Annotated in this window: 40 protein-coding genes and 3 pseudogenes (1 of these 43 running past the window's edge); 18 read left to right on the top strand and 25 right to left on the bottom strand. The window is 68.0% G+C overall.

Features of this window, described 5'->3' with window-relative positions; translation table 11 throughout:
- The first annotated feature begins 1,102 nt into the window (after nucleotides 1-1,102).
- The 3 genes from CW359_RS32070 to CW359_RS46040 all read left to right on the top strand — a co-directional run bounded on the left by CW359_RS32070 (nucleotide 1,103) and on the right by CW359_RS46040 (nucleotide 3,284).
- Nucleotides 1,103-1,861, top strand: a complete 759-nt coding sequence (locus tag CW359_RS32070) for a hypothetical protein (RefSeq protein ID WP_232838706.1) — start codon at nucleotides 1,103-1,105, stop codon at nucleotides 1,859-1,861.
- Complete coding sequence (locus CW359_RS32065; protein WP_105973696.1) at nucleotides 1,858-2,331, top strand: MarR family transcriptional regulator; 474 nt, start codon at nucleotides 1,858-1,860, stop codon at nucleotides 2,329-2,331. Before CW359_RS32070 ends, CW359_RS32065 begins: the two co-directional genes overlap by 4 nt.
- A 416-nt stretch (nucleotides 2,332-2,747) precedes the next feature.
- Nucleotides 2,748-3,284 carry a hypothetical protein gene (locus CW359_RS46040; RefSeq protein WP_232838705.1) on the top strand — a complete coding sequence of 179 codons (537 nt, stop codon included), beginning with the start codon at nucleotides 2,748-2,750 and terminating at the stop codon, nucleotides 3,282-3,284.
- On the opposite strand, the gene CW359_RS32055 is transcribed toward CW359_RS46040, so the two are convergent.
- Nucleotides 3,199-3,792, bottom strand: a complete 594-nt coding sequence (locus CW359_RS32055) for a hypothetical protein (protein WP_157968686.1) — start codon at nucleotides 3,790-3,792, stop codon at nucleotides 3,199-3,201. The genes CW359_RS46040 and CW359_RS32055 overlap by 86 nt on opposite strands.
- Before the next feature lie 355 nt (nucleotides 3,793-4,147).
- Between CW359_RS32055 and CW359_RS32050 the strand changes: the two genes are divergently transcribed.
- On the top strand, nucleotides 4,148-6,184 hold the full coding sequence (locus CW359_RS32050; protein ID WP_105973694.1) for an NACHT domain-containing protein: 2,037 nt from the start codon (nucleotides 4,148-4,150) through the stop codon (nucleotides 6,182-6,184).
- A 121-nt stretch (nucleotides 6,185-6,305) separates the two neighbouring features.
- Here the strand turns inward: CW359_RS32050 and CW359_RS32045 are convergent, their stop codons facing one another.
- From CW359_RS32045 to tpg (CW359_RS32015), 7 genes are all read right to left on the bottom strand, one after another.
- Nucleotides 6,306-6,578, bottom strand: a complete 273-nt coding sequence (locus CW359_RS32045; protein WP_105973693.1) for a hypothetical protein — start codon at nucleotides 6,576-6,578, stop codon at nucleotides 6,306-6,308.
- Entirely contained in the window at nucleotides 6,578-6,811 is a 234-nt protein-coding gene (locus tag CW359_RS32040; protein ID WP_105973692.1) for a hypothetical protein, read from the bottom strand. The genes CW359_RS32045 and CW359_RS32040 overlap by 1 nt, the downstream gene beginning before the upstream one ends.
- Before the next feature lie 243 nt (nucleotides 6,812-7,054).
- Nucleotides 7,055-7,375, bottom strand: coding sequence for a hypothetical protein (locus CW359_RS32035; RefSeq protein ID WP_105973691.1), 321 nt, complete (start codon nucleotides 7,373-7,375; stop codon nucleotides 7,055-7,057).
- Between the two features lie 74 nt (nucleotides 7,376-7,449).
- Nucleotides 7,450-8,991 carry a nuclease-related domain-containing protein gene (locus CW359_RS32030; protein ID WP_105973690.1) on the bottom strand — a complete coding sequence of 514 codons (1,542 nt, stop codon included), beginning with the start codon at nucleotides 8,989-8,991 and terminating at the stop codon, nucleotides 7,450-7,452.
- Between the two features lie 433 nt (nucleotides 8,992-9,424).
- The gene (locus tag CW359_RS32025; protein WP_105973689.1) at nucleotides 9,425-9,748 is read right to left on the bottom strand and encodes a hypothetical protein; all 324 of its coding nucleotides are present in this window, start codon (nucleotides 9,746-9,748) and stop codon (nucleotides 9,425-9,427) included.
- Nucleotides 9,745-10,530, bottom strand: coding sequence for a hypothetical protein (locus CW359_RS32020; protein WP_198655470.1), 786 nt, complete (start codon nucleotides 10,528-10,530; stop codon nucleotides 9,745-9,747). Before CW359_RS32020 ends, CW359_RS32025 begins: the two co-directional genes overlap by 4 nt.
- A gap of 103 nt (nucleotides 10,531-10,633) precedes the next feature.
- The gene (gene tpg, locus CW359_RS32015) at nucleotides 10,634-11,227 is read right to left on the bottom strand and encodes a telomere-protecting terminal protein Tpg (protein WP_105973688.1); all 594 of its coding nucleotides are present in this window, start codon (nucleotides 11,225-11,227) and stop codon (nucleotides 10,634-10,636) included.
- Nucleotides 11,228-11,357: 130 nt separating this feature from the next.
- Between tpg (CW359_RS32015) and CW359_RS32010 the strand changes: the two genes are divergently transcribed.
- Nucleotides 11,358-11,666 (top strand): DUF6300 family protein, encoded by a 309-nt coding sequence (locus CW359_RS32010; protein ID WP_105973687.1) that lies wholly within the window; start codon nucleotides 11,358-11,360, stop codon nucleotides 11,664-11,666.
- Nucleotides 11,667-11,753: 87 nt separating this feature from the next.
- Nucleotides 11,754-12,116 (top strand): nucleic acid-binding protein, encoded by a 363-nt coding sequence (locus tag CW359_RS32005; RefSeq protein WP_105973686.1) that lies wholly within the window; start codon nucleotides 11,754-11,756, stop codon nucleotides 12,114-12,116.
- A 318-nt stretch (nucleotides 12,117-12,434) separates the two neighbouring features.
- On the opposite strand, the gene CW359_RS32000 is transcribed toward CW359_RS32005, so the two are convergent.
- Nucleotides 12,435-13,394 (bottom strand): hypothetical protein, encoded by a 960-nt coding sequence (locus CW359_RS32000; protein WP_105973685.1) that lies wholly within the window; start codon nucleotides 13,392-13,394, stop codon nucleotides 12,435-12,437.
- 874 nt (nucleotides 13,395-14,268) lie between these two features.
- Between CW359_RS32000 and CW359_RS31995 the strand changes: the two genes are divergently transcribed.
- Nucleotides 14,269-16,131 (top strand): NACHT domain-containing protein, encoded by a 1,863-nt coding sequence (locus CW359_RS31995; RefSeq protein ID WP_157968685.1) that lies wholly within the window; start codon nucleotides 14,269-14,271, stop codon nucleotides 16,129-16,131.
- Nucleotides 16,132-16,227: 96 nt separating this feature from the next.
- Here the strand turns inward: CW359_RS31995 and tpg (CW359_RS31990) are convergent, their stop codons facing one another.
- The 5 genes and pseudogenes from tpg (CW359_RS31990) to CW359_RS47670 all read right to left on the bottom strand — a co-directional run.
- A complete protein-coding gene (gene tpg, locus CW359_RS31990) occupies nucleotides 16,228-16,785 on the bottom strand; it encodes a telomere-protecting terminal protein Tpg (protein WP_105973683.1) in 558 nt (185 codons plus the stop codon).
- Nucleotides 16,786-16,797: 12 nt separating this feature from the next.
- Complete coding sequence (gene tap, locus CW359_RS31985; RefSeq protein WP_105973682.1) at nucleotides 16,798-19,065, bottom strand: telomere-associated protein Tap; 2,268 nt, start codon at nucleotides 19,063-19,065, stop codon at nucleotides 16,798-16,800.
- Nucleotides 19,066-19,175: 110 nt separating this feature from the next.
- Entirely contained in the window at nucleotides 19,176-19,370 is a 195-nt protein-coding gene (locus CW359_RS31980) for a hypothetical protein (RefSeq protein ID WP_105973681.1), read from the bottom strand.
- 119 nt (nucleotides 19,371-19,489) lie between these two features.
- A pseudogene (locus tag CW359_RS47675) lies at nucleotides 19,490-21,187 on the bottom strand (ATP-binding protein); the annotation flags it as partial.
- A 1,269-nt stretch (nucleotides 21,188-22,456) separates the two neighbouring features.
- Nucleotides 22,457-22,597 (bottom strand): annotated as a pseudogene (locus CW359_RS47670) (PAS domain-containing protein); the annotation flags it as partial.
- A 1,330-nt stretch (nucleotides 22,598-23,927) separates the two neighbouring features.
- On the opposite strand from CW359_RS47670, the gene CW359_RS31970 reads away from it, so the two are divergent.
- Entirely contained in the window at nucleotides 23,928-24,161 is a 234-nt protein-coding gene (locus CW359_RS31970; protein ID WP_105973679.1) for a hypothetical protein, read from the top strand.
- Nucleotides 24,158-24,460, top strand: coding sequence for a hypothetical protein (locus CW359_RS31965; RefSeq protein ID WP_105973678.1), 303 nt, complete (start codon nucleotides 24,158-24,160; stop codon nucleotides 24,458-24,460). The genes CW359_RS31970 and CW359_RS31965 overlap by 4 nt, the downstream gene beginning before the upstream one ends.
- A gap of 162 nt (nucleotides 24,461-24,622) precedes the next feature.
- Here CW359_RS31965 and CW359_RS31960 read toward each other — a convergent pair whose 3' ends face one another.
- The 3 genes from CW359_RS31960 to CW359_RS31950 form a co-directional block, all read right to left on the bottom strand.
- Complete coding sequence (locus CW359_RS31960) at nucleotides 24,623-25,096, bottom strand: hypothetical protein (RefSeq protein ID WP_105973677.1); 474 nt, start codon at nucleotides 25,094-25,096, stop codon at nucleotides 24,623-24,625.
- 225 nt (nucleotides 25,097-25,321) lie between these two features.
- Complete coding sequence (locus CW359_RS31955) at nucleotides 25,322-25,936, bottom strand: hypothetical protein (RefSeq protein WP_105973676.1); 615 nt, start codon at nucleotides 25,934-25,936, stop codon at nucleotides 25,322-25,324.
- 87 nt (nucleotides 25,937-26,023) lie between these two features.
- Nucleotides 26,024-26,593: a hypothetical protein gene (locus CW359_RS31950; RefSeq protein WP_105973675.1), complete on the bottom strand. Its 570-nt coding sequence runs from the start codon at nucleotides 26,591-26,593 to the stop codon at nucleotides 26,024-26,026.
- Between the two features lie 144 nt (nucleotides 26,594-26,737).
- Between CW359_RS31950 and CW359_RS31945 the strand changes: the two genes are divergently transcribed.
- A complete protein-coding gene (locus CW359_RS31945; protein WP_105973674.1) occupies nucleotides 26,738-26,935 on the top strand; it encodes a ribbon-helix-helix domain-containing protein in 198 nt (65 codons plus the stop codon).
- Between the two features lie 204 nt (nucleotides 26,936-27,139).
- The gene (locus CW359_RS31940; RefSeq protein ID WP_232838704.1) at nucleotides 27,140-28,183 is read left to right on the top strand and encodes a GNAT family N-acetyltransferase; all 1,044 of its coding nucleotides are present in this window, start codon (nucleotides 27,140-27,142) and stop codon (nucleotides 28,181-28,183) included.
- Nucleotides 28,184-28,597: 414 nt separating this feature from the next.
- Here the strand turns inward: CW359_RS31940 and CW359_RS47665 are convergent.
- Nucleotides 28,598-29,398 (bottom strand): annotated as a pseudogene (locus CW359_RS47665) (phosphotransferase family protein); the annotation flags it as partial.
- Nucleotides 29,399-29,572: 174 nt separating this feature from the next.
- On the bottom strand, nucleotides 29,573-30,442 hold the full coding sequence (locus tag CW359_RS31930; RefSeq protein ID WP_105973673.1) for a winged helix-turn-helix domain-containing protein: 870 nt from the start codon (nucleotides 30,440-30,442) through the stop codon (nucleotides 29,573-29,575).
- A 174-nt stretch (nucleotides 30,443-30,616) separates the two neighbouring features.
- On the opposite strand from CW359_RS31930, the gene CW359_RS31925 reads away from it, so the two are divergent.
- Nucleotides 30,617-30,871 carry a hypothetical protein gene (locus CW359_RS31925; protein WP_157968684.1) on the top strand — a complete coding sequence of 85 codons (255 nt, stop codon included), beginning with the start codon at nucleotides 30,617-30,619 and terminating at the stop codon, nucleotides 30,869-30,871.
- On the opposite strand, the gene CW359_RS31920 is transcribed toward CW359_RS31925, so the two are convergent.
- Nucleotides 30,862-31,611, bottom strand: a complete 750-nt coding sequence (locus CW359_RS31920; RefSeq protein WP_105973671.1) for an HAD family hydrolase — start codon at nucleotides 31,609-31,611, stop codon at nucleotides 30,862-30,864. The two genes, CW359_RS31925 and CW359_RS31920, sit on opposite strands and share 10 nt — an antisense overlap.
- 903 nt (nucleotides 31,612-32,514) lie before the next feature.
- On the opposite strand from CW359_RS31920, the gene CW359_RS31915 reads away from it, so the two are divergent.
- Both CW359_RS31915 and CW359_RS31910 read left to right on the top strand, forming a co-directional pair.
- Nucleotides 32,515-32,811, top strand: coding sequence for a hypothetical protein (locus tag CW359_RS31915; protein ID WP_157968683.1), 297 nt, complete (start codon nucleotides 32,515-32,517; stop codon nucleotides 32,809-32,811).
- Nucleotides 32,812-32,977: 166 nt separating this feature from the next.
- Nucleotides 32,978-33,652 (top strand): HNH endonuclease family protein, encoded by a 675-nt coding sequence (locus tag CW359_RS31910; protein ID WP_232838703.1) that lies wholly within the window; start codon nucleotides 32,978-32,980, stop codon nucleotides 33,650-33,652.
- A gap of 553 nt (nucleotides 33,653-34,205) precedes the next feature.
- Here CW359_RS31910 and CW359_RS31905 read toward each other — a convergent pair.
- Together CW359_RS31905 and CW359_RS31900 are read right to left on the bottom strand one after the other, a co-directional pair.
- Nucleotides 34,206-34,673, bottom strand: a complete 468-nt coding sequence (locus CW359_RS31905) for a hypothetical protein (RefSeq protein ID WP_157968682.1) — start codon at nucleotides 34,671-34,673, stop codon at nucleotides 34,206-34,208.
- The gene (locus CW359_RS31900; protein WP_157968681.1) at nucleotides 34,670-35,362 is read right to left on the bottom strand and encodes a hypothetical protein; all 693 of its coding nucleotides are present in this window, start codon (nucleotides 35,360-35,362) and stop codon (nucleotides 34,670-34,672) included. The genes CW359_RS31905 and CW359_RS31900 overlap by 4 nt, the downstream gene beginning before the upstream one ends.
- Before the next feature lie 524 nt (nucleotides 35,363-35,886).
- Here CW359_RS31900 and CW359_RS31895 point away from each other — a divergent pair.
- From CW359_RS31895 to CW359_RS46035, 3 genes are all read left to right on the top strand, one after another.
- Nucleotides 35,887-36,684, top strand: a complete 798-nt coding sequence (locus CW359_RS31895) for a hypothetical protein (RefSeq protein WP_105973667.1) — start codon at nucleotides 35,887-35,889, stop codon at nucleotides 36,682-36,684.
- A 292-nt stretch (nucleotides 36,685-36,976) separates the two neighbouring features.
- Complete coding sequence (locus tag CW359_RS31890; protein WP_105973666.1) at nucleotides 36,977-37,594, top strand: hypothetical protein; 618 nt, start codon at nucleotides 36,977-36,979, stop codon at nucleotides 37,592-37,594.
- Between the two features lie 270 nt (nucleotides 37,595-37,864).
- Nucleotides 37,865-38,038, top strand: a complete 174-nt coding sequence (locus CW359_RS46035) for a hypothetical protein (protein ID WP_198655468.1) — start codon at nucleotides 37,865-37,867, stop codon at nucleotides 38,036-38,038.
- Nucleotides 38,039-38,226: 188 nt separating this feature from the next.
- Here CW359_RS46035 and CW359_RS31880 read toward each other — a convergent pair whose 3' ends face one another.
- From CW359_RS31880 to CW359_RS31865, 3 genes are all read right to left on the bottom strand, one after another.
- Nucleotides 38,227-39,225 (bottom strand): hypothetical protein, encoded by a 999-nt coding sequence (locus CW359_RS31880; protein ID WP_105973665.1) that lies wholly within the window; start codon nucleotides 39,223-39,225, stop codon nucleotides 38,227-38,229.
- 908 nt (nucleotides 39,226-40,133) lie between these two features.
- Entirely contained in the window at nucleotides 40,134-41,633 is a 1,500-nt protein-coding gene (locus CW359_RS31870) for a pentapeptide repeat-containing protein (protein WP_232838702.1), read from the bottom strand.
- A gap of 121 nt (nucleotides 41,634-41,754) precedes the next feature.
- Nucleotides 41,755-41,979 (bottom strand): dTMP kinase, encoded by a 225-nt coding sequence (locus CW359_RS31865; protein WP_232838701.1) that lies wholly within the window; start codon nucleotides 41,977-41,979, stop codon nucleotides 41,755-41,757.
- 178 nt (nucleotides 41,980-42,157) lie between these two features.
- On the opposite strand from CW359_RS31865, the gene CW359_RS31860 reads away from it, so the two are divergent.
- A protein-coding gene (locus tag CW359_RS31860) for a helix-turn-helix domain-containing protein (RefSeq protein ID WP_105973663.1) crosses the window boundary here: on the top strand, nucleotides 42,158-42,889 show its 5' portion. Its footprint extends 954 nt past the window's final position; the window shows 732 of its 1,686 coding nt (coding positions 1-732); the start codon lies at nucleotides 42,158-42,160; its stop codon lies off the right edge, out of view.

Raw genomic sequence — 42,889 nt, 5'->3', positions numbered from 1 at the left:
CCCGCGGAGCGGGTACCACATTGCTGCGCAATGTGCAAGCGGGGCGGTCGCTGCGCTCCCGCTGCCCACGCATCGCGTGGGCGGTTCCCTTCGCTGCGCTCCAGAAACCGGTGGGGCCGGCCGCGATGCGGCGCGGCGGGCGCGCGGTGCGCGCCGGGCGGTTGAGGGGGTGTCAGGTGCGGCTAGTCGGGCCTTTGGTTGGGGAGTTGGGGAGTCCTGCGGACTCTGGGCGGGTCCGCTGCGCTCCCCCGCCTGAGGGTTCTTCGGGCTGCGCCTCCAGAACCTTGGGGCCCGCTGACGCTGGCGGGGATGGCTACGGGGGTGGGGGTCGCTCGTTCGTGTCAGGTTCTAGTGTAGCGCGTGCATCAGGTTGATGCAGCATGTATCGTTGGCGGAAACACGGGACACCCCCCAACCATCCAAACAGGGCACGCCTTTTGATAAATCGTCAGCCCTGGTATCCGATTTATCAACTCGCCCGAGGAATCACGAATTGGGAAGCTGCGCACCTAAGCCTGAGAACAGCACCCCGAATACGGGAAAGGCTGAATTCCGACCTACGGAGGTACCTGAGCCGAACGACCCCCGGACCGGGCGGCGGAACCTGCCATGAACATCAGCCCCGCTTGCTGGTGCTTGTTGTTCGTCAAGGTAGGCACCGCCCGAGACTCAGAGCCGCTGGTGCCGCCTACGGTCTGCAGTTGGACGATGGACCTGCACGCGAAGCCGCCCGAGCCCCCGAGTTACGGACGCGGGCGCCGGCCGCTGACGGCGACGCACGGGGTGCTCGCCGCCGGCGTTGGGGCCGACCTCGGTCACCTAATACTTACCGGAATCAAGAACCTGCAGGTCAGAGTCGCGCACTTTCGGCGATCTGTCCCCTCAGCCGGTACACATCGCCTTCGGTATGTACCTCCTGAGGAGTCACATCGACGGCCGAACGTCAGCCAGGCCGACAGTTTGAGGCGCAAAACGTCGGCACGGCTGACATTCCCGAGAGCGTCCCGTCGGGCGGTCCACCGGAGCGAGCAGGGGGGAGATCTGTCCCCCCTGGGGGGACACAACACGCCGGAACGTCAGCGAGACCGACATAAATGTCGGCGTGGCTGACATACTTCTGCCGTCCAAGATCAGCGAAGTGGAGAGCAGCCTCGTGTCACCCGAGCCACAGCGCCGCCGCCCCGTACCGAAGCGCGCGCGACCGCGCCCGGAGCTGCCCCTTGATGACGAGATCCAGGCGTGGTCCAAGCCGGTTGAGCCGGTTGAGGATCTCGACTCGTTGGCTCGCCGCTACCCGCGGCGCAAGGTCTCGCTCAGCAGCGAGCGCAAACCCATGGAGTTCTACGACACCCCAGAGCGCCCCAAAGCGTTCTCCATGGACTCGCTGGAGTTCTTCTTCCTGATCGCGCAGTACTTCCGCGAGGCCCTGCCGCTGCGGGTGATCCTGCTGATGATCGCCTGCCAGAAGGCCGGTGGGCAGATCCGCCTGACCCAGGAGGAGATGTCGACGGTCCTGGACGTGCACCGGGGGAAGATCAACGAGGCCCTCGGGGAAGTCATGTCGCACGGCATCGTCTTCAAGGTGCGCCGGGGCGTCTACCAGTTCAACCCGCCCTACTCGTACCGTGTAGCTGAGTTCATCCCAGGCACCGAACTGGTCGAAGCCGAGTACGTCCAGGTCGACCAGGACAAGACGATCGCGAAGATCCGCAAAGATGAAAGCCTGCCGCAGTTGGTGCGGTTCCCGTCGCTAGAGCACATGCGTGAGGCGATCGAGGAACTGCGCAAGAAGCGGGCCGAAGAACGCGCTGCACGCCGGTGGGCCCGCGCCCAGCGCCAGGAGGAGGGAACAGCCGAGTGAGCACCTTGAAGTGGGCGGCGACCAACGCCGACAGCCTTCTCGCCGACCTGGACCTGCCGCCCGCCGCCTACCGCGCGCTGCTCAAGCTCCGGGGACGCAGCGAGGCCGGCGGCCTCATCAGCATCGACCAGGCCGCCCTCGGTGAACTGCTCAGGCTCAGCCGTCCCAGCGTGAACGCCGCACTGCGGGAACTGGAGCTGGCCAAGCTCGTCAAGAAGGTCCGCAACGGCGTCTACCAGATCAACCCGATGCTGGCCGGCTACGCCTGTCCCGAGGACGCCGAAGTCGCCGTGAAGGCGATGTCCAAGGCGGACCGCCTTGACAGCAAGAACTACGTGGCGAGCTACCACAAGGCCGTCGCCGCCTACCAGGACCAGCTCGCCGAACAGCGCAAGAAGCGTGCCGCCCTCGCCGCCGCCAAGAAGACCGCCGCGGGCAGGCGCCGCGGCTCGCTGCACGCCGTCGGCTGACCAGGCCGCCCGCCTCGTACGGACATCGGCGCTGCACCCGGAGGTGCAGCGCCGGTCGCGTGCTCGGTGTCGATGCCGACACCAGAGATCCCCGCCCGGGTGGACAAAGGTCCATCGGCGCAGGGCCAAACAGCCCGTCACCGCCCCCCGTCCGACGGCGCCGCTTCTCAGCCCGAGGGCGCGGCGCCGTTTGCGTGTCAACGGGCGTACACCGTTCCCACCAAGGGGAAACCGCAGGTCGGGAAGGGTGCAAACACGACGCGAGCACTCTGGAGTACGCGAAGTGCCCCGGAGCACGCGTACACGGTTCCCCCAGAGGGGAAACGCGCAGGTTGGACAGCCCGCACGAGCGTTCCCGGACGGTGGTGCCGCGCGCCGCCCGCCCGAGCGCCGGCCGACGCGGTACGAGTGGAGGCGTGACCCACAACTTCGGCCTCCACTTCACCCAGGAGCTGGGCAACCACTTCGGCTCGCCCACCGACAGCTGGCCCGCGAGCGCAGAGCAGGTGACCCCGTTCTTCGCGATCGTCGTCAACGCCCTGGGCACGGACGACGCGCCGCGGTGGTTCGAGGCGGCGCGCAAGGCGCACCAGCGTGTGGAGACCGCGGAGCGGGACCGGGCCCATCACTTCGGCTTCGCCCACCACCTGGACGTGGAGACCGAGGCGTACGAGGAGATCACCCTCCCCGTCGTGGCGGCCTTCGAGGCGACGAAGGGGCTGTACGAGATCACCCGCCGGGACCCCAGCGTCGACGTCGACGTGTTCTTCGACTGCGCGCTTCGGGCGTGCTCGCGCGGCAGTGGCTGGACCGACAGCACACGCGGGACCTGCTCGGGGATCTTGGACCGTTCGCCTGGCACCCGCTTCAACGCCGCCCCTGGCGGCGGAACGCGCCGAACCCTCCGTGAGTCGGACCAGGAGGCTCCCACAGCACGCCCTGCGCCGTGTTGAAGAGTGACTCCCGCGCTTCCAGGACCCCCATCCACACCGGCTCCCAATCCGCCCAGTCATGATCCCTTGCTGGTTCCTCAGCCTGCCCCAGCAGGTACCTGTTCACCTCCATGTACGCGGTCTCCAGACGCTGCAACGCGTCATCCACCGAGCGGGGCCCTAGCAGGACAGCCCGTTCTAGCGGGTGAGATGCACTTTTGCGCGCATCAAGGAGCAGTTCCCCCACGTACAGGACGAACGATCCGACGCCGCCGTTCACGAGTGACCGCCGCTCGTCCCATTCCGTACGCAGACACTCAGTCTCGGTAAGCAACGCGTCTATGGCGTCAATGGCCTCGAGGCAAGCAGTCTGGCGTTGGCCGCGTAGCCATTGGCCGTGCTCGACGGCTGCGTGGTCGATGGTTTGGCGCCTGCCGACGATGAGGCCGGCGAATGCGCCGGTGATGCCGAAGACGCCTGCGGCCGTTGCGGCGATGATGGCTGCCCGCCCCTGGTCCATGCTGGTCATCTTGCCGGGCGGGGCGGCGCGTTGGGCACTGGGGAATCGAGGGTGTTGCCTTCAACCTCGTCTGGGACGCGACCCTGTGCCACACCCGAGAAGACTGCTCTCCTTGCGGGTTCGAATCTGGGACACGCCTTGATCCACCCGAATCAGCTACCAGTCCTCAGCGCTGAAACTCCGGAAACCTCCTCCTTGGCGGGCGTGCTGCCCGTGCAGCACCCGTGTGCCGTCCGGGTCGTGCGATTACTGCGCCACACGCCCGATCCCCAGCAGCAGCTGGCGTTGCCGGGATGCCCATCCGCTTGGTCACAAGTGGGAGAAGTCTGCTAAACGGTGGGAGAGCGGTGGCGATGATTGGGAAATGGCAGGGCTCGGGGGACGCCGCCGACGGCGCAAGTGGCAGCTGGTCGGCGCCCTGTGCGCTCTGGCGATCGTGGTGAGCGGCGTGTACGCGGTGCGAGCGATCATCCGCGGGGGTCTCCAGCCGACCGACACCGTGACCATGCTGGGCTTCCCCTTGGGTGTGGCGGGGATCGTGTTCGCGGTCTTGGCGTTGCGCAAACCGGTCGAGGGTAACGACGCCGAACTTGCCCGTGGTCGGGCCTCGACACTGGCCAAGCAGGTCGAATCTGGCGAGAGCGGGGTGTGGCGGCAGTTGCTGGGCGATGACACCCGGCGCATCAACCTCGCCTACGCCCTGCACCCCGCCGCGGTCCGCCAGGCCGCAGCCCCGGCCGCCGGACGCCTGACCGCCGACGGCCCGGGGGCAGTGACGCTGCCGGACATCGTCACCTACTACCGCGCCACCCGCCCGCTGCGCCTGGTCGTCACCGGCGCTGCAGGGGCCGGCAAGACCGTCCTGGCCCTGGAACTCCTGCTGGCCCTCATCGACGGCCGTAAAGACGACGATCCCGTCCCGGTCCGTATCCCGCTATCGCGCTGGGACACCGAACGCCAATCCCTGCCCGAACTGCTCCAGCAGCGGCTGACCGAGGCCTACGACTGGCCCGCGGACTTGGCCGCCGGCCTGGTCCGCCACCACCTCATCCTGCCGGTCCTGGACGGCCTGGACGAGATGGACCCCCTGGTCAACGGATCCCCGGATCCCGCCGCGCCCCGCGCCACCGCCGTCGTACGCGCCCTCAACGCCTACCAGCACGGCCGTAATGCCGGGCCCCTCATCCTGACCTGCCGCACCCGCCACTACGACGCCCTGACCTTGCACACCGGAGTCCTGGACGCCGCCCGCATCGCCGTCGCCCCTGTCGATACCGACGACGCCCGGGCCTACCTCGAGGACCGCGCCCTCGATGCGGCCCGCTGGCAGCCCCTGCTCAACCACCTGTCCGTCCATCTCGGCGGATCCCTGGCGACCACGCTGTCCACCCCCTGGCGGCTCTGCCTGACCGCCACCGTCTACCACCACGACGGCAACCCCGGCGAACTCCTCACCCTCCCCGACGCCGACACCCTGGACCGCCACCTCCTGGCCCGCTACATCCCCGCCGCCACCCGCGCCGCCCTCAACCCCCACGGCTACACACCCCAGGACGTCCACCGCTGGCTCCACCACCTCACCACCCACCTCAATCCCGTCGGCATCCTCCCTGTCACGGCCCCCCAGGGCGCGGAGGCCACCGACCTCGTCCTGCACGAACTGTGGCCCCTCGCCGGACGCACCCGCGTCCGCGCAACCCACGCCCTCATCACCACCCTCACCGTCCTCACCGCCCTCCCCCTCGCCTGGACCGCCCCCCAGCGGCTGACTGGCCTGCTCGCCGGCGCGATCAGCGGGTTTGCCGCCCTGGCTGGAGTGCTCACCGTCATCGCGCCCAGCAGTCCCGCGAGTCCGGCGAACCCGCTCGGGACCCCTCGAGGACGCAGGGAACTCGCGGTCGGGGTAGCGGTCGGGCTCACGCTCGGGCTCACGGCGTGGCTCACGATCGGGCTCACGATCGGGCTCACGGCGTGGCTCACGGTCGGGCTCGCGCTCGGGCTCACGGTCGCGTTCACGGTCGGGCTCGCGGGGAAGCCGGGCATAAATCTCGGAGCTGGGGCCCTCATCAGGAGCGACGCCCTGGCAGGGCTCACGGTGGGGCTCACGTTCGGGCTCACGGCGGGGCTCACGTTCGGGCTCACGATCGGGCTCGCGGTCGGGCTTGCGTTCGGGCTCGCGTCCGGGCTCACGGTCGGGCTCACGGTCGGCGCGATGGCTTCGTGGCGGTATTCGGTGTTCCTGCTCTGCTCGTGCCGTCGCCTGCCGTTCCGACTCGGCCTGTTCCTCGACTGGGCTGTCACCGCAGGCCTCATGCGCTACAGCGGACCCGCCTACCAGTACCGCCACCGTGAACTCCAGCACTGGCTACGCCAGCACCCCCAGCCCCCATCCGCGCCATGACGGCGCTGCCCCTGCCGAGGCCCTAGCCGACACGTCCGTCGGGAGTGAGCATCCATGCAAAAGGCGGCGTCACGACGCTCTTGAGCTTGATTTCGGACGGCACTTTGGGCTTCGGCGGCGGCTAGACCTCGATGTAGGCGACGACCACGACGGTGCGCAGCGCGGTGACGAAGTACAGGACGCGGACGGCTTCGACTTCGTCGGTGTACTGGCGTAGCTGGGGGCCGGCGGTGTCGCCGGGGATGGGCTCGCCGGCGTCGGGGTCGACGGAGATGACGACCAAGGTGCGGTCCAGGGCGTGGATCTCTGCCTCGCTGGTGATGTTCTCCAGCTGCTTGGCGGCGGAGTCGGAGAAGGCGATCCGGGCGCGGCGAGGCCCGTGCGGCTGGGCCATCAGGCGACGGCCGGGCGCTGGGCAGCGAGCCGGGCGAGGTGGGCCTCGCGCAGCTCCTCCCACGGTGTGCAGTCCTCCACGGAGGGCAGTCCGTTGGCCGCGATGTCCTCCAGGGCAGCGGCGAAGTGATCGGCGCTGGCGCGGGTCTTGGCCGCGTACGCGCGGACCGCGTCGGCTGCCGCGGGCTCCAGCTGCGGCCGGGCGTGGTCGGCGGTGGCCGGCTGTTCGCTCATCGAGGGCTCCAGAGGGCAGAACTGGCGTCTGCTCCCACGGTATCGGCCGCCCCGGGCCCTGGGGACCGCTCCGGACGAACCGGCTCGCACGAGGGTGCAAGACCCAGGGAACCAGGCTCCGGGCCGGGCGCCGGGGCGCTGGGGTCCGCCCGGGCGATGACACAGATCAGCCTGAACAGTGACACAGATGACCATGCCCACCTGGGAAAACAGGGGGTCGATGACACAGATGGGCCGGACTGTTCAGGCGGGGAGGTTGGGCAGGACCTGGCCGTTGGTGATGTGCGTGCGGGCGGTCAGCGCGTGCCCGTCGCACACGGCGTACCCGCCGCTGGCGCCGTCGACCTGGACGGTGTGGGTGGCCGGCTCCGGGCACGGAGCGTCCAGCCGGTCGTACTCCCACGAGTTGAGGCAGGCGACGTCCATGCACGAGGTGCGGTTCCCGCTCGCCTTCAGCGTGGCGCCGTGCTCGGGGCACACGCCCCACGGCACGACGCACTGCCCCGGGCGGTCGGCGGTGTCCTGGAGGGCCTGGGCGTAGAGCTCGCCTGTTGTGGTGGTCACCCAGGGATTCTCCCAGTGCGCCCGCCGCCCGGGCAGGTGATCCGTGCCATTGATCGCTGATCGATTGCCACTGATCATGATCGGTGCTCTGGGCCGCTAACCGGCTCGGCGGCAGCGACGTCTTGGGTTCGCGGCCGGCGGGGCCGGGCGAACGGGATGGCGGACCAGCCCTGCTCCAGGACGGTGTTGTGCTCCAGGAACTCGTACTGGGGGAACAGTGGGCGCAGGTACGCGACACCGGCGTCATCGGCCGCGCAGAGGAGTTCGGCCAGGCTGGTGCTGGTGATGGTGACCGCGTCCTCCAGTTCGGCGATGGAGGTGACCATCACGGGGATCTCGGTGTCGGGCAGGGCCACGCGGTGCTCGGGGGTGTTGATCTGGTGGAACGTCTCTGCGGTCACCACCATCCCGATCATCCGGCGGTCGGCCGGGATGTCGGCAAGCTCCGGGTGCTTGCCGGAGCGGAGGAGGTCCACCGACCGGTTGATCTGCTCAAACGCCTTCTTGAGCGACGGGGGGAAGAGGGTGGTGAAGTCCGTCCCGCCAAGCCGCAGCTGCTCGCCCGGGAGGGTCGACTTCACCTCGACCAGCAGGACCAGGTCAGGGAAGACGACGAAGAAGTCGATCGTCTTCTTCGTCGCGTTCTTGGAGATCTTGACCGAGACCTCAGGGTGGACCTCGGCGTCCGGCAGCAGGTCGAGCTGGCGGCCGACGTAACGCTCGAAGAGCCTGCCGACGTCGTTGGTGAACGCCTTGCCCCACTCCGACCTGTTGTCGCCCCCGGTGTAGTAGAGACCGAGAGGGGTGCCCTTGCCCAGTACGGCGGCCGGCACCGGGACGAGGTAGCCGCCCGGGACACCGCCGACCAGCGGGCTGGACCGGAGCGGGTTGTGGGTATAGCGGCGCAGCAGCGGGTCGTGGCCGGCAGGGAAGGCGGCGCGGAGCCTCTTCTTCGTGGTGACGAAATGCCGGTTCAGCACCGCCTTGACCTGGGCGGAGGAGCGGAGCCCGTCGAACTGGTCGTAGTCCGCGACGGGGTACCAGTCCAAAGCGAACCGGCCGCGGCGGCGCGGATTCGGGTGGGTGGTGGCGCAAGCCCAGACGAGGTGGACGATGCCGAGGTAATCCGCCAGGGAGCAGCCGAGCAAGTCGTGGTCCCAACCCGGGAGGATCACTTCCAGCGGGTCGTCCGCATCGTCTGGGTAGGAGGTCTGACCCAACAGGGCGATGGAGCGGCTCAGCTGCGCGTAGGCGTCCTCCTGCCACGGGCCCTGATGGTGAGTGGCCCGCTGGAGATACCCCTCCCAGCGCTTCATGCCTTCCGGCTCCCGGGTGACCGGATCGTCCAGGGCCAGGAACAGATCGAGGATCTGACGGAGGTCCTGGCTGGTCGCAGCGGGGCGGCCGTCCCGGCCCCGAGCCAGAGAGACCCAGGCCACGTCGAGCAGGGCCCACGGCGCGTACAGGCTGAGGCCCTGGGCGGCCAGGTCGCGGACGGGCGGGAGGCCGGCACTGGTGGCCGCGATCAACTGCGTCAGCGAGTTCGGGTCATGACGCAGGACCCGCTCGAAGTACTCGGTCTCCGGAACGGGGTAAGAGGAGAGGGGTCGCCGCATACCTGAAGATTCTTCGCCTCTCCCAAGTGAGTGCGCGACGGGTTTTCCAGTATCGGGCGCCCGGGAGCCGGTGGCACCCGATCAAGGTCTCCTGTCACAGGTCAGCAGGCGATCCGGGACGAACGCGCACCGTAGCCACCCCAGGACCCGCGTCACATTGATCGGCCCGAGCGTCGAAATCGGCCCTTGAGCCCGTGTTTTCGGGCCGTACGGACAGCGTGACAGCACGATGTGACACCCGATCAGGTGATCGTGACAACCCGAACGTGACAGCGTGACAGTCACTTTCGGTGTCGCGCGGGGTTCGACTCCCTTCTATGTCACAGGGTCACAGGTCACCTCGCAGGAACGCGCCTGCCTGGGAGAACAGGGTTCCGGGTTCATAGGCAAACAGGTTGAACAGGGCGTTTCGGGCGTCCGGTGTCCTGGGAGGTCACAGGTTTCGACCGGGGACCTGTGAGGCCTGTGAGATTGCGGAGGGTGAGGTCACAGGAGGGGTCGGCCGGGGGCAGCGGCACTGATCGCAGTCGGCGCAGCCGGCGCACTCCATACAGAAGGCGCGCGGCGTCGGGCCCGGGCAGTGGCAGATCGGGTTGTAGTCGGGATCGTCTTCGCCGGGGTGGACCGTCTCGCCGAACGGGGGCCCGGTCCACGCGAGGACCTGCCCGTCGGCGAGCAGTTCTTCGTGGTGGTGCCCGATGGCGCTGTGCTCCGTCCAGACCGCGACGACGGCGCCGTGCTCCTGGTGCTCGCTCATGACGGGCTCCCCTCGGAGCCGGCCGGCTCGGTGGCGCGGGTGAGGAACGCGGCGAGGGTGGCGGCGGCTTCGGGTTCGGCGGTGGCGAGCCGGGCCGCGAACGCCAGCTGGCCGGTGTCCGCGGCCGGGACCAGGCGGGCGAGTTCGGCGAGCAGCGCGGCGTGGGCGAGGACGGACGGAGACAGGAGGCCGGCGGCTGCTTCGCGGGCGGCCGGGTCGCGGTAGTGCCCGAGGTGCGCGGCCAGGGCGTGGGCGAGCCACGCGTCGACGTCTTGCTGCACGTACGACCCGGCGCGGCGGGTGAGTTCGTCCCGGACGGCTTCGTCGCCTGCGCGGGGCTCGGTCTGCTCCAGCGTGCCCAGCTCGCGCAGCGCCTGGAGCTCATCGGCCCGGGCGGCGATCCGCTGGGCTTCGCGCAGCTCGGCTTCCCGGACGGCGGCGGCCGCGGCTTCGGCGGCGAGCTCCTCCTGGACGACGACGTCGACGCCGGGGTCGTAGACCGCGTCCGGGGCCGCGTCGGCGAGCAGCTGGGCGAGGCGCTCCCACTCCGCGAGCTCCGCGCGAGCGCGTTCGTCGTCGGCCAGGTGCTCGTGCCGCGAAGCCTGGCGCGCGTCGAAGCGGGCGTCCTCGATGGCCGCCGCGACGTCGGCTGCCGACATCCCCGTCGCCCGGCGGCGCACGACCCGCCGTCCGATGCGCGCGGGGTCGGCCGGCTCGCGGGGCGCCGCCACGCGAGCGGCGAGAGGCCGGCGGACACTGCGCCGGGTCCAGGGGGTGCTCATCAGGGCCTCGCATTCGGGGTGCTGAGTAAGGAGCGGGCCGCCGCCAGAACGCTGTGCGGCGGCCCCCTAATAGGGTTTATAGCAGGCCCCGAATTCCGTGTGTTCAGAACTCGATCTCTATCGACCGGACGTGCGTGAAATCCGCTCGGAGCCCCTGGGCTCGGGAGCCCCATTCCGTGAAATAGGACTCGGTGATGGCCTCCGCGACGACCGGATTCAGGTCCTCCTCTGTCGCACCGGCCTCCTGCAGACGGAGGATTTCAGCGGCGTAGACGGGCGAGATCGACGTGCTGATGAACCGCTCGCGGCCGTCGTCCGAGCTCCGCGTGCACTCGAATCCGAAGTAGGCGTAGACCTCCACCTGCATACCGCCGGTCGTCGCCGCGCGCTCCCGCGCCTGTGCTCTGACCTGCGGTTGCCACTGTGATTCGGTCTCCTCCACCAGGGCCGCCCGGAGCCTCTTCTGAGGCTTCGTCTGCTGTCCGGCGCGGTAGCGCTGCACGGTGCGGGGCGAGACGCCCAGCTGTTCGGCGAGGGCCTTCGTCGACCGCTTGGCCCGCGTGTAGAGGAATTCGATCTGGGCCTTCGCAGATTTCGGCACGGGCCGGGTGAACACCTTGCGCTCCGCCCGCACGAGGGCGCCCAGGAAGCTGTTGCGGCGCGGGGCCGGCTGCTGCGTGTCGTCGCTGTCGATCATTCATCCAGCAGACGCCCGTTCCCCTGTGGACAGATTCCGTGGCCGCGCGCCCGCCGTCGCGGGAGGGGTTGACGGCGCAGGTCAGCGGGTCTTGGGTGGAGGATCACGTCCAGATCAAAGGGGGCCGGCCATGGAGTTGCTGGAGTTCTCCGACCGGCTGCCGCAGTGTTCACGCTGCCGGGGCGACCTCATCATGAGCGGGGTGGCGCCGCGGGACGACGAACACGGGCGGCCGATCCACCTGGAGCTGTGCGCGGTGTGCGACACCGGCGACGTGGACCGCCCGGCGGCCGGCCTTTTCGTCCAGTGGTTCGCCGACCACGGCGGTCACGACGAGGACCGTGTGAAGGAAGGTGCACACCTGATGATGGAGTGGACGAAGGAGTGCATGGCCGTCCACGGCTGGTACTTGGCGGACACCCCGCCCGACCAGCCCTGACTCCGTCACCAGCAGGAACTGCCGGACGCGTAGTGCCGCCGCGTCGTACGGGCGGTACGGACGCCGGGTCGAACTACTGTTGGGGCCGTGGCGACAACGTACGACTTCCCCGACGATCTCCTCCAACTGCAACAGGCTCTCAACACAGCACGCGCCGAACTCTCCGCTCTGCTCAGGGGGCTTCCCCACTCCGTGGAGCCGATGGAGGCGTGGCAGCGTCCCGAGGGTCACTGGCAGGGCACAGCACGCCCGTACGCCGACTCGCCGGGCTGGACTGAGCAGGAGCAGAAAGAGGTCGCGACACGGCGGGAGCGCGAGCGCGACCTCGCCGCCGCGATCGTCACGCACTCCTTCTGGAGCTCGGTCGACACCGGTGACCGGATGGCGGCCCGCACCGGTCTCAAGCACGCCCACAACACCGAAGACGGCGAGGACCAGGAGGCGGCGTAGCCGTGGCGGACACCCCACCCGAGAGGGCGTTCGGAACGGCATGCATTCCCGAGCGCGACCCGTCCGGTACTTACTCCTCCGCGCCGAATTCTCCCAGAGCGGCCGTCTGATCGATATCTGCGACAACCCGATCGACCGACTTCGCGAGCCAACCAAGAAGGCTGGCTCGCGAAGTCGAAGGACTGGAGATCAGTTTATTAGGTGCTGTCGAAAAATATCACGGCTCGATGATATGGTTAAGGATTCCGTGGCTAATGTCGGAATTTATATGTTCAGTCACATTGTTGAACGAACCGCATCGCGACCATCCCGGATCAGTTAGGCAAAGTCGAGCAAGCCAGCGTTCTTTCCGAGCTTGATCACCGCCTCGGGGTCGTTCGGAGCGAGGAATCCGAGCGCCTTGCAAATCTGATCGACACGCAGTTTTCGCTTGCGTGGATCCCCAGGGAGAGCCCTGAGTCTTACGGCCCCTGGAGTCCCCTTCCAGAGCTCCATAAAATGGTTCTCTGCGTAGCTGGTGTACATCAATTCGGAGTCGATGGTGTGAACGAGCCGGATGATAACGTCTGCCAGTTGAATCGCCTCCTCGATCCGGTAGGTGATTGGGTCGCCTTCGACGACCTTCGTCAGGATCGGGTCTGACTTTCCACCAATGTCCGCCTTAGTCAGCCTTGAAGCCTCTAGCCAGGCGGCTTCTGCCCTATCGGAAGCCAGGCCGCCCGAATGCATGAATGAGTTCCTGATCTCCTTGTGGTACCGATACAAGGCCGAAAGGGCATCGAGGTGTGCAAGGCTGTATTTTTTGCTGGCTGAATACTTTGAGAAAAATGCCTTTTGCATTTCTGTGGAGATACCCGATGAGTGCACTTCAGCAAGAGCGTTCCCGACTCCTTTCCGGGTGTTCTGTCCATATTTTCCCCTTGTGGGGAACTGTACATCCGTCGCCCTCTTGGGGTTTCCGAACTTGGGAAGGAGGCCTTCCGCCCAGCCCTCATAAAGGGCGATCATGTTGGCCCCGACGATCTGGGCGAACTGTCCAAGCTGATCCTCCCAGGGTGTGTCAATGCAGACGCCCTTCAAGTTGTTCGCCCTGACACCCGCCCCGTGAGAGAAGCGTCCCGCGAGCTCCGCATCGGTAGCCCCTGGAACTGCGGAGACGTACCCCTGTACCTGCCAGCGGAGATTCCAAAGCGCAACTGAAGCCGGTTGAATGAAATCAAAGAGCTGATTGACTCGGTAGCCGAATGACCTCGACTCGGCAAAGAAGAATCGCTGCACTTCTGCTCCCTCGGTACGGTGCCAAGAGTGCCGATGCAACCAGGGCTAACCAGGATGTGTCCAGAGGTTCTTGACTGCCACTCAGGTTGCGCTGGTGGCTCGGGCTGGCTTAGTTCGGAGACGGACCTCTCTGCGGCAGCTGCAACACCTTCGAGGGCAAGAGCCACCCGAGCTACTTCCTCGAGGACAAGGAAGGCGCCGCGCTGCACCTGCTGGAGTGCCGCGGCTGCCTGGAACGGCGCACCCTACCCGCCCGATACCACGTCGCCGTCGTCCAGAAGCACTTGAAAGGGACCGAGCGCCACTGCCACCGCGGCCCGCCGATGCAAGCGTCGGCCTTCGGTCCGGTACGTGCAACTCGCCCCTGGCGCGCACAACTTCGAGCTGAAATGCTGGTGGCACAGAGACGTGGACGAGGGACGGCACGGTGTCCGAGACCGTGGCGCTCGTACGGGACTTCGTCGACCAGGCACTCGAGGCCGCCCAGCCGGACTCTGTGGTACTGGCCGCGAGTGCCGCCTCGGACACGATGTCGCTTGCGTAACCATCCGACCCGTCGCGGATACGCGAGTGAGCCCGGACCAGCGGGTCTGGGAAAGGAGCGCTTCAGCTGGCGAGTTGAGCGGCTGCGTCGGGCTCCGGGCTGTCACGGTCTGAGCACAGCACACCCGTCTGCCTACGAAACCCGCGTGGGGTGGCCAGTATCAGGGGCGTGAACTCAGATGGGGGACGCCGTGGTCAGCGCCAGTGGCGGCTGGTAGGTGGTGTGTGCGCGGCGGCGGTGTCTGCGGCATTGGTGTACGCGGTACGACAGGCCTGGCACGGGGGGCTGGAACCAGCGGATCTCGTGACGGTGCTGGGGTTCCCACTCGCTGTGGCCAGCGTGGCGGGGATGCTGGCGGGATTTCGCAAGCCGCGCGACGGTACCGATGCGGCGCTCGCGCTGGAGCAGGCGGCAACGTTGGCTCGCCTGGTGGCCAAAAGCGAGGGACGAGTCCTGACGCAGCTGCTGGGCAGGGACACCGCGCGGATCAGCCTGTACTACGGCCTGGTTCTCGGCCCGGGGCGGGCGGCGCGCGCGCCGGTGGCGGGGCTCGCGGTCGCGGACCCCGAAGCGGGTCTGCCGGACATCGCGACCTACTACCGTTCCACTCGCCCGGCCCGGCTGATCATCACCGGTGCCCCGGGTGCCGGCAAGACCGTGCTTGCCCTGCAACTCCTGCTCGACCTGATCGCGAACCGTGACGCCGCCGACCCGGTGCCGGTGCGGGTCCCGCTGGCCCAGTGGGACACCGACGTCCCTCTGCGCGACCTTCTGGTGCAGCAGCTGGTCGACAGCTTCAACCTGCCGCGCACAGCGGCCGGCAACCTCGTCGCGCACGGGCTGGTTCTGCCGGTGCTGGACGGCCTGGACGAGATGGATTCGCCTCTACCGAACGGCGACCCCGACCCGGCCGCCCCCCGGGCCCGCGCGGCGTTGGACAAACTCAGCGTCCACCAGGACGCCGGGGCCGCGGCGCCGTTGGTTCTGGCCTGCCGCACCGCGCACTACGACGCCCTGGCCACTACGGATCTCCTGCTGGACGCGGCCCGCATCGCCATCGCCCCCGTCGGCGGTAGCCCGGCAGCTGCCTATCTGGCTGCCCGCGCCCGCGACCCGCTGCGCTGGCGGCCCCTGCTGAACCACCTCACCGCCCACCCGGGAGCCGTACACGCGGTGCTGCTGTCGACACCGTGGCGGCTGTGCCTGACCGCCACCGTCTACCACCGCGGCGGCGACCCCTCCGAACTCCTCACCTACACCGACCCCGATGAGCTCGACCGCCACCTCCTGGCGCGGTACATCACTGCCGCCACGCTCGCGGCCGCCGACGCCAACCTCCACGGCTACACCCCACAGCAGATCCACCACTGGCTCCACCAACTCGCCGCCCATCTTGCCCCCACCGCCTGGACCCCCATCCGCACCGACATCGCCCTCGACCATCTGTGGCCCATGGCCGGGCCCTGGCGCGTCCGCGCCACCGACGCCCTCTTGACCGCCCTGATTCTTCTTCTTTGCCTCCCCTTCGCTTGGAGCAGCGGTCCGCTCCCGGACACCTTCGCCACTCTGGGCTTCGGAGGCCTAGCAGTCCTGGCCGGGAGCGCTCACGGCCTGCCGATCACCACGAGTGCAGAGCGTCTCGACCTGCATCGACTGACAACCCCCGTCGGGCGTAACGGGCTGGTGTTCGGCTTGGTGTGCGGCTTGGTGTTCGGGCTGGTGGCCGGGCTGGTGATCGGCCTGGTGTTCGGCTTGGTGTTCGGCCTGGTGTTCGGGCTAGCGGTCGGTTTGGCGACCGGGCTGCTGCTCGGTCTGATGTTCGGGTTGACGGCGGATCAGAGCTCGGCGGCCAAGCCAGGCACGATCATCGGCGATGACGCGCAACTCGGGCTGGCGCTCGGGCTTGCGACCGGGCTGGCGCTCGGGCTTGCGACCGGACTGATGTTTGGGCTTGCGACCGGGCTGATGACGGGGTTGGAGTTCGGGCTTGCAACCGGGCTGATGGCCGGTAGCTCTTCGTGGAGGTACATGGTCTTCCTGCTGTGCGCGCGAGGGCGGGTTCCGTTCCGGCTGGCCCGGTTCCTTGACTGGGGCTGTGACGCCGGGCTGATGAGGTATTCCGGTCCCGCCTACCAGTTCCGCCACCGCGAGCTGCAACTGTGGCTGGCTGCCCATCCCGACCCGGCCATCTGACCTACAGGGCGCCAGACAGCCCTCGCCAAGAGCCCCGCTCACTCACCATCTGAAGCACTCCATAGCCGGGGCCCACCCCTGTTCAGGAAACAGCCTCTACAGGTCGAACTCGAGGTGTTCGATGTCTGTGAACCGGACCTCTTCCAGGCTTCCGGCGCGGCGGCCGCCGTCCTGGAAGTACACCTCCTTGAGGGCGTCGGCCGCGATCTCCTTGAGCTGCTGCTCGGTGGCGCCGGCCGCCTGGGCTTCGAAGAGGCGGGCGGCGTGGCGGGGCGGCAGGGCGATGGTCAGGTGCCGGATGCGGTCCTGGTCCGTCGACCCGATCGGCGCGGTGTAGCCGAGGCGTGCGCGGGTGTCGATGACGATGCCGCCGGTGGTCGCCGCCTTCTCGCGGGCCTTGGCCCGGATCTGCGGCTGCCATCGTGCCTTGACCTCGCGCTCCAGGCGGGCGGCGAGGTCCCTGCGGGGGTGCTTGATCTGGTCCTTCACGTACCGCTCCACGGTGCGCTGGGAGACCCGCAGCATCTGGGCGACCGCCTTGGTGCCCCCCAGCTGCTTGACCAGGTAGCGCATCTGCGGGCCCGCGTTCTTGGGCGCCGGGCGGGTGAACGCCTTCTGCACCGCGGCGTCCAGGCCGTCCCCGAACAGGCTCATCGTCGCCTTCTCCTACTCTCCGTTGTCGACGTTGGTGACGGTGCCGTCCTTGATGTACCGGGCCAAGTTGAGCTCGGGGGCCGCGAACTGCTCGCGGACACCCTCGCCCCACAGCAGTTCCTGGGTGCCCTCCCACTTCACCAGGCCCGGGTTGATGCCGAGCTTGAAGCCGCCCGGCAGCGGCTTGCCGTCCTTGTAGGGCAGGAAGTCCAGCGGCGAGGCGCCGTCGACCGCGTACACGACGCAGTCGGAGAGGATCGCCACCGGGTACTGCCCGGTGAACGCCGCGTGCCTGACGATCTTCCGGTGGAGGTTGATCCGGGTGCGGGAGATGACCGCCGCGCGGATGTCCGGCCGCCATGTCGGACGGGCGAGGGCCCGCCACGGCTCGCCGGACTTCCAGCCCTCGCCCCGGGGCCGCTCGCGCAGCTTGCCCAGGCCGCCCTTCACGGTGCCCTTGACCGCGTCGACGACGATCGCCAGTTCCGGGTCGCGCTGGCGCCAGCCCACCATCGCCGTCAGGAAGTCGGCCGGGTCCGTGTCCGCGTGGACGCCGAGGTCGGCCATGGTGGCGAGGAAGGCGTCGCGCAGCCGGCTGTACCAGGAGTCCAGGTAGCGGCCGCAGTCGTAGCGCACCCACGCCTCGAGGGGCGTGACGTCGTAGCCGAGCTCCACCGCGTACGCCACGGTCGGCGTCGCGTACCAGGCAGGACCCGTCGGGCGCTCGCCCGACGGCGTGAACGGGCTCGGCAGCAGCGCGCTGTCCAGGTCCACCCACTTGTCCCTGCCGACCTTCACCTTCGACAGGTCCACATGGGACAGGTCGACCAGCCACGAGCCGGGCAGCTTCGCATCGAACACCGGCGCCTTCACCCGCGTCGGCGCACCGAGACCGACGGTCAGCCCGTTCGCCCCCGCCGCGAAGGCCATGTTCACGTCGATGCCCACCAGGTGGCGCCGGGTGTATTCGACGTCGGTGAACGGCCGCGCCCAGTCGTACGCCTCCTCGAACAGCTTCTCCGCCGGGGTCCGCGTGTGGAAGCGCGGCAGATCCTTCAGGACCGGGTGACCGTCGGGGACCTCGCACGGCGGCCAGTCCAGCGGGTCGATCGCGTCCTTCCCCAGCGAGCCGGGGTTGTGCTCGGAGTGCCGCTTCCCCGTCTCATCAGCCTCGGAGGCGCGGGTCGGCGGGTGGAAGCCGGTCATCAGCTCCAGGCTGGTGACGGCGGTCGACCCGCGCGGCGTCATCACCCGGGTCGCGTACACACCCAGGAGCCGGGCGAGGTCCGCCGGCGCCAACTGCCCGGCATGGCCCCAGCTGCGGGGATCGAGCGCGTTCCACGACGGGATGCACAGCTGCACGCAGGCCCGCTCCGAACCGCTGGCCGGGCGGTAGATCCGCGCCCACGGCCCGAACCCGCGCTTCGTCAGCTGCCACTCCGCACGGACCAGCTGCTTGATGACCTTGTGGCCCTCCGGGATCCTCCCGGTGTGCCGCTCTTCCTCGGTGAGGGCGACGGGCAGGCCGTAGCGCTCCAGCGCTGACTCGGTGAGGACGATCAGCGGGTCGGCGTCCTTGCCCGGGCCGGACAGCTTCGGCTGACCGAGCAGGGCCTCCTTCAGCGTCCATTCGACCAGGGACGGGAGGGACTTGGCGGGCACGTCCAGGACCAGGCCGCCGACGCAGTACGCGAGGACCTGGCCGTCGTCGTCGACGTCCACGACGGCGAGCGGACCGTTGGCGAAGCGCGGGTCGGCGCCGGCCGGGGTGTTCGCCGGGGCCGCCTTCCTCGCGGCCGGACGCCGCGACGTCGATGTCGGCGAGGACGTCGACGGCCTGGCGGTGCGGGCCGGACGCGACGCCGCGGCCGGAGCCGAATCGGGGGCAGGGCTGGGCTGGGTGTTCTCTTCAGTGGCCGTGACCGCAGTATCGGAGACCGGGGCTGTGGACAGAGTCCGCGCTTCCGGAGCCGGGGCGGGAGCGCTCGCGAACGTCTCCGGCACGACCGTGTCCTCAGCGGGCGCCGCGGAGTTGGGGTCGGCGGGGTAGATCTCCGCGAGCTGCTTGAGCATCCGCGCGTACGCGTCGCGCTCCGGCGGCCTCGGCTCCGTCTTGCCGGACTCCCAGCCGCTGACGGTCGCCCGCCGCACCTCCAGTGCGACCGCGACCTCATCCAGGGTCAGGCCGTGCGCGGCACGCAGCCGCTTGCGCTCCGCCGGCGGCGGCAGCGGGGACCGGGACGCAACCAGCGCGTCGATCCGGTCGAACAACTCAGACATGGAACACCTCCAGTTCCTCAAGTATAACGTGAAACGTACGAATGGCGTACCGATCGCGTACGGATAGCGCACATGTTGCATGATCGGGTCGCTAGGGCGCACCCGGCAGGTCAGGCCCGTACAAGAGGGCCGGCGGCGACGACGAAGGTGTTGTGCGCGGCCCGGGCGAGGTGTCCGCGCCGGTCGCGGTCGGCCCGGTCGGGGGCCTCGTGCAGGGCGAAGGTGACGTCGACGACGTGGGTGGCGAGCTCCAGGACGCGCGGGTCGTCGGTCAGCAGCTGGAGTTCGGTCAGGGGCTCGCCCACGGTGGTGCGCGTCCAGGGGCGGCCGTCTTCGCGGCTGCCTGCTCCGCCTCGGACGCGCCGGCCTCCCTCAGGACGGAGCGCACGTTCTGCAGGCGGCGCATCGTGGCGACGGGTTCTCAGGAGCGTTCGGTGATCAGTCCGAGGGCGCGGCGACTTGCGACGGCACGGCGCTTGTCGGCGAGAGCGCCGCGTATACCGATGGCGGCCTCCAGCTCTGCACGGGCTTGGTCCAACTGTCCGCGACAGAGCGCGAGGATGCCCAGCTCGTGGTGGAAGTAGGCCTTTTCGGAGACGTCACCGAGTTCAGCAGCTTTGGCACCGGCATTCAGTGCCTGTTCCCAGGGGTTCCACGCCAGGCATGAGGCGAAAGCGAGCGCTGCGGTGCGGGCCAGTTCTACTGCGGGGTTCTCCTCGTCTTCCGAGCTGTCCTTCGGGCGTGCGGGGGTGGGCCCGAGGGCGTCGAGAGTAGCGAGTAGAGCGTCAGCCTGGGCGCATACCCGCTCGGGGGGCACGGACGGGTGTCCGGCCCACCAGGCATAGTGCCGGGCGGCGCTGAAGGCTCGGTTCTCGATGTCGTCTCGGTACCCGGCAGCCTCCAGCTGCCGCTGCGTCCCGGCTGCAAGACGGTAGCGGGGGCCGACCCGGGAGAGCAGCGCGCAGTCGAGGAGCTCACCGAGCGCGAAGTCCGCGTGGGTGTCACCCACGAGGGCCGGCAGGTGGGCCTGGTGAGGAACTTCGCCGCCCAGTGCGACGGCGAAGCGCAGGATGGCCCGGGCGGACTCGCTGAGCCGGGACGCGAGCTGCGCGGCTGGTGCGACCCCCTCGTGGAGAGAGAGCTGTGGCAATTCGCGGCCGTCCTTGGCGTCTGTGCGCAGCCGATCGCGCTGCCTGAGCAGGGCTCCGGCCTGGACGAACCGCAGGGGCAGGCCCTCGGACTCGAACCAGAGGTCGCCGGCCCAGTTGGACTCTTCCTCTGTGAGGACACGACCGACGGCACGCTGCAGGATGTCCAGGCTCCCTGCGCGGTCGAGGCCGCCGAGGAGAACCTCTTCGACCAGCGCGTCCGCGGACGGCGCTGGTACGTCGGGCGTAGCGCTGATCAGGAAGGCGCACTCGGGGGCCGCGTCGGTGAGTTCGTCGAGCGCGGCGCCGCCGAACTCGATGTCGTCGACGACGACGATCGCGCCGATCTTACGGACGAGATCGAGCAGTCTGTCCGGGGCAGGACGAAATCGAGGAGCGTCGTAGGCAGCGCAGAAGAGGTTGTACAGCAGGTCCTCGACTGTACGGTGGTAGCCGGTGAGGCGGACCACCCCATCGGGCGCAAAGTCCGCGCAGTCGGCGGCCACGGCATCCAGGAGCGTGGTGCGGCCGGAGCCGGCCGGGCCGGTGAGACGTACGGAACGGCCGCGGGCCAGCAGCCGCACCAGCCGTTCCCGCTCGTCGTTCCGCCCCAGGAGCGGCAGTTCAGTCTGTGCGGCCCCGGGCGGTACGGGTGGTCTGGCGGCGCGGGTGATCTCGGCACGCTCGGCCGCCGTGAACTCGACGGGCCGGGCGGGCCGTTCGCCGGGCGGGCAGACCTCTATCTCGCTGCCGTCGACCGGGTTGACGGTGAGTAGGAAGTTGCCCGAGACGGCGTGTGTCTTGCGGACGACTGGAGGCGGGCCAGGGTACGGCGCGGGGGGATTTTCAGTCGGGCGCCGACTCGGTGTGCCGCCCGTAGCGGGAGGCGGATTCGAAGAGGCTGAGGGTGAGGGTGAGGGTGAGGTGACCGGGGTCCGCGTCGGCGGCGGGGCGGGTTGAAGGGCATCTGGCACCAGCTGCTGGGTCTTGATGATCTTGCTCTGGTTTGCGTCCTTGTCACGGCCGACCTGTCCACGGGCCGCAACTGCCGGCCGTGGAGGCGATGCCTCCTGCAGGGGAACCGTGGCGTCCGCTGCCGTGCGCAGCCACTTGAACGGCTCCGAATCGGTGGCGTGCGGAGCAACGGGGGTACGTACAACGACCGGTGGAATCGGCCTGGACCCGGGGATGTTGATGCGGATCCGCGTAGTCAACGTGGTCTGAGTCTCGGGTTTGGCTTCCTTCGTCCGGTCGGGCCTGTCCGGTGTCCCGGAGTTCTCCGTTTCCTCCGTTCGGTCGGGCCCGCCCGGGATCCCGCGGCTCTCCATCTCCCGTGTGGTGCTCCAAGTGTCCAGCGGCACCTCCAGAACGACGACGCTGTCCTTTGCCTCTGGTACCTCGAGGGTGCGCAGTACACCGCCGTGCGCCCTTACGTTCTCCCGGACAGGCTCCAGCAGTATCGGATCGTGCGGCTGGAAGGGGCCGCGCAGATCGATGCGTACGACCGTGCCCCGTCTCGCCGCGGACACCACGACGGGCGCATTGCCGGCTGTCCCGGTTCCGACTACGGCGACGATCAGCTGGGCCAAGACAGCTGACAGCCATGCCGTGTCCACCTCTGCCTCCGTGGGCGGCGCGTGCACAACGAACCGGATCTGACCTGGTCTGAGCCGTGTAAGCGCGTACCCAATGCCGTCATGGACTGCTTCATCGAGAGGGGCTGCAGGTGCGTTGCTGCTCAGCGTGGTCACGGGTACCCGTGAGGAGATGACGCTCCGGACGGCTCGCGTACTGCGCAGAAGATCATTCCGGTCGGTGTGAGGAAGCGAGCCGCACAGGCGTTCCGCTACGTCCAGACCGGGATCGTCAAGCCGGGCCAGCACTTGGATGAGGAGCTGGTGGTATTCCGCCGATCGGTTTCTCTGTCGGCTGGATTCGGCGCGTTCAAGTTCGATTGCCTGTTCTGCGGTGACCTTCTTGGTGCCCTGAGATGTCCAGGTCACGGGGGGCCGGGATTGCGAGGGAGTCCGTGCCGCAGGCTGGCAGACGGCGAACGTCACCATCGTGCCAGCGTGGTGGTCCCCCTCATGCACCGGTGCCGTGGAGAGGTCTACTTGTACGAGTCGGCTGTCTTTGGCACGCAGTACTTGGCCGGGCAGCCGCAGCGGCCGGCTCGCGCCGCCGACTGCCTCGGCTACCGGGGTTTGTGCGTACGGCAGCGGGGTTCCGTCCGCACGGACGCAGTGCACGAGTGCAGACAGCAGCTGACCGCCCAGTTCTTCTGGCCGGTAGCCGAGGGTTGCGGCTGCTGAGGCGTTCACCAGGACGATCCGGCCTTCGGCATCGACGCGAATGACGCCATCGGAAACGGTACGAAGGATCATTTCGGTCTGGCGTTGCTGCCGGCCCAGTTCCGCCTCGACACTCTGGGCGCCGGTCAGGTCGCGTACGACAACCATCAGAAGCCCGTCACCGGCGTAGCTGCTGTCGCGGCCCGCCAAGGCCTCCCCGGCGGGCTCTTCGCGCTGGATGAGCCCGCCAGCCAGTCGGGTGCTGTGAACTTCTGCTGGCAGGTCCTGGCCGTCGGTCCGGCGTGCTGTCACACGGACGGAGGGCTGCCACTCGTCCCCAGGCTCACCAACGGGGGCAGGCGTGAGGCGCGGCAGGCGCTTGACGTCGAAGGAAGGGAGCAGTTCGAGCAGGCCGCGCCCGGCCAGGCCGCGTCCGGCAGCGTCGAAAAGTTCTCTCGCGGTGCTGTTCGTACGGATGACCGTGCTGTTGGAATCCACGAAAAGGACGGCGTCCGGCAGCCGGTCGACGAGCCGGGCCAGATCAGGAACACCGGGCACAGGCCCATCGATGCCCGGTGCGGTTGCGGATGGCTGCGGGTCTCCGGGCGGGTCGATCAGGTTCGCGATCTCCTGCTCGGTGACCGGTGCCAACGGGCCGTCCTGGCCCGGGAGAAGTCGCTCTGGCACCTCCCCGTACGCCGCGTACCACAGCCGGGCAAACCATTTGCGCAGTTCCCGGGGGTTCTCGTCTCGCGCGCAGTGATCGGCGATCAGCGCCGGCACCCACGGGGCTCCTTGGGGTCCCTGGTCACTCGCGCCTCCCAGGTGCCGACTGAGGAACGTCGTGTTCAGCTCAGTGATGTTCAGTTTCTGCAGGTTTTCGACGAAGGCCCGCCGCGAGTCGTGCGCCGTGAGGATGTGTTCCTGCAGCACCACGATGAGCGCCAGGATCTCGCGGCTGAATCGTTCCCGGAGAGCGTCGTTCGTGGCCTCAAGCTTCTGGCGCTTCTTGTCAGGGATCTTGGCGAACTGTTCCGGGCAGCGCAGCGCGAGGAGGAAGGAGTCGATCGGAGCACGCTGTCCGGAACGGCTCAGTAATCGCGCAAGGTTCAGCCGCGCGCCGTTGTTGCAGCTCTCATCGGTGATTGTTGCATCCCCGTCGTCCCCCACCGACAGCCCCTCTGTCCCACACCTCTTGTGCAACAAATGACTCTGTCGTTGCACATTTCCTGAGCTGCAATATTGCGCCTTTGTTGCCTGGATTTCGACTGTACCGGGGCTGAAATATGAGCGCAGCGCCATTCCCGAAACCGGGCGGCGCACCAGACGGGCGAAGGCCCGTGCCGCGCATCGTTCCCCAACGCCCACGGCACGGGCCTCGCTATCCGTTCCAGCACACAAGTACAGGAAGGACCTCTCCAGGATGCTTGATCATCTGCCTGCTGAGGTAGAGCCACCGCCCTCCCCGACCGGGCCGTCCCCCGCCCGTTCGGTCACCGTCGGCACGATGCTGACCAGGACGAAGCCGACGCCGTACAGCCACCGCGCGACGGTCCTGCCGACGCGCACCATCACGAACCCCAACTCGTACACCGTCGCCCAACGCCGACCCGGACTCGGCGAGCGCTTCAGCCAGAGCAGGCAGGAGGTGGCATGAAACTCCTCCTCGACGCGCTACCGGAGCTCCTCGGCGGTCTCGGCGCCGCTCTGGTACTCGCTGGCCTGACATGGCTCGTCCGCTGGGCCCTGGGACGCCGCAACGGCGGGCTGCGCCGCTACACCCTGCTCAGCACCGTGGGCTCGGACGGAAACCCGATCCTGCACGTCACAACTCGCCCCGCCGGCACCACCATCAGCCGGGACACCGGCGGACAGCGGGAGCGTTTTGAGCTGACCGACGTGATGATGCCCGACGGCACGTACGCCGCTGAACCCCTGGACCGCTACAACGTGTAGCGGTCCGGAATCTCAGACCGGTCGCAGCCCCCGCCACCCGGCAGGGGCTGCGACCGGTCACTGCATTTCCGTCACGCTCTGTTCGGCTTGTCGGTCAAGTAGGTGATGGTGACCAGCACTTCGGCGAGAGGACCTTGTGTCCCAACTACATCTGCTGGACAGTCAGGCCCGTACGAGAGGGCCAGCGGCGGCGACGAAGGTGTTGTGCGCGGCCCGGGCGAGGTGTCCGCGTCGGTCGCGGTCGGCCCGGTCGGGGGCCTTGTGCAGGGCGAAGGTGATGTCGACCAGGGTGTCGGCGAGATCGAGGACGTGCGGGTCGTCGGTGAGCAGCTGGAGTTCGGTCAGGGCCTCGCCGACTGCGGTGCGCGCCTCCATCGCGGCCTGCTTCGCCGCTGCCCGCTCCGGCTCGGACGCGCCGGCCTCCACCAGGACGGAGCGCGCGTTCTGCAGGCGGCGCATCGTGGCGAGCCGGGCGAGGAAGCGGACGAACACCTGCCGCAGCTCCTGGCGCTGCTGCGCCTGCCGGGCGAGCCCGTCGCGGCGGGCGGCGGACCGCTCCTGCAGACGGAAACCCAGCACGGTCGCCAGCAGCGCGATCACGGCGGCGACAGCGGAAGAGGCCAGCTCCATGGTCATGTCTCCCTGGTCCGGGGCGAGTTGGTCGGTCGAACGGCGAACCCCCGGCGCGCGGCCGGGGCTCGGGGTGCGGGGCTACCAGGAGCTCGGGGCGTACTTCTCGATCAGGCCCATCAGCCAGTCCGGGGTCACGTCCCGGTTGGTCCCACTGCGCAGCGTGATGCTCTGGGCGTCCATGTCGACGACACCGCTGGCCAGGACGCGGTACCCGGAGACGGCGGCCTCTCAGGTGGCCTTGGTGGCGTCGGCCTCGCGGCGATAGGTGATCCACACGCAGTACGGGGCGATCCTCAGGTCGAAGACCGGGTCGGCCAGCTGCGGCGTCTTGGCCAGGCGCAGGATCTCGGTGTGCAGCTGCGCGAGCCGTTCGACGGGCGCGGCCTCGGACCGGATGCGGGCCGCGGTGGTGACGCGGGTGGCGAGCTCGCAGAAGTAGCGGTCCTGCGCCCTGGCGGTCTTCGCGCCGGCGACCATCAGGTCACCGAGGAACTGGCAGAACTCCCAGGGGCTGAGGTTCTGGACGTACTCCAGGGCGGCGGTGGTGGCCTTCTCCAGGTAGATGAAGCGGTGCCAGGCGCAGGCGGCGTTGTAGCCGGCCGCGATGACGTCGTCGCCGTCCAGCGCGACCTGGTCCCGGACGCGCTCGCGGGCGAGGCGGATGACCTGGTCGGCACGGCGGTGCTGGTCCCGGCCCTGGTGGAAGCGGGGCGTGTCGGGGGCCAGCGCGAGCAGTCCCCGCAGCCACCCCGCGAAGTCGTCGGCAGCCTCCCGGTCGGCAGCGCGGGCCGCCTCATCGATGACTGCGGTTGTCGTCGCGGAGGCCTCGATGGCGTTCTGCATGATCTGTCTCCAGTTCGGGGAGGAGGTGGGGCCTGAGGCCGGGCCCGCGGTCTGGTTACAGACCTGGGCCCGGTGACTGCGGCCAGGTCAGAGCCACATGAGGGCTTCGACGGCCATCGGGTCGGTGCGGCACAGGTTCAGCAGTTCCTTCGAGGTCAGCCCCTTCTTCTGGGCTCCCTCCCACACCAGTCGCGGCGCGACGGCGCCCGCCAGCATCTGCACGACGCCATCGCAGAGGCCGGCCATCAGTTCCGCGTCGTTGGCGTTCTTGTAGCCGACCTTCGCCGCGCGCGCGAGCGCCTTGTCGTAGGCGTCGGCGGGAAGGCCGGGCTCGGACGCGGGTGCGGCCGGACCGTCGGCGGTGATCACGCTGGCCGTGACGATCCCGGCGGCCTTCAGCTGCACCTGCTCCGCGTCCTCGCGGGTGCGGTGACCGAGGGAGTAGCCGGCGGGGCCGTAGGAGGCCCACTGCATGCCCGCCCTGATGTTGGGGCCGGGCGGGCAGTGGTAGGTGCCGCCGATGGTCTCGCCGTCGACGAGGAGGCGGAAGTCGTCGCCGTACCCGTCGGCATCCAGGAGTTCGTCGTAGCCGGGGTGCTCGGGCTCGCGGGTGACGACGACCGTCTTGTGGGAGCGAGCCTCGGACGTGCTGGTCATCTCACCCTCCAGAGGTGCGGCGATGTCGTTTTTCCTGCTCAATCCTCATTTTTGTATTACAAGAATGCGTGTCACGAGTGCCCTTGTCAACCCGTCAAGGCTGGTAGATGCTAGTTTCTGTAATACAGGAACTGGAGGACGGGCATGGCAGGCAGACCAGCAACAGGACAGACGCCACCGGTCTCGTTCCGGCCGCCGCCGCAACTCCTCAAGGAGTTCGACGCGACGATCGAAGAGGGACGCAGCCGGTCCGACGTGCTCATCGAGTTGATGCACGAGCGCATCAACAAGAAACAGCGGGAACAACCCACTGCTGAACAGCCGCAGTTCGAGGCGCCGTAGCCCTATGCCCCATCACCTCGGCTATTCCCTGACCTGCGCCGAATACGACGTTCTACCGCGCCTCTGCCGTACCGAGCAGAACCCATGGACGCCAACCGCAACCACGGCTCTCTGTGGCTTGTCTCCATCCTCATGACAGCCAACGGAAGGCCGCGATCCACCCCAGATGACCGGGAGTTGCGCCTGTGGAAGGTCGGTCAGGCCTTGACCGTTTCCTTCGTTGCCGCAGTCCTGGTCGCGGGCGGCATCTTCTACGGTCTGGTGGTCCTGCTGGACATCCGGGGGATCGCCAGCACCGCGAAGGTCGACGCGAAGACGCTCTTCGACTTGGTGAAACTCTCCTTCGGAGTGGTCGCCGGGTCCGGCGCCCTCGTTGCGTTGGTCGTCGCCTACCGCCGCCAGCGCGTCGACGAGGCCGGCGCCCACCGCGAAGCCACCCGGCTCCACACCGAACGCTTCTCCCAGGCCGTCGACAAACTCGGCTCAGACTCCCCAGCCGTACGGCTCGGAGGCGTCCACGCCCTGGCCGGCCTCGCCGACGACGCCCCCGACGACAACCTGCGCCAAACCTGCATCGACGTCCTGTGCGCATACCTCCAGCTCCCCTTCACCCCCGACCCCGGCAACGACCCGGCCGATCAGGAGGAACACCATCGTTACCTGGCCCTTCGCAAGGTCCGGCACACGATCCTGCGCCTTATCGGCGACCACTACCGGCGTCCCAAGGGAACCCACCGCTCCTGGCAAGGCTGCGACCTCGACCTCACCGGCGTCACCATCGACACCAACATGGACTTCCGCGGTGCGGTGTTCTCCAGCGGCGTGGTGAACTTCGGCGGTGCGATGTTCTCCGGCGGCACGGTGAACTTTGACAGCGCGACGTTCTCCGGAGGCGCGGTGTACTTCACCGACGCGGTGTTCTCCGGCGGCGAGGTGTCCTACGCGGTGTTCTCCGCCGGCGCGGTGCACTTCGACAGCGATACCTGCCGAGTCGGCAGTATCAACAAGATCTCCATCGACCCCGATTCCCAGCGCCAAGGCCTCGGGAGACGTCTGGTCCTCCGCGCTTTCGCCGACAGCCCCGGCTACACCTGGCAGACCACGGGGCAGTCCCCGGAGGCCAAGCAGTTCTTCCCCGCCCTGGAAAGAGAGTTGAGGGTCGCGTTTCCCCAGAACGGCGGAGTCTGCGAGCATCTCGCCTCCCCGCCCGGCCGTCGCCCACGGCCGGTCCTCATACGCAACGTCTGACGGAGCGGCACCCGGCCGGGCCTGCAGAACGCGAACGGCCCGCCGTTCCGGGGCTCGGTTTCGTCGTACGAGGGCGACTCCAGCGAGGTTATTTCTGTTGCTGGAAGCCTTGCCCGGAAGGGGCAGGCGTTCACGGCAGGGTGCCATCCACCGGTACAGAATGTCGCGTACCTCGGCCGCGCCGGGGAGACCGCGCAGGCCGAGAGGCTCGGCGCCAGCCTGAAGTGCGTGTAGTACGGCCGAGTTGACCTCGTCCAGGAGGCCGCCCTTGGTGTCTTCCTGGTGTGGATCTCTCTGTAGCGATCGCACAGCTCTTATGACGTCGGGGAAGACGGATTGGGCCTGCTCGAAGGCGATGTACTGCGGCAGATCCTTGTCCATACCCTCTGTCGCGGCCGGCGTGGTCGCTTCAATGGCGGCGACCCATGCCGCGATCACTGAATCCTTCTGGGACTCCGGGTAGCGCATGCGGACAAGGTGCGTGGCGAGGTCGTGCAGGGGGTCTCCGTATGTCGCGAGCTCCCAGTCGACGGCGGTCAGGGGGGGAGCGCTGTGGGCTGTGACGACCACGTTGTCGCGGTGCAGGTCTCCGTGGAGGAGGCTGTACGGGCGGCGGCTCATGGCCGGCACGTTCGCGGCCAGTCGGACGAGTACGTCTTCCGGGACTCCCAGCGCGGTGAAGAGTCTTCCGTACGCTGTCCAGCTGGGTCGGCGGATCTGGCTGTCGGCCAGCCGCGCCAAGGTGCGCAGGTAGCCCTGACTGTCATGGTCGTCAGACGGCCAGCCGCCGGGCAGTGCAGGGAGTACGTCCCGGCGCACCGCGGTTGTCCGGGCGAGGAGTTGGACCAGTTCGGAGATCCACAGATGTTCCACGGGCTTCTCGTCCGGGCACAGACGGGACAGGGGCGTGCCCTCCACATAGCTGAGCACGGTCGCCGTCGCTGTTCTGGCCAGGCATTGTGGTACGTGGGGCAACACGTCTCTGAGAGAGTCCAGGAGTTGCGCTTCATCGGTCCAGGTCCTGATGACTACCGGGATGGCATCGGGCCGGGGAACGCGCACGAGCACACGAGTGCCTGGATCGCTCCCGATGAGTTGTGCCATACGTTCAGTGAGCGGTAGAACATAATTGCGATTGTGATGGCCGCCACTGGCGGCGCCGGACTGCTGGGCCAGCCGTACGAACTCGTTGCTGGCATCGACGGGGACGGGCACTTTGCTCCTGGAAGGCACCTAACAGGAGGTGCTTCCGATGGACGCTCCTGACAAGTGAAATAGAGACGAGTCACAATAGCCCCGCGGAGAGCGTTCCTGGCACCACCACAGTGACTCTCGGTACCAAGGTGGACACGCAGCGGGCCGAAGTGAACGTTGCGGCAGCGGCAGTCGTCACTCAGCGAGATGCTCCCAGAGCGATTCGAACCAGGCTTGCTGCTTGTCCACCCACTCGGCTTGCGCGTCGTGCACTCCGTCGCCTTTGTCGAAGTAGGTACCGGTGGCACCGACGCTGAGGATGTCGATCGCCTCCACCTCCTCCGTATCGCCCAGTGGGATGCGTCGCTCGGCGAGGTTGTACATGGCCTGGAAGGCTTCCCTCTCGTTGAGCAGGTAAGACTTGAACATCGGCACTAGTGGAACACGCTTGACCGTGAAGTCGAGATCCCGGACCGGGCCGTTTGCCCGAAGCATGTGGAGCGTGTCCGTCAGCGAAGACAGGCAGCGTTCGGAGATGCCCCACAATCGCTCCACCACCCGTGTGTCGGCCGGGTCGGCCCTGTTGCGGGGGATGGGCAGCGACGTCTCCCTGGCCGGAAGTAGCATCCGGAGCCTGATCCGCTCCGGGACGGAGGCGCCACCGGCCAGAATGCGTTCTGCCCGGACACGGAGATGGGCGTCGAGCGATTCAGACGTGAAGCAGTAGACGTCGAGCCTCACATCCGGCTGCGTGAAGGCACGTTCGACGAACCAGCCCAGTTCCACTGTCCGCATGCGGGAGGCGTCGTCCGCTGCGGAAGCGACCTGGGGGGCCTTGATGACACGTGAACCGCTGCCCTGGCGGGACCGGATCCATCCGTCCTCGCCCAATTCCCGCAAGGCACGCTGCACGGTGTCCCGAGAGACGCTGAAAGCGGTGGCCAGTTCCCGCTGCGAAGGCAGCGTGCTGCCCACCGAGTACTCCTGTGCGACTATCCGGCGGCGCAGTTCAGTCAGGACACGCTCGACTGCTCCACCAACGTTGCTGCTCCGGTCGTCACTCACTTAACGACCGTACCTCGCGAGGGCAGCTGGGTGAACCAGTTTCAGTCAGATTTACAGGCCAACTGCTCTGACAGTTACAGGATCAAGCGGTCAGGGGATACCAATCATGAGCCTACATAGTCCAATTGGACGACTCTTAGGCAAGTTAACTGAAGTGGAAGGGGGGTTGTGGGTATGAGTCACTGGGATGTTGTGTGGTTCGTGATCCAGTTCACCGCCGGGCGGCAGATCGGGACGTCTTGCGGAGTCCTGGGCGTAGCGCTTCTGGGCCTAGTCTCCACCCTGATCATGCCGTCCGTTGGGCCGGAGAAGCAGAAGCCGCCAAAGCGCGAGAAGAGGCAGAAACCGCCCAAGGGTGTAGCAAAGAGGAACGTGCCGTGGTGGGTGGTTCCGCTTCTTCTCCTGGTAATGGTGGTGGTTCAATTCTGAGAGCTGAGCACATCCCGAACGTCCTTGAGGGACCGCACGATGCGTGATGGTTCCACACCTTTCTGGTGGAATTCCTCCACTTTGTGAAAAGTATCCGCATATGCAAGGAAAGGGACGTCAGCCGCCTGCGCCGCCGTGTAGTCCGTGGACGCGTCACCGAGCATCAGTGTCTCCGACGGGTCTGCACCCATCGCGTCGAGCGCCAGCAGCAGCGTGTGAGGATGCGGCTTCATCAAGCTGAGGTCATGCGTCCGCCCGTAGATGTGCGGAAAGAAGCAGTCAAGGCCCTCGGCGGCGAGGTAGCGGGCAGCTGCCCGGGCTGAGTTGTTAGTACTGACGGCGAGCTGAACACCGAGATTTCCCCATGCCTGGATGACCTCCTTGGCATGGGGGGTCCTGAAGGCGGAATGAGCAGCTGCAATCTCCCGGCCAGTCAGCCACTCCTCCAACTTCACGATCCGGTCGCTGTTCGGATGCCGACGGGCGACGGTGACGAGCATGGCGTGCGGATCCTTGGACAGACGTTCTGTCATGGGTAGCAGATCGAGCTGCTCGTCCTGCTTGCCCTCCTTGAGTAAGTCGATAAATTCCCTGGCCACTTGGGACGCAGCGAGTCCCGCAAACAAGCGACAGATCGGACCGTCGAAGTCCCATAGGGCATATCGCACCGATGACATCAGTTTTCTGAGATCCTCGGCCGAAGCTGTCTCCAGGGCGGCCGCTGGCGTATCACGGGTCATCAGGAAAGTGTCAGGTCCGCGGTAACTCTTTCCCAGAGGGCGTGGGGGCTTGACCCGGATTGCCAGCGCCAGCGCCAGGGACTCGGGCGGCGTATGGTCGTCCGGGCACTTGCCGACGGCCCCGGCTACACCTGGCAGACCACTGGGCAGTCCCCGGAGGCCAAGCAGTTCTTCCCCGCCCTGGAAAGAGAGCTGGGGTCGCATTCCCTCAGAACGGTGGAGTGTGCGAGCATCTCGCCTCCCCGCCCGGCCGTCGCCCACGGCCGGTCCTCATACGCAACGTCTGACGGAGCGGCACCCGGCCGGGCCTGCAGAACGCGAACGGCCCGCTGCTTCGGGGGAAAACGGCGGGCCGGACTGACCGTCACGGTGCCACACCTATCGGCGTGGCGCACGCCGGAACGGTGAAGCCGCAGCCGCCCAAGGTTCTGACTCCGGGCAACGAACAGGGCCCGTCCGGTGTACGGACGGGCCCCATGTATCGAGCGCCGGGCATGCCTTGCACCTGCATCTCCCCGCAGGAAGCGGGGCGTCTTTCCTTGGACCACCAACGCATCGCTGGTTGCCTCGAGTTGCGGCGACCAGCGCAAGATCAACTATAGCGTGTGCGGTCTGTCCGGCCCGCCACCCCGGGGCTCCGGCGTCCCGGGGCACCGCCGAACGCCGGAGCCCGGTGCGACGCCCCCAGAGCGGGGTGCCGTCGGACTTCCCGCTGCGCTCCGTGTCCTGACGTGCACACATGCGCTTCGCCTGTTGCCGGAGGGTCGCATGTGGTGTCCCGTCTGTGCCCTCGCTCACACTCCGGACGGTAGTCCTTGCCGTTGCTCCCCCGGCTGGCCAGGGTGCCGCCAAGTGATGTGCGGTTGACGGGAGTTGGCAATGCAGTGTCCGAAGTGCGGGTCCGTGAATGTCCAGAAACTGCGCGGGTACTGGCAGGATCTTCCGGCGGAGTCGCCGAACCGGCACACGTACAAGCCGCCGAACGAAGCGGATCCGAAGTTCTGGGCGGTGCTGCTGACGATCGCGCTCGGCATCTTCGTCACCGTGACGGACAACGTCCTGGTCGGTCTGGGGATCGTCGCGGCCGGCCTGGTGTGGGGCGCGGCCGGGGCCGGCCAGGTGTCCGCGTACCAGCGGGCCCTGTCGACGTACAACGCATCGCTGATCTGCCTGGCCGGCTATCACACGTTCGCAGCGTGAAGGTGCAGCAGGACGCTTCTCGGTCTCCGTCCGGACGAGGAGCTTCACGTTCCTGTGTGACTTACCGACCCGTACGGGTGAGCCGGCGGCGGATCGCCGAACACGGTGAGGGTCCCGCCCGCTACGAAGATCACAAGCCTGTCCGTGATCTCCGAGAGGAAGCCTCTTGCGCTCCGCCCGCTCCCGCACCACCGGCTTCACCGGCGTGTTCTCCGTCCTCGCAGTCCTGCTCTCCCCCACCGCCGCGCACGCTGCGGCCCCCGGCGACACCGTCGCCCTGCCCGTACGCGACGCCCTCCACGCCCTGACCGTCCAGATCGAGAACCGCACCGGGTACGACCGCTCTCTCTTCCGCCACTGGATCGACGCCGACCGCGATTCGTGCAACACGAGGCAGGAGGTCCTCCTGGAGGAGGCCGTCACCGCCCCCGTCCAGGACGCCAACTGCGCCTTGAGCGGCGGCTCGTGGTATTCCCCGTACGACGACACCTACTTCGCCCAGGCCCGCGCCCTCGACATCGACCACCTCGTCCCGCTCGCCGAGTCCTGGGACTCCGGCGCATCGGCCTGGAGCGCCGCCGAGCGACAGGCTTACGCCAACGACCTCGGGGATTCCCGCGCGCTTATCGCGGTCTCCGCCACCAGCAACCGCAGTAAGAGCGACCAGGACCCGGCCACCTGGCAGCCCCCGGCGGCCGGCTACCGCTGTACGTACGCCACCGACTGGATCGCCATCAAAACCCGCTGGTCCCTGGCGATCGACCCGGCCGAACAGACCGCGCTCACCGACATCCTCGCCGCGTGCCCGAACACGCCCGTTGAGGTCACCCGCGCGCGTTGACGAGGCACGTCCCGGTGTCGAGGCCAAGAGGTCCGTGCCTGCGGAACCTGCTCCGGAGAGGACGAACGGCCCGCCGTCTCGGGGGAAAACGGCGGGCCGGACTGACCGTCACGGTGCCACACCCATCGGCGTGGCGCACGCCGGAACGGTGAAAACGAAGCCGCCCAAGGTACTGACGCCGGGAAACGAACAGGGCCCGTCCGGTGTACGGACGGGCCCCATGCATCGAGCGCCGGGCAGGCCTCGCACCTGCATCTCCCCGCAGGAAGCGGGGCGTCCTGCCTTGGACCACCAACGCAGCACCAGTCGACCCGGGTTGTGGCGACCAGCTCAAGATCAAGTTTAGCGTAGGCGGCCAGGGCCCTTGTCCTGTCTCTGGGACAGGACAAGGTGGGCCGTCGCGCGGCGAACCCCCGGGCGCGGCCACCGGGACGTCGCCGTCGACGATCGTGCACAGCAGTCGCACGCCAACCCAATCTTGCCCACAGCCCCAGGCAACGCCGGACATAGGGACCTGCGGCCTTCGCAGCCTGGGGCGCATCGCAGAAGGGATCTACTGGACGGGCCCGTTGACCGGGTCGGCCTGGGCGGGGTCGGGTGCGGCGGCCTGGGCAGGAATGGGTGCCGCCGCCTGAGGCTGGGGGGCGTTCCTGAGCCAGCGTCCGCCTGCGAAGTGACTGAGGACATCGGAGCCGAGCACCTTCTTCAGTACGAAGATGGAAGCGATAGAGGTGACGGGGATGCCGCAGAGCAGGACGCAGGCGTAGACATGGTCGCGCAGAACCATCTGGTAGCCGACCCACAGGTACGCCCCGACGATGGCCGCAGATACCACTGAGCCAAAGGCGGTGGTGGCGCCGTCGACGTAGACGCGGATGCGTTCGGTCCGAGCCGGATAGTTGATGGCATTCATTGCCATTCTGAGCTGCTTTGCTGACGTGCCTTTCAGTTTGCGGGACAGCTCGATGACGACTTCGAGTTGTGCTTTGGCCTCGTCGTCGATGGCCGGTGGCGGAGTCAAAGGGCCTCGCTGGTATCTGTCATTTTCACGTCGGATGCCAGCCTTCGCAGGACGCGAGCCAGAGGATGGTGGGGCCCGGCTACGGCAAGGACGCGTGACAGGGACAGAGTCCGCGAAGCGGAACTCCGCTCGCGAGGCATGGCCGCAGGAAGCTCGGCATCGGTGTACTCGGTCATGATCGTTGCCAGGATGGCGCTGGTCAGCTCAGGGTTGTTCTTGCTGCGCTCGATGAGCTCGCGGTCTTCGAGGTCGGCTACGCGCTGGCGGGCCATGCTTGCCAGCAGATCCTTCATGTGCTGGTGGTGCAGTTGCTCCAGTGCCTCGCGGCGGGCGATGGACCGGTACAGCCCGGCGAGGAAGAGAACGATGAGCAGTGTGGCAGCGAGCGAGGCCGCGGCCACGAAGATCAGGGGCCATTCGATGTCCAGTGCCAGCGCAGGCAGACACGCCACGGTGATGAGCGCGGAGATAAAGCTGACCCGGACGGCGGCGAGCCGCAACCCGGGCAAGTGATCGGCGGGCTCGGCCGTGTCGGGCGGAGGAAGCCGGTCCAGTTCTGCGATCAGTGCCTCGGCGCCTTCGGTGAAAGACCGCGGTGGTGCAGTTGTAGGGCAGGAGCGAGCAGGAACGACTCTTGTGGTGGGATCGAGCACGGCGAGTATCCCGGTGAGCAGGCTGTCCCTGTCCATCACACCCCTCTCGAAGCTTCGGTGTTATACCCGCTGTTCATCATCGACAACCCAGCGTAAGTAAGCTTGGCGTGAGGTCAACGTAGCGAAGCCAATCGAGGTTGCGGGCAAAAAGTCGAAGAATTGCCGATACCTTGAGCCGGGGAGTGCAACCCTCTTTCGGAAAGATCTTCCTGGGATATCGAAGAATACAATTCTGGTCACCTGGGACAGATTTTTGACGGGTAAGTTGCATCTTCCGACCGGTCGTCCTCGGCACGAGCACCGGGACCCGAGGCGACACCCCCACCGTCCGACCATCGCCAAGATTCGTCAAGGTGAACCTGACATGAATAATAAGCAAGCCAGCCCTGACGGAAAATAACCGTCAGGATATACCGAACGCACTCGCCCTGGCAGGCAGGATCTGACCGCGCCACCGTACGGGTGGACCTGACTCCTTTCATCCGTCAGGCCAGTCATGACGTCCTGGCAGGGCATGTCCCGCCTTACGGGCCAGGACTGTCAGATATAGCCTGACGTGCATGAACGACACCGCGCCCGACCGGCCCGAGCTGCTCTCGCCCCGGGACGAAGCCCACGTCGCCTACGGCCTGCGCGCCCGGGCCCTCGGCGACCTCGCCTACGATCTGCTCGCCCACCCCGCCGACACCACCGACGTCCCGCCCGGCGAGCGGGTCCACCGCACAATCGCCCTGCGCGAGCGCCTGGACGCACTCATCGCCCAGGCCGTGGTCGCCGACCGCGAGGACGGCGCCACCTGGACCCAGATCGGCAGGGCCGCCGGCGGCATCACCCGGCAGGCCGCCCAGGAACGGTGGGCGCCGCACGCCGCCGCCTGGGCCGCCGCCGGACGCCGCGCCCTGCCCGAGCACCGCGGCGTGAGCGCCATGGAGGCGGCAACCGTCCTCAACGTCGGCTACGCCCGCCTCGCCGACGACCGGCCCGCCGACGCCTTCAGCCGCGCCCTGGACGCGGTCCGCTTCCCCGGAGCCGAGGCCGCCGAACGCGCCCGCCGCGAACGCGCCGTCACCGTAAAGGCCCGCCTCGCCGCACTGGCCGCCACCGAACAGCGCCGCCAGGACGACCTGCACCGCCTCGCCCGTGACGGCGCCGCACCCGCCGACCGCGCCGAGACCCTGCGCGACCTGGCCGACCTGCGCGAGGAGAACGCCGAACGGCACGACGAACTCGCCGGCCTCGAACCCGACCACGCCGACACCCACCGCGCCGCCGCGGTACAGGCCCGCGACCGCGCCGCCCACGACCGCGAGTTCGCCGCCCTCCTCACCCCACAGCACACCCCCGCCACCGCACCATGACCCAAATCACGCCCGCATTCTGAAGATTCATTGCCGATGGGCCCGCCGTCCGGGACTGAGAGGTGAAGCACCCCGACCGCGCAAGGAGCCGTGCAAGGTGAATCCCATTCCTCCGAACCGCCCTGCCATCCCCGGATGCCGCGCCGAAGACTGGACCCATGCCGTTCCTTTGAAGCGCCGCATTCGGCCAGGAATCGTTACAGGCTCAGTAATCCGGCGCGACGACACCTACATCGACCCTGTCTACGACATCGTCTACAACACCTGCCCCACTCGCGAGGAGGTGTATTCCATGAGGCTTCGCAGCCAGGCCCTCGGGAAGGCCACGTATAGCGTCGGCTCCGTTGAGGTCCCGCTCGACAAGCGCCCGGAGGCAGTGGACGCCCTAAGTGTCGACGTCCTGACGCTGCCGAGCAGCGAGCGGTGGCGGGAGGCGGTGACCACGGCCCTCCTCGGTGACTGGTGCGAGCCGCTGCTGCGCACCGGACATCTGCCAGCCACAGCGTTCGGCGCGTTGAGGGCGGAGGCGCGCACGCTGCACCGGCAGCTGGTCCCGGAGTGGCGGCGCCGGATCCGGCGCGGGCGGGTGCTGTCCCTGGACGCGCCGCTCGGCGACGGGCTGTCGCTGTACGACCTGGTCGTGTACGAGGTCGACTTCCTCGCGCACACGGCGGGCGGGGTGTTTGAGGACGAGCGGCTCAACGCCGTGCTGCGCGGCCTGGATCCGGTCGAGCGGGCGGTGGTGGTCGCGTACGCCGAGGGCGAGGCCACCACTTGGACGGAGGCGGCGGCCGTCGCCGGCGTCGCCGACCCGGAGGCCTTCGGCGAACGGGTCCGGCGCAAGGCCAAGCGGCTCGCCGCCGAAAAGCAGCGCCGCTCCGCCCGGCGGCACGGCCCTGTGGGGATCTGACACTGGTCTCGGTGCTCTCGGTAACTCATCCCTCGTTCGGCTGCCCGTTGTGGACACTCTGCTGGAAGGCGAGTGCGGTGTGCGCGGAGGGGATGCCGGAGTTCACGGCCGCGTCAATCCGGGGGGCACCGTTTCCGTTGCCATCACCCTGTGGAGGAAGGCCGGGCGACCAGGGAACTGGTCGCCCAGGCGGTAGCCGCCGTGCCCGACGTACGGGCAAACCCCGTGACAAACCCCGCATGTCCGAAACGGAAGGGAACCGCCCCCACCATGTCCTCGCTTGCCCTGCTCGTCGTCTTGCTGTTCGTCCTGCTCGGCGTCATGGTCTTCGGCAGCCTCGTCTACCTGGCGCACCGTCATCCGTCCTGCCGCGAGCCGTTGCTCGTCGGGTTGGCCGGCGTGGCGGTGCTGGCCGCTCTCGTGACGCCGATCGTCCCCCGGTGAGCTGTCGTTTCGCTGAGGCCACTCCGCCCCGGGGCCGCCGCCAGGGTCGTCGAGGCCGGCGGCCTCCTTCCACAGGCTGCAGCCATGTGGAGTCTTCCGCCGGAAGGCGGCTGCCCTGGGCCTGTCTCCTTTCCTCCAGCCGGGGCTTCGTGCTCGGGGTGCTCGGCTCTTGCTCTCGCGGTGGTCGGTCAGTAGTCCTCGGGAGCGCGGGGGGCGGCGGGGCCGGCCTGGTCGTAGAGTCCGCGGATCGCGTCCACGAGGTCCTGGTGGTCGGCGAGGTCGACGTTGTCGCTGTCGATGGCGTAGCCGACCAGGCTGAACATCTGGTGGATCAGACGGGCGTGCTTGACCGGTGTCATCGGTGCGGGCGCGGGTGCCGGGGAGTCCTGTCCGGGGTCGGCGGGAGGTTCACGGAGGGCTGCTTCGGCCTTGCGGTGGGCGTCCTCTACGGCAACCGTTTCGATGAGCTTGTCCGGCCACGGCGTGCGTACGGGGGCCGGGGCGTCCTCTTCTCCGTTGCGGTGTGCGTGGAGGATGGCGACTTGGTTGGCGCGGGTGACTTTGGGGCAGGTGTCAGCCCGTTGCTGGAGGTCGGGGAGGGCGGCAAGGCGCCGGGCGACTTCGATGATTTCGTGGGCGTGGTCGGCCGCCCAGTGTTGTTCGGTCTTGCGGTCGCGCTGGGTCCGGGCGGCTTCGACCCGGTCGCTCTGGGTCAGGGAGTGGCCGACGATGCCGTCGATGTCCTGGCGCAGCTGCAGGTAGCGGCGTTCGGCCGACTGCCGGCTGCCCACTTCCATGGCCGAGGCGAGGCGTGACCAGGTGATGTTCTTGCGGCGGGCGGCGGCGATCAGGCGCGGTTCGTCGATGTGGAGCTTGTCCCGCAGGGCCCGCTGGACGAGCAGGGCGGCAAGGATCTTGGTCTCGCTGAGGTCCTCCAGAGCGCCGAACTCGATGCTTTCGAGGACCTGGTCGTACTCGGCCGCGATCTCCCTCAGGGTTCCGGTGTGGTTCAGGGGGCGGTGAATCTTGGCGAGTTCTCCCAGCCAGGTGTCCGCGTCGACTAACTCGGGTTCTTTCAGATGATTCCAGGCGTCAATTCGATGTGTTTCCGCTTCCGGTCGCCGTGGTGTCGTCTTGCGGACGACTTTTTTTGTCGTCTGAAGGACGACGTTATGGGATTCGTGCACAGAAATCTCCGGTGAAATCGGGGTCGGGGAAAATCACTCGCCGCCGTCGGCTGCGGTTTCGTGGTCCCGCCTAAGCCGCCTGCGTCGGCGCCATGCCCTGGTCAGGGCGCTGGTCGCAGCACCAGTGGCCAGGACCAGGACGCCTGCGACGTATTCGGGCCAGGCTTCGTTCATGAAGTTGTTCGACATGGCAGTTCAGCGCGCCTGCGGGTGCGCCCGCTCCTTACTGGGTTGTGGGAGAGCATCGTGCTTCCTGAGCGGCCGGGCAGGCCGCACCCCGTTTTTCGTCGGAGTCCTGCCAGGGAATTACCTGATACAGGCGGGGTGGATCCGGTACCGCAGAACATTCTTAGGCCACGGGCAAGTGCCTCACTGCTAGTTGCCGGAGAATGAAGGGGTGGCGAACGGTGGCGAATAACAAGGGCGTACGGAAAGGGCAGAAAACGCCCGGTATGGATTTCCCGGCACCCGCCAACCGGAATTGACCGTTCAAGCCATCCCCTGTTCTGGATGGTCCAGTAGACGCGCGGCACAGCTTCCACCGCTCCTCGACGGGCACGCCCGCTCCGGGCCCGGAGACCATGGCGGCGCCGGTGCGGATGAGGAAGGAGGACGGAGGCGATCATCGGGAGGGGTGTCGTGAGGGCGGGCTCCAGCCCGCGGCGATCGGTGACGTCGTCACCCGCGCCGGCGAACGCGCCGGAATCGGGATCCGCTTCACCGGCCACAGCCCGCGCCGCGGCCTCGCCACGTCCTCCCGCCTCAAGGGCCACGACCAGATCGTCATCGCCAAGCAAAGCGGATGGGCCCCTGCTCCAAGATGCTGGCCGGATACCTCGAAGTCGTCGACCGGTGGGAGGACAACGCTCTGTTGGGGGTGCTGTAGACCCGGCCCACGAGGCCCGCACCTACCAGGCATCAGCCAACGTCACCCCAGCAGGCAAGGGCCCTCCCGACGAAGGCAGCCCCGATGGAGCGACGCCCAAAGCCCCCGCGAAGTCGACCGTGCCGCCGTTGAACTCCGCGCTGTCGAAGTCGACCGTGCCGCTGCTGAACTCCGCGTTTCCGAAGAGGGCCGTGCCGCCGCTGAACTGCGCGTTGCGGAAGAAGACGGTGCCGCCGCTGAACTGCGCGATGCGGAAGTCGACCGTGCCGCCGCTGAACTGCGCGCCGTCGAAGGGAACCGTGCCGCCGTTGAACTGCGCGCCGCCGAAGAAGACGGTGCCGCCGTTGAACTGCGCGTTGCGGAAGGAGACCGTGCCGCCGCTGAACTGCGCGATGCTGAAGGAGACCGTGCCGCCGCTGAACTCCGCGCCGTCGAAGGAGACCGTGCCACTGCTGAACCGCGCGTTGCCGAGGAAGACCGTGCCGCCGTTGAACTGCGCGTTGCGGAAGGAGACCGTGCCGCCGTTGAACTGCGCGTTGTGGAAGAAGACCGTGCCGCCGTTGAACTGCGCGTTGCGGAAGGAGACGGTGCCGCCGTTGAACTGCGCGTTGCGGAAGGAGACCGTGCCGCCGCTGAACTCCGCGATGCTGAAGGAGACCGTGCCGCCGCTGAACTCCGCGCCGTCGAAGGAGACCGTGCCGCCGCTGAACCGCGCGCCGTCGAAGTCGACCGTGCCGCCGCTGAACTCCGCGCCGTCGAAGGAGACCGTGCCGCCGCTGAACCGCGCGCCGTCGAAGTCGACCGTGCCGCCGCTGAACTCCGCGCCGTCGAAGGAGACGGTGCCGTGGAAGTGCGCGCCGGTGAAGTCGCCGCCGTCGAAGACCACGCTGGTGAAGGCGAAGCTGTAGTCGCGCCAGGAGTGCGTGTGTTCGAGGTCGAGGCGGAGGTGGTCGCGGATGAGGCGGATGACGGTGTGGCGGACCTGTTGCAGCGCGAGGTATTCGTGCCGGGCTGCGGTGTCCCCGGGCGGCAGGTCGGATTCCGCTGTGTAGGGCAGGCGCAGGTACGCGCACAGGACGTCGATGCACGTCTGGCGCAGGCCCCGGGTGGGTGCATCGTCGGCGAGGTGGGCCAGGGAGTGAACGCCGCCGAGGCGGACCGCGGCGGAGGCATCGCCGAGCTGGGAGACGGCGACGGTGAACCGCTCGCTGTGCAGGCGGGTCGCGTCACGCAGCGCGCCGTCCTCGTCCACCCGCTGGCGCCGGTAGGCCACGATCAGGGCGACCAGACCGCCGGCCCCGGCGACCACGCCGAACGACAGCTTCACCAGGTCGAAGAGCGTCTTGGAGTCGATGCGCGGCTGGGCCTTGAGCCCCCGGGCGCCGAGTAGGTCCCAACCGGCATAGAACACGCCACCCGCGACTGTCAGCGCGGCGATGAACGCCAAGGGCAGGACGACCCACACGTGCCACAGGCGCAGACCACGCTGGCGCTCCCGGGTACGGGCAAAGAGAGGAGTCACGACCGGCAGGACGAGTCAGCCGTCATGGCGGTTGCGATATCCACCACCTGCGGTCCGACACAGTCGCCACCGATCACATTCCGGAGCCACCGCAGAAAGCCACATGACGGGCAGTCAGGTCCTACGGGGCGGGCCGGCTGTTGGTCAGCAGGGTGCACAGGTACCGGGTGTGCGCGGTGAGGAGTTTGATGGCGCGGTCGGTGCCGCCGGGGAGGAACGGCAGCAGGATCAGGGCCGGGACCGCCGCGGTGAGGGCTATGAGCACGGCGGGGGTGAGCAGGGCGACGAGCAGGACGCGCTGGAGTGCGCCCAGGGTGCGCGGAGAGGGGAGCCAGGGTGGCAGCACGGAGATCTCCTGTAGTCGGGGTTCGGTGGGGCCCGCGGTGCGGTGAGGTAACTGTGCGGCGTGATCGGGTAGTTCAGGCTTGTCCGGCGCATTGCCGCAGGTAAGGTCCGGAAAACGGTGGCGTTGTCCGGGACGGGAACGGACAGCCTCGTACCGGACATGGCAAGGGGGAGCACCTATGGCGGGACGGGGAGGCAGGCCGCGGGCACCGATCCGGGCAGAGACCACGGAGGAGAAGGCGCTTGCCGAATTCCTCAGGGCGCGGGTCGACGCCAGCGGCAAGACTCCGAACACGCTGGCCGGCGAGATCCACCGTTCCAAGAGCCAGATCAGCGAATATCTCGCAGGGAAGGCCCCCGACCGGCAGGTCGTGGTCGACCTGATCAAGGCGACCGTTGCCGATCCACGGCTGCGTAAGAGATACGTAGAGGAAGCCGACAAGCTGCTGCGGGCCGCCGCCCATCCCGCTCCGGTGAAATCCCCGCCCCCGGTGGCCTCCGCCCTGGAACTCGCCGAGGCACGGGCCCAGCAGATCGAGATCTACGACCGGCTCACCCGCTCCCTGGAACAACAGAACGAACTGCGCGAGGCTGCCGCGAACTCCTCGAAGCTCGTCATGGCTCTTCTCCTAATGATCAGCAAGCTGGAGCGGCGGATCACCGACCTGGCCGGCGAGCGAGACCAGCTCCACGCAGGGCGCGACGACACCGACACATTGCGGCAGACCCAGCTCCAGCTCACCCGGGCCCGCGAGCAAGAGGAGCGCGCCCAGCAGGAACTTCAGCGCGCCCAGGAGAAACAACAGCAGGCCGAAGAACTCGCCGTCCGAGTCCAGGCCAGGGTCGACCAGCTCACCGGCGAACTCGACCAGCTGCGCACTGGCACGGCCAGTAGCTTCCCGGACAGCGAA

The organism is Streptomyces geranii, from assembly GCF_002954775.1.
Classification (GTDB): domain Bacteria; phylum Actinomycetota; class Actinomycetes; order Streptomycetales; family Streptomycetaceae; genus Streptomyces; species Streptomyces geranii.
The sequence above is the reverse complement of the archived record's forward strand: the minus strand, read 5'-3'. Positions and strand labels throughout refer to the sequence as shown.

Coding starts and splice junctions, on each gene's coding strand:
- CW359_RS32055 (WP_157968686.1), bottom strand. CDS start 3,792: ATGACCAGCATGGACCAGGGGCGGGCAGCCATCATCGCCGCAACGGCC.
- CW359_RS32050 (WP_105973694.1), top strand. CDS start 4,148: ATGGCAGGGCTCGGGGGACGCCGCCGACGGCGCAAGTGGCAGCTGGTC.
- CW359_RS32045 (WP_105973693.1), bottom strand. CDS start 6,578: ATGGCCCAGCCGCACGGGCCTCGCCGCGCCCGGATCGCCTTCTCCGAC.
- CW359_RS32040 (WP_105973692.1), bottom strand. CDS start 6,811: ATGAGCGAACAGCCGGCCACCGCCGACCACGCCCGGCCGCAGCTGGAG.
- CW359_RS32030 (WP_105973690.1), bottom strand. CDS start 8,991: ATGCGGCGACCCCTCTCCTCTTACCCCGTTCCGGAGACCGAGTACTTC.
- CW359_RS32025 (WP_105973689.1), bottom strand. CDS start 9,748: ATGAGCGAGCACCAGGAGCACGGCGCCGTCGTCGCGGTCTGGACGGAG.
- CW359_RS32020 (WP_198655470.1), bottom strand. CDS start 10,530: ATGAGCACCCCCTGGACCCGGCGCAGTGTCCGCCGGCCTCTCGCCGCT.
- tpg (WP_105973688.1), bottom strand. CDS start 11,227: ATGATCGACAGCGACGACACGCAGCAGCCGGCCCCGCGCCGCAACAGC.
- CW359_RS32010 (WP_105973687.1), top strand. CDS start 11,358: ATGGAGTTGCTGGAGTTCTCCGACCGGCTGCCGCAGTGTTCACGCTGC.
- tpg (WP_105973683.1), bottom strand. CDS start 16,785: ATGAGCCTGTTCGGGGACGGCCTGGACGCCGCGGTGCAGAAGGCGTTC.
- tap (WP_105973682.1), bottom strand. CDS start 19,065: ATGTCTGAGTTGTTCGACCGGATCGACGCGCTGGTTGCGTCCCGGTCC.
- CW359_RS31970 (WP_105973679.1), top strand. CDS start 23,928: ATGCTTGATCATCTGCCTGCTGAGGTAGAGCCACCGCCCTCCCCGACC.
- CW359_RS31965 (WP_105973678.1), top strand. CDS start 24,158: ATGAAACTCCTCCTCGACGCGCTACCGGAGCTCCTCGGCGGTCTCGGC.
- CW359_RS31960 (WP_105973677.1), bottom strand. CDS start 25,096: ATGACCATGGAGCTGGCCTCTTCCGCTGTCGCCGCCGTGATCGCGCTG.
- CW359_RS31955 (WP_105973676.1), bottom strand. CDS start 25,936: ATGCAGAACGCCATCGAGGCCTCCGCGACGACAACCGCAGTCATCGAT.
- CW359_RS31950 (WP_105973675.1), bottom strand. CDS start 26,593: ATGACCAGCACGTCCGAGGCTCGCTCCCACAAGACGGTCGTCGTCACC.
- CW359_RS31945 (WP_105973674.1), top strand. CDS start 26,738: ATGGCAGGCAGACCAGCAACAGGACAGACGCCACCGGTCTCGTTCCGG.
- CW359_RS31925 (WP_157968684.1), top strand. CDS start 30,617: ATGAGTCACTGGGATGTTGTGTGGTTCGTGATCCAGTTCACCGCCGGG.
- CW359_RS31920 (WP_105973671.1), bottom strand. CDS start 31,611: ATGACCCGTGATACGCCAGCGGCCGCCCTGGAGACAGCTTCGGCCGAG.
- CW359_RS31900 (WP_157968681.1), bottom strand. CDS start 35,362: ATGGACAGGGACAGCCTGCTCACCGGGATACTCGCCGTGCTCGATCCC.
- CW359_RS31895 (WP_105973667.1), top strand. CDS start 35,887: ATGAACGACACCGCGCCCGACCGGCCCGAGCTGCTCTCGCCCCGGGAC.
- CW359_RS31890 (WP_105973666.1), top strand. CDS start 36,977: ATGAGGCTTCGCAGCCAGGCCCTCGGGAAGGCCACGTATAGCGTCGGC.
- CW359_RS46035 (WP_198655468.1), top strand. CDS start 37,865: ATGTCCTCGCTTGCCCTGCTCGTCGTCTTGCTGTTCGTCCTGCTCGGC.